Below are 57671 nucleotides of genomic sequence, written 5' to 3'. Positions count from 1 at the left end.
GTTTTGATAAATTTGCTCTGCCATAAATGGGGTAAAAGGTGCTGCAAGCTTAGCAAGTGTTACAAGGACTGTATGAAGTGTCTTGTAAGCATTAATCTTATCTTGTGGCATGTCACTTTGCCAGAAACGTTCACGTGAGCGGCGTACATACCAGTTAGATACGTCATCAATGAAGTCTTGCATATCACGAGCAGCTTCAAAGATACGGTAGTTTTCAAGGTCTTCATCTACTGATTTGACAAGAGTATGAAGTCTTGAAAGTATCCATTTATCCATCCTATTAAGAGTATCGTATTTAAGCTCGTACTTGGTTGGGTCGAATGCGTCAATATTGGCATAAAGCACATAGAAAGCATAGGTATTCCAGAAGGTACCCATAAATTTACGTTGTGATTCACTGACATTTTCACCAGCAAATCTACTTGGAAGCCATGGCGCAGAAGCTGAGTAGAAGTACCAACGTACGGCGTCAGCACCTTGTACATCAAGAACAGACCAAGGGTCTACTACGTTGCCTTTGTGCTTACTCATCTTCACACCGTCTTTGTCACCAACGTGACCAAGAACGATAACATTTTTGTAAGGAGCTTTATCAAAAATAAGTGTAGAAATAGCCATTAAAGTATAGAACCAACCACGTGTTTGGTCAACAGCTTCTGAGATAAAGTCAGCTGGGAAGTTTTCTTCAAATAGCTCTTTATTTTCAAATGGATAGTGAAGTTGTGCAAATGGCATGGAACCACTATCATACCAACAATCAATAACGTCACCTACTCTAGTCATCGCATTGTTACATTTTGGACAATTAAGATGCACATTATCAATGTAGGGTTTATGAAGCTCGATGTTATCTGGGCAGTCAGAACTCATTGCTTTAAGTTCTTCAATGCTTCCAATCATATGGCGATGACCACATTTACATTCCCAAATAGGTAGAGGTGTTCCCCAGTATCGTGAACGAGAAAGACCCCAGTCAATAACACCCTCAAGGAAGTTGCCAAAACGTCCTTCACCAATAGATGGGGGCATCCAGTTAACCGTATTATTATTGGCTACGAGCTTGTCACGTACCTTTGTCATTTCAATGAACCAAGTATCGCGGGCATAATAAAGAAGAGGGGTATCACATCTCCAACAGTGTGGGTAGCTATGGGTATGAGGAGTCGCCTTAAGAAGTGTACCTTGCATCTTTAGATAGTTAAGGATTTCTGGGTCTGCATTTTTTACAAAGACATCCTTAAGCTGAGGAAAGTCTGCTAGAAACTCTTCGGTGAAATAACCCTGTTCGTTAACAAGTTGCACGAATGGAAGATTATTTGTGCGTCCCACTCTTGCGTCATCTTCACCAAAAGCAGGGGCAATGTGTACGATACCTGTACCATCTGTAAGGGTTACATAGTTATCTGCTACTACAAAGAAGGCTTTTTTATCTATTTTTGCAGAAGTAAAGAGTGGCTCATATACCATACCACAAAGCTCTTTGCCTAAAAATTTAGAAGTTATTTCTACACCTTCTTGACCAAGCACAGAGGCTACTAAAGCTTCGGCTAAGATGTAAGTGTTACCTTCAAAGTTTACTCTCACATAGGTGTGCTCTGGGTTCACACAAAGAGCTACGTTAGATGGAAGTGTCCATGGAGTAGTTGTCCAAGCTAAAAGGTAAGTATTTTCTTCACCCACTACTTTGAAACGACAAGTTGCTGTTTGATCTTTAATGTCCTTATAGCCTTGAGCAACTTCGTGTGAAGAAAGGGAGGTGCCACAACGAGGGCAGTAAGGCACGATTTTATGACCTTTATAGATAAGATCCTTGTTCCAAATCTCTTTAAGTGACCACCATACGGATTCAATATAGTTATTATCATAAGTTACATAAGGGTTTTCCATGTCTACCCAATAACCTACACGGTCAGACATCTTTTCCCATTCATTTTGGTACTTCCAAACACTTTCCTTACATTTTTCAATGAAAGGTTCAATACCGTAATCCTCAATTTGTGGCTTACCACTAATGCCAAGAAGCTTCTCTACTTCAAGTTCTACTGGAAGACCGTGGGTATCCCAACCTGCTTTACGAAGCACTTTGTAGCCTTTCATCGTTTTATAACGTGGCATAATATCTTTCACTGTACGTGTTAAGATATGACCGATATGAGGTTTACCATTGGCTGTTGGAGGGCCGTCGTAAAAGGTAAATACAGGGCCACCTTCTCTTGCTTGAATTGATTCTTCAAATACATTGTGTTTTTTCCAAAACTCTAAGACTTCAAGTTCTCTGTCTACAAAGTTAAGGGCAGTGTCAACTTTTTTGTACATAGTCATCCTCCTAAATAGATTCTATAAATAAAATGGATAGTTTTGGATTTTAGAGCATTAAAAAAGCTCCTTCATCCATCAACAGGACGAAAGAACATCATAAAGTCATCTTCCGCGGTACCACCTGATTTGCCTTCTATAAGACCACTCGTTATACCTTTCCTTATGGTAACGGGAGGAAACCGTCAGAGCCTACACTCATCAAAGATCGAGGTTCGGTCTGCCACTCCAAGGTGATTTTTCCTATTTTCTATCGTATGGGCTTACACCAACCCCACTCGCTTCGCCGCTTCAAAAATAGTACTAGTCCTTTTCATTGTGTTTAAAATATATAAAAATCAATAGTAACATTATAAATTTAAAATGCAGGTTTGTAAAGGAGAAAAATCAACCTTTTTTACGGTTAACACTAATAATTCCTAAGGCTACAAGCAAAAGGGCAACGATATGAATAGGAAGAAGGTGCTCATTAGGAATAAGAAGGGCAGTAAGGATGGTTCCACTTACAGGTACAATAAATTTATAGAGTGCGATTTCACCCACCTTTCTGAATTGCAGGATAGAGTACCATAGACAAAAAGCTACGCTTGAGAGGAGTGCAAGATAAACTAAAAGAATAAGGCTAAAGGGGGTAAAGTGAAGCTCAGTAACCCTGCCACCCATCAAGTATCCTACTACAAAAAGAAGGATAGAGCCGATAAGCATTTGCCAAGTGGTATAAACGATAGAAGGGAGTTCCTTGCCAATACGTTTAGCAGTAAATAGAGCCAAGCTACCCACAAGTCCAGAAAATAGCATGAAGCCTTCACCTAATAGTTTGAAATGAAGCATCCCTTCTGTGCTCTTATCTAAGTTGATTAAAACGAGGCCAAGGAAACCTAAAGCAAGTCCGATAATTTTTTTAACATTCAGCTTGTCATCTTCATAAATAAAATGAGCTAAAATAACAGAGAAGAAAATGCCTACTTGTCCTAGAATGGAAGCTTTTATACCACTTGTATTGTTTACACCAATATTAAAAAAGAAGTATTGAAGAGTTGTGCTAAATAGGCCTAATGTGGCTACAAGGAGCCATTGCTTTTTAGTTAAGTGAAAGAGTGGGGCTTTGGTAAAAATTGCAAACAGAAAAAGGAATAATGCTGCAAGGATAAAGCGTAGGCTAATAAGGGTGATATTTCCACCTAAATCACTACTTTGGATATGCATTTGGGCATAGAGTATCTTAAGAACAGGGAAAGGTGTTCCCCATAATAAATTACAGAAAATAGCTATACATGTAGTTATAACAAGAATTTGGGATTGATTTTTATTTTTTAACACAAGAAACACCTCTTTAGTAATAAAATGCAGAATATAAAATTTCTATTTATCAATTTTTAGGATTTCACACCTAGTAATAGTGAATTATGTTATAATATATTAAACAGTATTACTATAATACAAAGTAGAGCTGACGTCAAAGTAAATAGGAGATACGCAAGATGAGTGAAAGAAACTTAACCTTATTAACTGATTTGTATCAACTTACCATGATGCAAGGTTATTATGAAAATGATGTAAATAATCACGAAGTAGTATTTGATCTTTTTTATAGAAATAATCCTTCTAAAAATGGCTACGCTATTTGTGCAGGTCTTGAGCAAGCTATAGAGTATATTGAAAATCTACATTTTAATGAGGAAGATATAACTTATTTAGAAAGTCTTAAATTATTTAATAGAAGTTTTTTAGATTATTTAGCAAACTTTAAATTTACGGGAGATATTGATGCGATAGAAGAAGGAACGGTTGTTTTTCCAGGTGAGCCACTTATGCGGGTTAAAGCACCTATCTTAGAAGCACAGTTTGTAGAAACAGCACTTCTTACAATTATTAATCATCAAAGTTTGATTGCGACTAAGGCAGCTCGTGTGGTAAGAGCTGCTGAAGGAGATGCTGTTTTAGAGTTTGGGCTTCGCAGAGCACAAGGACCAGATGCAGGTGTGTATGGTGCTAGGGCTGCCATTATAGGAGGCTGCACGGCAACTTCTAATGTGCTGACAGGTAAACTCTTTGATGTACCTATAGCAGGTACCCATGCACACAGCTGGGTAATGAGTTTTGAAGAAGAGATTGAAGCATTTAGAGCCTATGCTAAGTTATTCCCAGACAAATGTATTTTACTTGTGGACACCTACGATACTTTAGAGTCAGGTGTGCCTAATGCCATTAAAGTGTTTGATGAAATGAAAGCTGCAGGTATAAAATCTGCTTCTTATGGTATTCGCCTGGATAGTGGAGACCTTGCCTATCTTTCTAAAAGAGCAAGAATGATGCTAGATGAGGCAGGACATACGGATGCTATTATTAGTGCTTCTTGTGACTTAGATGAACTCTTAATTGCAGACCTTAAAAGACAGGGGGCTAAAATTAGCCTTTGGGGGGTAGGAACCAATATGATTACATCCTCAGACTGTCCGTCCTTTGGGGGCATTTATAAGCTAGCAGCTGAAATAAGTAAGGATGGTACAGTCATTCCTAAAATAAAGATATCGGATAATCCAGAAAAAGTAACAAATCCTGGTATTAAAAAGATTGTCAGAGTTTACGACAAGAAAACTTATAAGATGCTTGCAGATATTTTAGCATTAGAAGGAGAAGTTTTTAAAGAAGAAGAGCCTTTAACGTTATTAGAGACAAAAGCAAGATGGAAAAAAATGAAGCTTAAACCCCATACCTTTGTGCTTAGAGAGCTTTTAGTTCCTATTTATAGGCAAGGGAAAAAGGTTTATCAAAACAAAACAGTAAAAGAAATTAAGACCTATGCACACACAGAACTAGAAACATTGTGGGATGAGTACAAAAGGCTTATTAATCCTCAAATTATGCCAGTTGTATTATCCGATAAACTCTATGAATTAAGACAAAAAATGCTAGAAGACTATAAAAAGGACTAAGGGGGGGTTCTATGCTAAGAAGTGTTGGAGTAGTAAGTACCATGGTATGGCATCAGTTTAGAACCGTATTAAAGAGAAAAGAATATACCTATGGCAATGCTAAGCATGAAGCATATGGGAGTAGACAAGAGATTTTTAAGATGGCTAAAGCAATGAGTAAAGATATGCTTAAAGCGGCTGGAACAAGGCTAGAGGTAAAGGGGGAAGAGAATTTACCAGAGAGTGGTCCAGTTTTATATGTAGCTAATCATAAAAGTGTATTTGATATTGTCATTTTAATGAGCATTCTTAAAGAACCAGGTATATTTATTGGTAAAAAGGAAGTTTCAAAAATGCCTCTTGTTGGAAAATGGTTTGAGGACATGGGAAGTATCTATATAGATAGAGAAGACCCTAGGCAATCTTTAAAAGCCATTTTAAAAGGCATAGAAGAGCTCAAAAAAGGTCAATCGGTCATTATCTTTCCAGAGGGAACTAGAACCTATGCGCCTGAAATGAAAGATTTTAAAGAAGGAAGCTTTAAATTAGCAACTAAAACAAATGTTCCCATTATCCCTATTGCTCTTCAAGATACCTATAAAATATTAGAAGCGAGTAAAAGTATTAAACAAACAACTGCTTATATGAATATAGGCAAACCTATTTATATAGACCAATTAAAAGAAGAAGAGAGACGAAATTTACCGCATTATGTACACGCTATTGTTGTAGAACTTTTAAATGAAATAACTGTGCTATAAAAATAGAATGGGGGAGGAAGAGGATTATGGGAAATTTACGAGAAGAGCTTCAAGTAGTCAATGAAACTGTAGTATTAGAAATATCTAGGGATAGAATGTTAGGAGTTATTGAATTTCAAGAACCTCTCAATGGGGGAAAAGTCTTATCTGTTCATGATATTAAGAAGGAACTGCAAAAAAAAGGTATTGTAAGTGGCATTCTAGAAGATGTTATAGCAGAGTTAGTAAAGAGTAAGAAATATCGCTATAAGTATATTATTGCAAAAGGTGAGCAAGCAGAAGACGGTAAAGATGGTGTGTTAAAATTGAATTTTGACAAAGAAGAAATCAAGCATCTTAGACCAAAGGAAAAGGAAGATGGAACAGTAGACTTTAGAGAGTTAAGTGCTGTTAGAAATGTTAAGACGGGAGACTTATTAGCGACCAAAACAATGGCTACCATGGGCAAAAATGGTTTTAATGTACTAGGGCAGACTATTAAAGCAAAAAAGGGTAAAGAAGCCAGATTACCAAAAGGGAAAAATACGCATGCTTCAGAAGATGGACTAAGCTTATATGCTTCTGTAGATGGTAAGCTTGAATACGATGGACATAATGTTTATGTCAATACAGTTTACACTTTGAATGGGGATTTAGATAGTGGTACTGGAAATATTGACTTTTTAGGAAATGTCATTATTACTGGCAGTGTAAAGTCTGGTTTTACTATTAAAGCAGTAGGTTCTGTGGAGGTAAAAGGTTCTGTAGAGGAGGCCACCATTATGGCGGGTGGCGATATCTTTTTAAGCTATGGTATTCAAGGTGGCAATAAAGGGAAGCTTGTTGCAGGTGGCAATATTATTGCTAAGTTTATACAAAATACAACTGTAGAAGCAGGTGGAGACGTTATTACAGAAGCTATTATGCATTCTAACGTGTCTGCAGGAAATATGATAAAAGTAGAGAGTGGTAAAGGACTCATAGTAGGTGGAAGTGTTTCAGCTACCTCCCTTATTCTAGCAAGAAATATTGGATCACCTATGGGCACAGTAACCTGTGTACAGATTGGAGTGCCTCCTAGTACATATGAAAAATTCAAGGCACTTGAAAAGCAAATAGCTGAGGAAAATTCTAATCTTCGAAAAATTGAAAAGAGTATACAGTTCCTTTGCCTTAAATCACAAGCTAGCTTAGACCCACAAAAACAGGCTATGCTAAGGAAATTATTGGATGCACAAGGACCACTTAAAGAAACAGTTGAAGCTTTACAACATGAATACAGAGAACTTGCTAATACTTTAAGAGATGTACAAGATGGTATGATTAAAATCAGTGATACCATTCATCCAGGGGTGAAGGTAACAATAGGAAGTACGATTAAATATATAGATGATAGTCAGGTACATTGCACCATTCGAAGGACAGAGGGAGAAATTGTTATTGGTTCCTAAAAAAGTAGGCGTATTGAGTAAGATACGCCTACTTTTTTTAGATCAAGGTTATAGGATAGGTGAAAGGAGCCTGGAGATAGATTCTTTGAAATGAACAAGGGCGGGACGCTGGCTATAAAGCTTAGGAGTAATTTCTTTGCAATCTTTTAAATCTTCTAAGAAAACATTGGTAAGTTCGTTAGCTGTTTCAAAGTCATAGATAAAGGCATTGATTTCAAAGTTCAGTTTAAAGCTACGCACATCAAAATTAGCTGTTCCTACAGAGGCAATGGTATTATCTACTATAATTGTTTTGGCGTGGAGAAAACCTTTTTCATAAGTATAACAACGTACCCCACAGCTTAGAACTTCACCAATATGAGCATAGGTAGCCCAGTAAACAATCATGTGATCAGGTTTATTAGGAATCATTATACGTACATCAATGCCTGAAAGGGCAGCTAATTTAAGTGCTGTAAGAACAGCTTCATCAGGTATGAAATAAGGGGTCTGAATAAAAACAGACTTTTTAGCAGCATGAATCATTTGAATATAACCATTTCTGACGCTAGAGTACCTAGAGTCAGGACCACTTGATACAATCTGTATCCCTACAGTACCTTGCTGCCTATGGGTATCAAGAGGGATGTAATGATCTAGGGCAAGATTTTCATTAATGGCAAAACGACGATCTAATAAAAATTGTAAATTAATAAAGCGTACACTACTGCCTGTTATTTTAAGATGCGTATCACGCCAATAACCTAATTTTTTATTAAGTCCCAGGTATTCATCACCTATATTAAAACCACCTAAATAGGCAAGAGAACCATCAATAACACATATTTTACGATGATTACGATAATTAACTCGTAGTTTGATAAAAGGAATAAGAGAGGGGAAAAAGCAAGCTACTTTAATACCAGCTTGGCGTAACTCATAAAAATATTTTTTAGGAGTAGTTAAACACCCCATATCGTCATATAAAATGAAAATTTCAATGCCTTCTTGGGCTTTACTAATGAGTAAGCGTTTAAATTCTTGACCAAGATGATCGTCACGGATAATGTAAGATTCAATATGAATGTATTTTTTAGCATTTTTGATGTTTTCAAAAAAATCTTCAAATAAAATTTTTCCATCTGTGAGGATTTTAATCGTATTATCTTCCGTATAAATAGCTTCATGAGCAGAGAGATTGAGCCTAATTAAGCTTTCATAATGATGTATAAGGGGATTATCATAGGCTTCCAGATAATGCAAAAGCGAGCTGTTTTGACGTTCCATTAAAGCAGAAAAGCGATCTTTTTCTTCTTTTATGCTAAAGGTTTTACGCTTGCGAAGATCTTGACCAAAAAAAAGATAAAGGATAAAGCCAAATAGAGGAATAAAAAGCATAATCATAATCCAAGCCCAGGTTGTGGTAGGGGGTTTCCTAGAAAAGAAAATAAAAGAAAGTGCAATAAGTATGTTAATGTATAGAAAAATATTAAGCCACGTATATTTCAAAGAGAGCATATGTAGCATTTTACACCACCTTAAAAGAGTATCTTTCACTTAGTATTATATTATATAAGAAAAATTATTAACACATTGTCTTATAACTTTGGGTATGCTATACTTATCTAAGTTGAGTGCATGACACTTTAAGGAGGGTAAAATCAGTGAATTGGACAATATTTTGGATTGTGCTAGCAGTAATTGCTGCCATATTAGTAGGTCTCTATTTTTGGGGAAGAAAATTACAAGCTAAGTACGACAGTCAGCAAGAGCTTATTAACCAAAATAAACAAGCGGCAACTCTATTTGTTATAGATAAGAAGAAAGACAAAGTAGATAATCTAAAGCTTCCTAAGCAAGTGAAGGACAGCCTTCCTAAGCTTTATAGAAAGCGTAAGATGCCAGTTGTTATTGCCAAAATCGGGCCACAAATCCAAACACTTATGTGTGATGAACGTATTTACAACAGTATTCCTACTAAAAAGCAAATTAAAGTAGAACTTGCTGGAATACTTATTGTAAATGTCCTTTCAGGAAAATTGCCAGAAGCAAAGAAAAAAGGGATATTTGCTAAAGCAAAGGATAAAGTAACTTCAATGACAGCTAGTAAAAAATAAAGCTTGTATACCTAAGGTATACAAGCTTTATTTTTCGTGAAAAGGAATCAGTGATTTTTTTCATTAAAGTATGTCTATGTAAAAAAGAGGGAGAATATAAAATAAGGTAGAGTAAAAGAAGGGAGAGCCTATGATTAATAAATTAGGGTTATTTACCAAAAGACTTTGGAAAAGATATTCATCACATAATATAGCAGCTACAAGTGCTCAGATTGCCTATTATTGGATATTAGCATTTTTTCCGTTTTTAATTTTTATACTCACATTGCTAAGTTATACACAAATACCTACGGAGTTATTTCTAAGTAACCTATCAAAGGTCGTTCCAGCTTCTTTAGTACCTTTTATTGAAAATACAGTAGAGCGCTTTATAAGCTATAGAAGTACGACTCTTTTATCTGTAGGTGTGCTTATTTCTTTGTGGTCAGGAGGAACAGCAGTTAATGCCATGATTAGAGGGATTCATTTAGCCTATAATTCTAAATACGTAAGGCCTTTTTGGTTAGCACGTTTAAGTGGCGTTGTTTATACTATCATGTTAGCTTTACTAATCATTGTGATGATGGTGGGGATGGTATTTGGAGACCGTGTGGGAAGGTATATTATTCGTGGCTTAGATATAAACACAGGTATTTTTATGCCTCTTTGGAATTTAGGAAGGTTGATCATGACTCCTATAGCACTTTTGGTTGTCCTTTATATTATCTATACCTTTGTTCCTCGTAAGTATACAAAATATAAAAATGTGTGGCCAGGTACGTTAGTTGCAGCTTTAGGTTGGTATGTATTCACGCTATTTTTCTCGGTTTATATAGATAATTATAGTAAATATAATCAACTTTATGGTAGTATAGGAAGTATATTTATACTTCTGATTTGGCTATATGCTAGTTGTATGCTCTTACTGATAGGAGCAGAAGTCAATGCTCTTTATCAGGAAATCAAGTTAGGAAAAAGTGCAAGAAGGTTTATTGTATTAAAGGAAGAATAATCTAAGGTATAAAGGTGATCAAATATGAAACCATTAGAGCAAGCTTTTTATCTGCAAGATGGCCTAGTAGTAGCTAAAGCACTTTTAGGTAAAATACTAGTAAGAGAAATAGACCAAAAGGCTTATCCATTTAAAATAGTAGAGACAGAAGCATATAGAGGGCCAGAGGATAAAGGTGCCCATACGTATGGAGGCATACCTACCCCACGTACGAAACCTATTTTTAAAGCAGGTGGTATTACTTACATTTATCTTATTTATGGGATGTATAATTGCTTAAATTTAGTGGCAGGTGATGAGGGGATACCTCATGCTGTATTAATAAGAGCGATAGAACCTATAGGTGAAGAATCCGAATGCTTTGCAAAAATAAATAGACCTATTCAATCTAAAAAAAGAATAGAACTTACGAATGGACCTGGAAAGCTTTGTAAAGCGCTACAAATTGATAGGAGTTTAAATGAGACAGCTGTTACTCAAAAAGGTGCCATATGGGTAGCAGATGCACCACCTATTACTGAAAGGGTAGCAGATAAACGCATTAATATTCCCTATGCTGAGGAGTATGCAGAAGTAGAGTGGCGCTTTTATATAAAGGATAATCCCTTTGTATCTGTTTTAAAAAAAGATTAAAAAGGATTTATTAAAAAGGATGCTATATGGAAATAACAAGACAAATGATGAGGGAAGCCTTACGTTACATAGGCATTCCTCTTAATCAAGAAAACGAAGAAATAGTGAGCAAAGTTGATGCAACCTATAAGTTTTTAGAAAAGTTAGCGAGTCCCAAGCTTATTAGTAAAGAATTCATGCTTATTAGGCAAGAAAATAAAATAGGCTTTGAGGGGACAACGTTGATGCTAGAAAGTAAAGACTTATATAAGCTTTTTATGCATTGTGAGAAAGTATATATATTAGCAGCTACCTTAGGACAAGAAGTAGATAGACAAATTCGCCTTAAACAGAAGCTAGATATGCTAGACGCGTTGGTACTAGATGCATGTGCTTCAGTTTGGGTGGATAAGTTATGTGATGAATGGGAACAAGATAGGATAGAAAGCTTGGGAGAAGGACAGTTCTTAACTAAGCGTTTTAGCCCTGGTTATGGGGATGTACCTTTAGCATGTCAAGGTGATCTTTTAGCTATTTTGAATGCAGGGAGGCATATTGGGCTATCGCTAACGAAAACCCAGATGCTTCTGCCTACTAAATCCATTACAGCCTTTATAGGCATTTCAAATCAAAAAGAAAAACGAGAAAAAACTTGCAGTACTTGTAGTTTAGTAAGAAGCTGCATATATAGAAGAAGAGGTGAAAAGTGTGGTTTATGATATATTAGGGAAAAAACGTCTCTATTTAGATGGTGGAATGGGAACAGTCCTTCAAAGTAAAGGAGTAAAGCTAGGGGAGCTACCTGAAAGCTATAATTATACAAGACCAGAAGTAATAGAGGAGATTCATAGAGAATACTTAGAGGCAGGAGCTGACTTTATTACAACGAATACCTTTGGGGCAAATCGCTATAAGCTGAATAAGACACCTTATACAGTCGAGGGTATGATAGAAAAGGCAGTAGAGATTGCTAAAGAAGCTAGAAAAGGTTATAAAAATAGATATATTGCCTTAGATATTGGCTCTAGTGGGAAGGTGCTTGAACCAATAGGCGATACAAGCTTTGAAGAAATCTATGATATTTTCAAAGAGCAAGTAGTGGCAGGAGCAAAGGCTGGCTGTGATGTTATCCTCTTTGAGACCTTTACAGATTTGTATGAGCTTAAAGCAGGTGTATTAGCAGCTAAAGAGAATTGTGACTTACCTATTTTTTGTACCATGAGTTTTGAGGAAAATGGCCGAACTTTTTTTGGTACAAGTGTAGAGAGTATGATTCTTACACTAGAGGCCTTAGGTGTCGCAGCCGTAGGTGTAAACTGTTCTTTAGGACCTAAGGAACTAAAGCCCATTGTACAGCAGATTGTAGAAAAAGCATCTATTCCTATCCTTGTTCAACCTAATGCAGGTCTTCCAGTTATAAAGGATGGGCAGGTTCATTATAATGTTTCACCAAAAGAATTTGCAAGGTACATGAAAGAATTTGCAGAAATGGGTGTTTCTTTATTAGGAGGATGCTGCGGAACCGACTATGCATATATTAGAGAAACGATAGAGGCAACTTGCAATGAGCCCTATAGTGAACCTACCTATAAAGAAGTAACAGGGGTTTGCAGTCATGGGAAAGCCGTTTATTTTGATGATGTACGAATCATAGGAGAGCGTCTTAATCCAACAGGTAAAAAGCTTCTTCAACAAGCTCTTCGAAATGACGATATGGATTATATACTTAAAGAAGCTATTGGGCAGGAAAAACAAGGAGCACATCTACTGGATGTAAACATGGGTCTTCCAGATATAGATGAGGTAGCTATGCTTAAAAAGGCTGTTACAGAAATACAGTCTATGGTGAAGCTTCCACTTCAAATAGACTCCTCTAATGTACAGGCATTAGAAGAGGCAACACGTATTTACAATGGGAAACCTATTATAAATTCTGTTAATGGGAAGAAAGAAAGCTTAGAAGCCATTTTGCCTATTGCTAAGAAATATGGAGCCTGCATACTAGGTCTTACTTTAGATGAAAGAGGGATCCCAGAGTCTGCTGAGGAACGTTTAGAGGTAGCAAGAAGGATTGTAACGGCTGCACGAGAAATAGGTATTCCTAAAAAAGATATTTTAATCGACTGTTTAGTTGTAACGGCATCTGCTCAGCAGGATTTAGTATTAGAGACACTTAGAGCTGTAAGGCTTGTAAAGGAAGAATTAGGGGTCAAAACTGTCCTTGGTGTGAGCAATGTATCCTTTGGATTGCCCAATAGGCCTATTATTAATAAAACAATGTTAGCTATGGCTCTCATGCAGGGGTTAGATGCGCCTATCATGAATCCTGGCGATACAGGGATGCTAGAGACTATTAGTGCTTATCGTGTATTAACAGGTAAAGATAAAGATTCAAAAGCCTATATTACTCAAAACACTCAAATGAATGAGCTAGCTATTTTGCCAAACGGAGCGAACCCAGAAGTAGAAAAGCTGGATTTAAAACAAGCTATTATTGTAGGATTAAAGGAGGAAGCTAAAAAAGCTACAACAAGCAAGCTGAAAGAACGAAAGGCTTTAGAAATTGTAGAAGAAGAAATCGTACCTGCACTTAATCAAGTAGGGACTCTTTATGAAGAACAAACGATTTTTTTACCTCAACTTATTAAGTCTGCAGAAGCTGCTAAAAAAGCCTTTGAAGTACTTCAGCAAGCTATGACAAAAGAAGAAAGTAGTATTCATGCCCAAAAACCTAAAGTGGCATTAGCAACTGTTTACGGTGATATCCATGATATTGGGAAAAATATCGTTAAAGTCATTATGGAAAATTATCATTTTGAGGTGTACGACCTTGGAAAGGATGTACCAAGTGAAAAGGTAATTGAAGCGGTGAAAAAGCATGATATAAGAATTGTAGGACTAAGTGCACTGATGACCACAACGGTAGGAAGTATGAAGGAAACCATTGCTGCTTTAAAAGTAGCCTGTCCAGAGGTAAAAGTTATTGTAGGAGGGGCGGTACTTACTCCTGATTTGGCAGAATTTGTTGAAGCAGATTATTATGCAAAAGATGCAATGGAGAGTGTTAGAATTGCTGAAAAATTGTGTTAATAGCTTGAGGATAAAAATTTACAAGGGTAAAATTTAGCGCAATTTCACAAGAAAAGAAGAAATTAATGGCAAAAACGAATAATATATTTGATTTTATGGGTGACTTAGTATAAATTAATAGATAAGAGATTGGAGAGTGACTATGTTTAAACTAGCTCTTGTGACAGATACTGCATCTGACTTAACGATAAAACAGCTTGAAAAATATCAAATTGAGATGTTACATTATCAGATTATCTACAAGGATAAAATCTATAGAGATCAACTGGATATTACTTCTAGAGAAGTTATTAGAAACTTAGAGGTAGAGGTACCTTCCACTTCTTTACCTCCCCTAGAAGAAATTGAGCAAACCTTTGATAGGTTGAAAGAGGCAGGTTATACACATGTATTAGTGGTTACTTTGTCGTCAGGTTTATCAGGGTGTTATAATGCAGTTCGGATGATACAGCAAGATTATGAAGGGCTGCAGATCTATGTATATGACTCAAAAACAATATCCATTGCGGAAGGAATGCTGATATTAAAGGCAGCAGAACTTAGAGAGAAGGGGTATAACTTAGAGCAAATTGTACTGGAACTGGATAAATTTAGAGCAAAGCAACATACTCTATTTATTGTAGATACATTAAAGTACCTTATGGTAGGTGGACGGATTGGACACGTATCAGGTACTATAGGAACCCTTTTAAATTTAAAGCCTATTATCACTATTGGTGAGGATGGGAAATATAAAACCTTTGCAAAGGTAAGAGGAAGAGCAAAGGCTATTAGTACTTTTGTTAAACAATGTATGGAGATTACCAGTCAAGAGGGTCGGTATAACATTTATATGAACCATGGAGATGGTGAAGATATAAAAAATACTATAAAAGAACAACTCTTAACCTTACCTCATGTAGAAACCTTTGAGGATTGGGACTGGATTAGTCCTGTTGCTTGTGTTCATGCTGGACCAGGTTATGTAGGAATGCTCATTCAAGAAATTTAAGTTTTACCCGAAGGGAGAGGGAAAAAACATGAATAATGAGACATTAGATAGTAGACAGGATCGAATAGACTATTTAGAGACAGAATTACAACAACAACGTGGTATGTTATGGGTATTTGGGGAGATTATGAAGGAAGCTGTTAATATTAGCTCCTTTAAACAACTTATGTCTGTGATTACAGATATGCTTATGGGTGTTATGGGGGTAACAACCTGTTACTTATGGGTAAAAAACGAAGAGGGTTATAAACTTTATTTTAGAAGTGTAGAGCTTCAAAATGATTTTAGAGAAAGAAAAGTTACTGAAATCCCTGGTTTTATTAGCCAACTTAAAGAATCTTATACTTTTAAAAAAGAAGAGATTACAGCTCCGTTATTAAGCTGCCTTAATATACCCTTATCTAGACATGCTGTGCCACTTAGAAACTTTAATGATAATAGTATCTTTGGGGCTCTTGTATTAGAGCATGAGGCACCTAATTTTTTTACAGACAATACGATTGTATTTTTTGAAACCCTTACTGTTTTTATTTCAATTAATGCACAAAATTCAAGATTGTTACAAACAGTAGCCAAGGAATCTGAAACAGATCCCTTAACAGGCACTTATAATAGACGTTATATGCAAAAGGTTTTAGATAAAGTAACAAATTCTAAAAGTATTTTATCAGTAGCAGTGATAGATACAGATAACTTTAAGACAATTAATGATGTACTCGGACACCTTCAAGGGGATGAGGTACTTAAAGCTATTGCCCAAATGGCCAAAGGTTGCGTCAAAGAATACGGAGGAGAAGTCATTAGGTATGGGGGAGATGAATTTGTTGTACTTATTCCTATACCTTTTGAGGATGCCGTACATATTTTTGAAGAGTTAAGGCGTTCTGTACATTATATACAAGTGATTTATGGAATAGAATTGCCTGTGACAATTACATTAGGTGCTTGTTCTTATCCTGATATGGCACCTACTCCCCATCAAGCAGTAAAAGCAGCAGATAATGCCCTACTTAGGGGAAAGGCAAAAGGTAAAAATCGTGTAGTTGTAGCAATAGATGAAGATATAGCAAAGAGTAAAATTGGCAAATAAAAACCTAACTGTGACAGAATACATAGTTCTTAAAAACCTACATATTCTATCCATAAGTAGGTGAGATTAAAATCAAGGAGTTATAGAAATGGATAAAATTAAAGTGATGAGTATATTTGGCACAAGACCTGAAGCTGTAAAGATGGCTCCTCTTGTGTTAGAATTACAAAAAAATGTTAACATACAAAGTATGGTATGCGTGACGGCTCAACACCGTGAAATGCTAGATCAAGTACTTGATTTATTTGGCCTACATCCAGATTATGATTTAGATATTATGAAGGAAAGACAAACACTAACAGGTATTACAACAAGGGTACTTGAAGGTCTTGAAAAGGTTTTAGAGGAAGCAAAGCCTGATATTGTACTTGTACATGGAGATACAACGACTTCCTTTGTAGCAGCCTTAGCAGCATTTTATAAACAAATCAAAGTAGGACACGTAGAGGCAGGGCTTCGTACGTATAATCGTTATGAGCCTTTTCCAGAAGAAATGAATAGAAAGCTTACAGGTTCTCTTGCAAATTTACACTTTTCACCCACTCCACTTGCTAAAGAAAACCTTCTTAAGGAGTTTATTTCAGAAAGCAGCATTTATGTAACAGGGAATACCGTTATTGATGCACTGAAAACAACAATAGAAAACGATTATACTTTTAGTGTAGAGGAGCTTAATACTATTCCTTATGAAGAGAAACGTGTAATTACCATGACTGCTCATAGGAGAGAAAATTTAGGTGAGCCACTTGAGAACATATGCCGAGCAGTAAAAGCCATAGCTGAGGAGTATGAGGATGTTGAGGTTGTATATGCTGTTCATAAAAATCCAGCTGTAAGAGATGTGGCATATAAACTATTAGGTAATATAAGGAACATACATCTCGTAGAACCTTTGGATATAAAAGATATGCATAATCTCATGCGTAGATCCTATTTAGTTTTAACGGACTCAGGAGGACTTCAAGAGGAAGTACCTTCTTTAGGTAAGCCTGTTTTAGTACTTCGCAATGTAACAGAGAGACCTGAAGGAATAGAAGCAGGAACTCTTAAGCTTGCCGGGGTAGAGCAAGATAGGATTTATAGCTTAACAAAGGAGCTTTTAGAGGATAAAACACTTTATGCTCAAATGGCACAGGCTAAAAATCCGTTTGGTGATGGAGAAGCATCAAGGCGTATAACAGAAGCTATTTTATATGAATTTGGCAAGCTCTCTAATAGGCCAAAGGATTACCTTTATAAATAGACCTAAAACTACTATGAGGTGAAGAATGAAAAAAAATAATTGGGTAAGATGTCTTTCATTAATTTCTCAAGTAGGTATTTCTATGTTAGTACCTATACTCCTCTGTATATGGTTTGGGGCCTTTTTAGATGGTAAAACTCAAAAGGAACCCTTATTTACAATTATTTTTATATTCTTAGGAGTAGGAGCAGCATTTCGGAATTTGTTTTATATAGTAGGTAAGGAAATTAAGAAAGGAGAAAAGCGTGAATAAGGTGAACCTAAAGGGAAACATCATGTATTTAACAATGCTAGGCTTTACTTTGATTGTTTATGCAATAGGTCTTTTCATCACTTCAGATAGATGGAGCTGGAGTTTAGGAATACTTTTTGGGCTTATATTTTCTCTTCTTAAATATAGGCTTATGGAAAATACCTTTCATAAGGCGGTATTAATGCCAGAAGCTAAAGCAAAATCCTATACTACTCGTCATTATATGCTGAGGTATCTTTTGACAGCAGTAGTGCTTCTTGTCGCAGCAGTAGAGCCCAGTATCAATATGATGGGTGTTTTCTTTGGCCTTGTATCGATGAAAGTAGCTGCTTATATGCAGTTAGCATTTAAAAAGTAGACATTTAAGGTATTTAAGTTAGGCAACTAGAGCTTTTTAGCTCATTGCATATATATTTTTTATGGAAAGGAGCGTGACTAGGTGGAACAAAATTTAGATTTTGGAGCAAAAATCGTCTTTAAATTATTTGAAGTAAATGGGCAAGCTATTTATATTACACAAACCCATATTAATACTTGGATTATTATAGGTTTTTTAACAGTTATAGCCCTTATTTTAAATGCTAAAATAAAGAAATTTAAAGACATACCAGAAAGTAAATTACAAAATGTGGTGGAGCTTATAGCAGACATATTTGGTAATTTTACAGCAAGTACTATGGGTGAAAAAAATAGAGGCTTTTGTTATTTTTACGGACCACTTTTTATATTCATTCTGATGTGTAACTTATCTGGACTTGTAGGGCTTAGACCACCTACAGCTGACCTAGGAACTACACTTGCGTTCGGTCTTACCACTTTCTTCATGATTCATGGTTTGGGTGTAAAGGCAAAAGGACCTGGGTACTTTAAGTTTTTGTTAGAACCAGTACCACTCTTGCTGCCACTGAACTTGATTGGTGAAGTTGCAACGCCTGTTTCACTTAGCTTCCGTTTGTTTGGTAACATACTAGGAGGAACAATCATCATGGGCTTGTACTATGCGATGATGCCATGGCTATTAACGCTAGGGCTCCCAGCAGTATTCCACTTATACTTTGATGTATTTGCAGGAGCACTTCAAACCCTTATTTTTGTAATGCTTAGTATGACCTTTGTATCAAGTGCCATGGAATAATAGGAAGTGAGGTGAACAAAATGTCAGGAATCTTTGATTTACTTTTTGGTTGGATGACTACTGTAGACCCTAGAGCTCTTGTATTAGCTTTTTCAGCAATCGGAGCAGGCTTTGCAATGATTGCAGGTATTGGTCCAGGTATTGGCCAGGGGTATGCAGCAGGTAAGGCTGCGGAAGCAGTGGGTAAAAACCCGAATCACGGAGGGAAAGCAGCTACTCTTGTGATGCTTTTAGGAGCAGCGGTAGCAGAAACATCTGGTATTTTTTCACTGGTTATTGCAATTATCTTGCTTTTTGCCAATCCTCTTGTAAGTAAAACGGGGGTAGGTTTAGTACTGGCATGTTCAGCAATGGGTGCAGGTCTTGCGATGATCGCAGGAATTGGACCAGGGATTGGACAAGGGTACGCAGCAGGTAAAGCAGCAGAAGCAGTTGGAAAAAGACCCAAACTCCAAAGTGTTATTGTAAGAACAATGCTCTTAGGACAAGCTGTTGCACAAACCACAGGTATTTATGCCTTGGTTGTCGCACTGTTATTACTATTTGTAAATTTATTTAAATAATATTATCTAAAGATTTTAAGGAGGATTTCATTATGGAAAATCAAATCGATGGAAAAGCGCTTATATTAGCATGTTCAGCAATTGGAGCAGGTCTTGCGATGATCGCAGGTATTGGACCTGGTATCGGACAAGGTTATGCAGCAGGTAAAGGTGCAGAAGCAGTAGGTCGTCAACCAGAAGCACAATCTGACATAGTACGTACTATGCTTTTAGGTGCGGCGGTAGCAGAAACAACAGGTATCTATGGTCTTGTAGTAGCAATTATTCTTTTATTTGCTAACCCACTTATCACAAAATACATGTCTTTAAGCTAATAGAACCACAAAATGCATCACGGGCATAGAAAGGAGGGAGCTTCCCTTTGAATACATCATTTATAACAGTATTATCAGCAGCTACAGAGCCGGGAAGAATCATTGGGTTTGATGTACAATTACTCTTTGACTTAGCTGAACAATGGTTTGCTACAATGGTTATTGTATTTATTTTATATAAGCTATTATTTAAGCCTGCTACAGATTTCCTAGATAAACGTAAGGTTGGTATTGCAAAGAACATTGATGACGCAAATAAGTCAAAAGTAGAAGCTATCGAGCTTAAAAAGAATTATGAATCAAAACTTGCAAAAATTGAGGATGAAGCTAATCAAATCCTAAAGGATACAAGAGCTAAAGCACTTCTTAGAGAAGAGCAAATCATCAAAGAAGCGAAAGAAGAGGCCGAAAATATAAAACGCAAAGCACTGGATGATATCAAATTGGAGCAAGAACGCATAAAGGATGAACTTAAAAAAGAAATGATAGAGGTTTCTACAATTATGGCAAGTAAGTTTGTAAGTGCTAGTATAGATGAAACCAAACAAAATGAAATGATAGATGACATTATCAAAGAGATGGGGGATGTACAGTGGCTGAGTTAGTTGTAAAAAGATATGCTACTGCCCTATTTGATGTGGCAACGACAGAAAACAAGGTAAAACAATATGAAGAAGAGGTGGCGGATATCCTTAAGGCATTAAGGGATACACCTGACTTTGTAGCTGTTTTACACAATCAAAAAGTAACTTTAGAAGAAAAGGTTGCTTTAGTGGAAAAGGTTTTTAGTAACCAAGTAGATGGACCTATTGTAGGCCTTTTAGTCTTACTTGTTAAAAAGAATAGACAAAGATTTTTAGTACAAGTACTAGAAGCTTTCCTTGAGATGGTAAAAAAGCAAGCTGGCATTATAAAAGCCACTGTTACTTCAGCTGTTCAGCTTACAGAGTCTCAGGTAGACACAATTAAAGTAAAACTAGAAGCAAGTACCAATAGCAAGATTGAACTTGAAACAATAATAGACACGAGTATTATAGCAGGACTAATTATTAGAGTTGGTGATAAAGTTGTAGATGCAAGCATTCGCGGCAAGATGCAGACTTTAAAGAAACAATTATCTGAACTTAGACTTGCATAGAAAGGGGTGCAAAGGTTAATGAATCTGAGACCAGAAGAAATAAGCAGTATTATTAAAGAGCAGATTAAAAACTATAAATCACACCTTGAAGTAGCGAATGTTGGTACAGTTATCAGTGTTGGTGACGGTATTGCTCGTATCCACGGATTAGAGAAAGCTATGGCGGGAGAACTTCTTGAGTTCCCAGGTGAAGTTTATGGTATGGTACTTAACTTAGAAGAAGACAATATTGGTGTTGTTCTTTTAGGTTCAGACCAAAATATTAAAGAAGGTGACACTGTTAAATCGACAGGTCGTGTTGTAGAGGTGCCAGTAGGTGATGCACTTCGCGGCCGTGTTGTGAATGCACTTGGTCAACCTATTGATGGAAAAGGACCTATTAAGTCTGATAAATATAGACAAGTAGAGCGTATTGCTCCAGGAGTTATCGATAGAAAATCTGTAGATACACCACTTCAAACAGGACTTAAAGCGATTGATGCCATGGTGCCTATTGGACGTGGTCAGCGTGAGTTAATCATTGGTGATAGACAAACAGGTAAGACAGCTATTGCTATTGATACAATCATCAACCAAAAAGGTAAGGATGTGCTTTGTATCTATGTGGCAATCGGACAAAAGGCTTCTACAGTTGCTCAACTTGTAAATAGCTTAGAAAAGGCAGATGCAATGAGCTATACAACGATCGTAGCAGCTACTGCCAGTGAAGCGGCACCACTTCAATATCTTGCACCTTATGCAGGGGTTACTATTGGTGAAGAGTGGATGGAAAGTGGTAAGGATGTACTCATTGTATATGATGATTTGTCTAAACATGCGGTTGCTTATCGTACCATGTCATTACTTCTTCATAGACCACCAGGTCGTGAGGCTTACCCAGGAGATGTTTTCTATCTTCACTCTCGTCTTCTTGAAAGAGCGGCTAAGTTAAATGATGAGTTAGGTGGAGGCTCTATTACAGCCCTTCCAATTATTGAAACACAAGCTGGAGATATCTCAGCCTATATCCCAACCAATGTTATCTCTATAACAGATGGACAAATTTTCCTTGAATCAGAGCTTTTCAATGCGGGTGTACGTCCAGCAGTTAATCCAGGACTTTCTGTATCACGTGTAGGGGGTGCAGCTCAAATTAAAGCCATGAAGCAAGTAGCAGGTCCTATTCGTACAGAGCTTGCACAGTACCGTTCGCTTGCAGCTTTTGCACAGTTCGGTTCTGACCTCGATACAGCTACTAAAAACGCACTTGCACAGGGTGAACGTATTACAGAAGTGCTTAAGCAAACTCAATATACACCACTTCATGTAGCACATCAAGTTATTATTCTTTTTGCAGCAACTAGAAAGTTCCTTATGGATCTTCCTCTTAGTGCGGTTAAAAAGTTTGAATCAGAGCTTATTGAATTTGTAAATACAAAATATGTAGATATTCTTGATGAGATTGTCAAACCAGCTGGTCTTACAAAAGAGTTAGATGAAAAATTAAAAGCAATCATTACAGAATTCAAACAAGGTTTCAAAGCAAACGAATAGAAAAGGGGTGAGGTAGATGGCGTCTTTACAAGATATTAAAGGGCGAATCAGGAGCATTGATAGCACGAAAAAAATTACAAGTGCCATGAATCTTGTTGCTACCTCTAAACTCAATAAAAGTAAAGAGGCAGCGCTTAAAACAAGACCCTTTTTCAATAAGATATTAACAACTATGCAATCTATAGCCCAAAATGCTAAGGGAACAGGTTCGCCTTTTCTAAGAGCAAATGGCTCAGATGTAAAGGCTTATATTACACTTACAGGAGATAAAGGTCTCTGTGGAGGCTACAATGCAAATATTTGTAAGCTCACAATGAATGCTATCGAAAGTAAGGCAAAAACCCATTTAGTTGTTGTAGGTAAAAAAGGTGTAGACCAATTTAAATCAAGAGGCTTTGAAGTGAATAAAGCGTTATTAGATATTTCAGAAAGTCCAGCATATAGTGATGCAAAAGAAATAGCTAATTACGTAATAGATAAGTTCAAAAAGGGTGAAATCGGAGAAGTTTATTTAGCTTATACAAGCTTTAAATCTTCTATTCAGCAAGAGCCTCAAATGGTAAAGATTTTACCACTTGACATGAAAAATATAGAAGAGCAGATTAGTGAATCGGAACAACCAAGCGATCTTTTAGTGTATGAACCATCACCAGAAGCCGTACTAGGATATATTATCCCAAGATATGTTGCTGATGTTATTTATGGTGGATTAGTAGAGGCAAGTGCGAGTGAAAATGGTGCGAGAATGACAGCCATGGATTCTGCTACAGAAAATGCAACAGAAATCATGGATAAATTAAGTATCCAATACAACCGCGCAAGACAAGCAGCTATTACACAAGAATTAACAGAAATCGTAGCTGGTGCCGAAGCACTCAAATAACAGGTAAAGGAGTGAAAGATAAATGGCACAAAATGTAGGACATATCGTCCAAATAATCGGAGCCGTTCTAGACGTTAAATTTAGTGCAGATAAGCTACCTGCCATATATAATGCGATTGAAATTAAAAAGCAAGACGGGTCCATTTTGACCGTAGAAGTAGCACAACATCTTGGTGATGACGTAGTACGTTGTATTGCTATGTCAGCGACAGAAGGATTAGTACGTGGTATGGAAGCGGTAGATACGGGTGCACCTATTTCAGTTCCAGTAGGTGAACAAACCCTCGGTCGTATCTTTAATGTAACAGGACATGCAGTGGATGGGAAACCAGATCCACAAGTAGAAAAGTGGCCAATCCATAGAGCAGCTCCATCTTTCGAAGAACAATCTACATCAGCTGAAATTTTAGAGACAGGTATCAAAGTAGTAGACCTTATTTGTCCTTATCTTAAAGGTGGTAAAATTGGTCTATTCGGTGGTGCAGGGGTAGGTAAAACAGTACTTATCCAAGAGCTTATCCGTAACATTGCAACAGAGCACGGTGGTTTCTCTGTATTCGCAGGGGTAGGTGAACGTACACGTGAAGGAAATGACCTTTTCCACGAAATGACAGATTCAGGTGTTATCTCTAAAACAACCATGGTGTTTGGTCAGATGAATGAGCCACCTGGTGCACGTATGCGTGTTGCATTAACAGGTCTTACAATGGCTGAATATTTCCGTGACCAGTCAGGTCAAGACGTTCTTTTATTCGTAGATAATATTTTCCGTTTTACACAAGCAGGTTCAGAGGTATCTGCGCTTCTTGGACGTACACCAAGTGCGGTAGGTTATCAACCAACTCTTGCTACAGAAATGGGTACTCTTCAAGAACGTATCACATCAACTAAAAAAGGTTCTATTACCTCTGTTCAAGCGGTATATGTTCCTGCCGATGACTTAACTGACCCAGCTCCAGCAACAACTTTTGCTCACCTTGATGCAAAAACAGTACTTTCTCGTGCAATTGTAGAACAAGGTATTTACCCAGCAGTAGATCCACTTGAGTCTTCCTCACGTGTGCTTGACCCACAAATTGTTGGTGAAGAACATTATGAAGTATCTCGCAAGGTTCAAGCTATTTTACAACGTTACAAAGAGCTTCAAGATATCATTGCTATCTTAGGTATGGATGAGCTGAGTGAAGCAGATAAAGTGACTGTTAACCGTGCACGTAAAGTTCAGAAATTCCTTTCTCAACCTTTCCACGTTGCAGAAGTCTTTACAGGAAACCCAGGACAATATGTACCTATTAAAGAAACCGTGCGTAGCTTTAAAGAAATTCTTGAAGGTAAACATGATGAGTTACCAGAAAATGCTTTCTACATGGTAGGAACGATTGAAGATGCAATAGAAAAAGCAAAAACACTATAGGTGGTGATTAAAGATGACAAAAATAAGGCTTCAAATTTTAACGCCACTTAAGAAAATATTGGACGAAGAAGTAGAGTCCGTTATCCTGCGCACAACAGAAGGAGATATGGGGATACTTTACGACCACGAACCAGTTGTAACCTTACTTGACTATAACACCATTCAGTACACACAAGAGGGTGTTAAGAAGGTAGCAACAACCATGGGGGGCTTTGCAGAAATAACATCTGACCGCGTAGTGGTGCTTACAGATGCTTCCGAGTTTCCAGAAGAAATTGACGAAGAAAGAGCAAGGCAGGCAAAAGAACGTGCACAAAAACGTTTAGCCGATAAAAGTATGGATAGAATCCGTGCAGAAGTGGCCCTCAAAAAAGCAATTACACGAATGAATTTAAAAGGTAGTATATAAAATGAAAAGGACTGCTCAAGTTTTTATAGGCGAGTAGTCCTTTTTGTTGTATCATAGAGTTATTACAAAAAATTAACTCTATAGAATAAAGGTGGGAATAAAGGATGCGCCTAGTTGAAATTGACAAATTATTGGGCAATGAGATTATTGCAAAGGACATAGTATGTAAAAGTGGAGTGGTTTTATTAAAAAGTCAAAGTCAGTATAGACTTTCTTATAAAGAAAAGCTGCAGGAATATAACATTTCTTACGTCTATGTAGATGATGCATTATCACAAGGGATAGAACCAGTTAGTATAGTAGATGAAAACAAAAGAAAAATTTTAACAAATGATCTTATAGAGTCTATTAATGTAAGTAAAACGAGTCTTAACATCAATATGCAAAGTATAAAGGAAATAGTAAACTCTCTTTTAGAAGAAATAGCTGGAAAAAACATGATTTATGACATCATGAATATTAAAAGAAATGATGAAGACATCTATGAACATTCTTTAGGAGTGGCAATCACCTCACTTATCTTAGCAGTAAAAATGGGACTTAAGATGGAGCTTATAAAGGATATTGTAATGGGATGTTTACTTCATGATATAGGTAAATTATTTGTTCCAAAGGAAATTTTAAATAAAAAAGAAACACTAATGCCTCATGAATATGAGATACTTAAAGAGCATCCACAAATAGGATATCAGGTTATTAAAGAGGATCCTCATTTAAGTGCTGTTGCAAAGGTTATTATACTTTGTCACCATGAACGGGAAGATGGTAGTGGTTATCCTTTGAAAAAAGGAGAGGATTTACATATTGGAGCTAAAATAGTAGCTTGCTGTGATGTATTTAATGCGATTGTTTCAGACAGGCCTTATAGGCCAGGAGTACCTCTTAATGAAGCAGTATTATTACTTAGAAAAGAGCGTTTAAACCAAGAAGTGAGAGAAACTTTAGAGAGTATTATTAACTTTTATCCAGTAGGATCAGCAGTATTACTTAGCAATAGGTTGATAGGGCTAGTTGAAAAAAACTATATGGGAGATCTTCAAAGACCTACTCTTCGGATTGTTATAGATGGAGACAATTATATTACAACTCCTTATCGCTTTGAACTTTCTAAACACCCAGAAGTAAGGATTATGCAAAAATTAGGAAATTTACCACCCAGGAAATAAAATTTTTGTTATTCAAGGGTTTTTAATGAAGATTTCCTAGGAAATTTTAGTGAAAAACTTTTAAAGGTATAATTATTGAAGTTTACTTTAAAAATAATGTAGAATGAGATAATGACAGTAAAGGATATAAGGTAGAGAAAGCATGCACATAAAAATGGATAAAAAAAGCTATGCCCATAAGCTTCTTAGGTGGTTTGATACAAACAAAAGACAAATGCCTTGGAGAGAAACAAGAGACCCTTATGCCATATGGGTTTCTGAAGTGATGCTTCAACAAACACAGGTAAATACAGTGATTCCTTATTATATACGGTTTATGGAACGTTTTCCTAATCCAAAGGCTCTTGCAGAGGCTTCTTTAGAGGAAGTACATCACTATTGGCAAGGACTAGGCTATTATAGAAGAGCTGAAAACTTACAAAAAGGGGCTCAGCTTGTGAGTGAAAAATGGGGAGGACAGATGCCTAAAGAACCCAAAGAGATAAGAGAAATACCAGGGATAGGCCCCTATACATTAGGCGCTATTTGTAGTATTGCTTATGGTATCCCCCTCCCTGCAGTAGATGGGAATGTAATGCGTATTTTAGCGCGTCAATTTTGTATATCCGATGATATAGGAGTAGCTAAAAATCGTAAAATTTTTGAAGATAAAGTGATGGAGTTAATGCCTGAAGACCCTAATCGATTTAATCAAGCCCTGATGGAATTAGGAGCTGTGATTTGTACACCTCAAAATCCAGAATGCACAATTTGTCCTGTAGCAAGCTTATGTGAAGCACATAGGCGAGGTGAAGAGACACTTTATCCTATAAAACGTAAAAAAATAAAGGTAATTGAGGAGGCTTATACATTGGTCCTCTTAAAAAAAGAAAATAAATATGGTTTAGAAAAACGCCCGGAAGAAGGATTGTTAGCTCAGTTGTGGGGTATACCTATGATAGAAGCTTCTAAAGGGAAAAATTATAAACAAAAAACAAATGAGTTTATTCAGCCTTTAGAGCCAAAGCTGCATGTTTTTAGCCATAGAAAATGGCAAATGGAGCCCATTGTTATTACTTGGAGCCATGAACGAGAAGAAGAGCTGAAAAGATGTAAAACAAATACCTCTCCTATAGATTATTTTACTATTGAAGCGTTTAAAAAGCTTCCTATAGGAACAGCTTTTAAAAAGATATTAGACCAGCTCTAATTAAGAAGGTAAAAAACAAGTGCTAAATGTTTCAATCACTAAAAGGTGATGACATAAGCACTTATTTTTTTGCCTTTTTTGTTATGAAAAGCAGTAGGTATGCCGATAAATAATTAGGAGTGTTTGGTAAAAAATAAAAATTTTATATAGATGCATGAGTAGAAACTTAAGAGAATGAGGGGGCAAAGAAAAATGGAGAAAAAAATAGCTAAGTTCTTAGCTTTTGTAATGTTTTTAGGTGTTTTTCAAGGTATGAATTTCATCCAAGCTGCAGAAAATACAGGATTAGGCTTTGCAGTAACTAAGAAAATGCTTAAAGAAGCTGCATCAGGATTAGTTCTAGCTGATAGAGATATAGCAGCCGATGAAACCGCTTTGGTACAATGGGAGCTTAATGCAGCAGGAGAATATGAGCTTTATTATTACATAGAAGCAGTAGTAGGAACAACAACTGTAACTCGTAAGATTAAGGTAGAAGTAAATAATGCAGATGGAACCAACCTTGCAACTCAAATTTCAGTATTAGATGGGGATGTGCCTGAACAGATAACGTATACGGAGCGTGCCTTTGACAATGCAACATCTTCATGGAAAGAAGGTACATCTAAAACATCAACAGTTATCGAGCCTAATTTAAAGCTAGGCACAAAGGTAGATAGAACATGGCAAGAGTATAACGTAGCTGTTAACAATGTAAGCATCAATACAGAAAGTCAAGGACGAGACAACCTAAGATTTCGTATTAAGATTGTTGGAAATACTCTAATGCTTTATACAAATGGTGTCCTAAAAGGTAATATTACACCTTTTACTTTAAAGGTAGGTGGTGCAGAAATTGGCAAGAAAGAACTATTTAATGGACCTAAAGGTTATAAGATTGAACCTACTCATTTGTATGTAACAACAGGTGGGGATTTAGCATCACAGACGATTATCCAAGATATTACAGCAGTTAAACCTGGTTCTAAGCCAGGAGTGAAAGTAAGCTTTGAAACTTTGAAAGAAGTGAAGGCTACAGGAATATTTGATTACATTGATCCAACCAATGCACAAAACATTACCTTAAATATGGCAACGAAATATAGTGCAACGGATAATGCAAATTCCATGCGTATTGATTTTAAGCCTCAAGATGGAGGTTCAGTCAAAATAGATGATGGGGCAACGCTTACCAATACAGTGGAGGTAAAAAATCATGTTGTTGCATTATATTTATCAAAAGATGAAGTAACCGGTTCTAACATAAAAGTCATCCAGTGGGATGCACTTAAAACAAGTACAGTTGTAGATGGCTCTTGGCAATATGGAAATCAGTCAGATAAATACTGGCCAGCCTATAAAGGGTATACTTATCTCGGCTATTCCTTAAATAAAACCAGTAGTAATCAGGTACAGCTTAGTATTACTCCTTACCATATTATGTCACGTGCTACTTATAATATTTATGTTTTAAATAATCATGATACAGAAGCAGCTGTACCACACATGATTTATGAATATGACCCTAATAAAAGTCAGTCTCAAAATATAACAGCTGTTGTACCGAGTTCTACTGCCAATTGGTTTAAGATAGAAGTAGAGATAGATGGGAATAAGTATCTCTCTCAGATTGTTTACTATAATCCATCACATTTTCCTACTACACCACCTGTTACAGAGATAATAAATATGGATAATGTATATGCAGTACCAAGTGAGAGTAATGTTCAAGGCGCACAACCACAAGCTATAGGGTTTGAAAAGTTAATATGGAAGGCACCTAGTGATTTAACAGAACTTTTAAAAGAAGGTGATCTTTACTATGAACTTTTACTTCGTAAAGATAAAGAGGATTTAGATCCTATTACCAATACCAATCATGTAACAGATGACAAATATGCTACTTATTCTAAAATTTTCAAGGTATCACTAAATGCAGACAATAAACCCATTGTTACGGTTGCTGAAGGAACAGCAGGAGATACCTATAATAATACACCTGAGCTTCGCTATGATCCAGTGAATAAAACTTTTACGATGGAAGATGTCGTGTTAATGAATTATGGGAAAGATGGTAAATGGGAGCAGATAAAATTAACAGAGAACCACTTAGCAGCAACCTCTGGAGATTATGTAAGCTCCATTACAGGTAAAAAGCAAGATACACTGAGCAATCGCCTTGTACCAGGTACTTACTATCTTTCTTTTAGAACTGTTTTAGTATCGCCTATAGCAACCAAGCCTATTGTTTATAGTGATGAGTCCAATTTGATTTCTCTTTCACTTGATAATACAAAAGAAATTATTCCCATCCCTACACATATTACAGGGGTAGATACCACAACGGATATTCAAAAAGTCTTATCGTATAAAATAAACGTAGGAAATGTAGATGTTAAAAGTTATGTTAAAAGGATGCTAGAACCTGCCTTTTATTATTTACATGATGGCTCAGTTGATAAGGTAGGAAGATTTAGAGGGGAATATGAGGTTTATCTTTATCAAAAAGCAGATAAACTTAATCAGACTATCAGTAAGGTAGAAAGTGGTGCTTTAACAGCTTCCCCTATTTCAGTAGATAATAAGCTTGATTTAACTTCAAGCTGGAATGGAAGTACTTATATAGACACAATAAGGGAGGGAGGCGTTGCTGTCTTTACTGTAAAAGTGCCTTCCTTTACAGGAGTGGGCATAGATAGCTTTGAATTAAAAGGGTTAGACCCTAACCAAGTTTACTATATTCAAATGCGTACAAAGCTCGATCCTTGGAGAGGAACTCCAAATGATAAGGTGGGGGCACGATACTCTCTCTTATCTAAAAACTTTACTTTTACAACAACCACAACACCTATTCCACCCACTTCAGAAGATAAGGTACCTCCAACTCCTGAAAAGATTTGGATAGAAGAGCAGCCCAACAATAATTCTGTTATTTTAGGGTGGGCACCAGCTGTTTTTGAAGAGGATAATACGATTCAAAAAACTTACTATGAGTTTGTAAGGACAGATAAGCAGCTTACGTCTGAGGAGCAAAAGAAAACAGTGGAAGCATTAGTTGCAGCAGACAATGTGCGAGTTGGTTTTAGATCAAATTCACCTCATGAATCCCAACCTTATATGAGTACTTATACAAGTAAAAATAGTACTTGGACTAAGTTAGAACCGGAACAATCTGCAGCTGCCTTTCGATTAACAGATACTACTTTAAAACCTAATGTGATCTATTACTATTATGTAAGAACGGTGTGCATGATAAAGGGGCAACCCATCCAATCAAGTTGGATTATGGTGCCTGTTACAACAGCACCCGTTTCACCCCCTATTCATCTAAAGGTGGAGTTTGAAAAAAACTACGCACATAATCCTAAAGAAGAGATTGTAGTAAGCTTTGAAGCACCCATACCAGAAGGAGCCAATGTGCCAGGAGAGTATGCCTTTGATTTTGCCATTCAAGGTGAAGAAGATGCAGCTTATGAGGTAAATAAGTATAGTATGGTACCACTTACCTCTTTAAAAAATAGTAGTGATGTGACTGTGGGCTATAAGCATTATGTGTACAAGATTACAGGACTTAAGCCTAATAGGCGGTATAATATTAAAGTACGTATAGTGGATAAGACTCAAAAGATAGAGGGGACAGAAGGGTATCCAACTTCATTATATTGCAGTCCTGTTAGTACACGTACAGAATACGATGAAGATGAACAAGAGAAGGATGACCAATTTGAGGAAATCCTCGACCAATTTGAAAATGAAGTAGAGAAGCTGAGAAGGAAGCCTTACTGGGAAGTAGAGAAAGGCTATACGTATAAATATAGAAAAAGCTATATGGAGGCAGAGCTGAGTAGTAAAAGAGAATACGAGCTTGTAACAGGAGAAGGTTCTTTATCTGCTGTGTATTACATGCCTGCTTCATTAATAGTAGATAATCATTTAAATACAATTCTTACTATTACATTAGGTAAATATAAAGCAAGTATTAGGCCTTACACACTTGTAAGTCAAAATGAAGCAGTAAAAGAGGCCATTGCTCAAATCGACAGTAATAAAATAGAAGATTATTATGTGATGATTGAATTTGCAGCGGATACTACTATAAACACATTGCAAGGTGAAACGCCTCTTACACCAGAGTTATTTATTGATATGGAGCTTGTGTATAGTAAGGAAAAAGATGCCTATATAGAAATAGAAATAATGGATGACTTAAATGAGCTAATTGAAGAACAGAAAAAGGCTTTGGTTCAAGATTTAGAAAAAGAACTCTACGATAATAAAACCATTGATTTAGATGCTCTACAAGACTTATTAGATGAAAAGGTTAAAAAGGTTGAAAAAGAACATGCTAAGCGTGTTAAAAAAGTGATGGAACGCTATACAACCTCTCAGAAGAGTATCCATGAAATTGATAAGGCAATACTTCTTGCAAGTGAACTAGAAGCCTTCGCAGTAAATGGCTATCATTATACAGGTAGCTGGCAAAGTATAGAAACATATAATACAGGAAGTGTGTTTTATATAGAAGCAAGCGAACTAGGCATTTATATTTTAACAGGTCAAAGATCCCTTATAGATACTATGCCAAGCCTAGCCCCTTATCAAAGTTTTATTAGCCAATATACCTTGACAGACCTCTTTACTTTAAATGGCTACATGATCAAAACAGCTGCTACTAAGGAACAGGTCTACGGTATAGCAGCAAAAATGTTGGGGGCGAAACGAGGGGCAGATTATGCGGTATACCTTAAGAATAAGGGGATTAAAGGTGTAAATAACATAGGAAATCGCCAGAGTGTGAGACAGGATGAGGCCATATACATTGCAATGCAAGTGTATGAGCAGCTTTACAATAGGCCTATTCATGCAATAGCTATTAAAAATAGGCAGAGTATAAAAAATATAGGTGCTTTCCAGACCATCTATCGTAATTATGTTTATGCAGCGGTGGAACTAAGGATAGTAGATAATCCGAATTCACAGGTACTACCTAGCAAGCAGCTCATGGTAGAAGAAGTGATTCGTATGTTCTACAAGGTACAAGTAAGATAGGGAGGCAAGAATATGAAGAAAAGAAGGATAGCGGGGGTATTAGCAGGTATTCTGCTTTTAAATGCATTTCCCGTGCTAGGTAATACACAAGATAAGTTGCCTGCGGATGGGATATCACCTATTGTAGTAGGTCATGATGGAACGGGAAGTAACATGTATCCTAAAGCTAGAATTACCTTTAAAAAAGCAACTAACCATTCTATTTTAGAAGGCAATAGTAATGATAAGGCAGAAGCAGAATTTTATAGACTTTCCTTAGAAGATGCTTTTGGTAATCGTATAACAAGTAATCAAATTCCAGCCACAGGGGAGAATACCTATACTTTACAAATGGAGGATGTACTACCTGATCCAAACCAATTTAAGAATGGTAGCCTATATAAGGTAAGTGTAATCCCTGGACATTGGCATACCAATGAGGAGAATAAGCAGTATGAAGCGGGGATAACAGGTACAGGAGAGCATCCTAAGAAATATTTCGTAACCGACTTTAACACTACTGCAAGAGAAGTAGGAGATGCGATTCAAATTGTTTGGGAATACATCCCAGGGGCGACTTATAAGCTTGTGTACATTGATAAGGATGTATCGACTAAAGCTGGAGTAGATGGAACAGATGGGAGTAATCCAACAGGAGTGGGTTCACAAACAGTAACGATTACCGAAGAAACCGCTCAGCTTATTACGGAAAAGGGTGTCAGAAAAGTAAAATACACAATACCTAATACAAGGCCAGGGCAAAAGTATTCAGCTTACGTTGTTGTAGACGACATTAATAGTAGCTTTTTAAAAGATCGTTTTTCAAATATAGGAATAAATACAGAGACACCTAAAATTGTTAATGCAACACGTAGTGTGGAGTTAAACATTACATCTATAGGAAAAGGTCGCATAGAGCTTTCTTGGAAGCTAGGTGCATGGGCAGATAACAATACACTTCAAACGACTAAAATATGGAGAAGACAAGAAGGGGAGGTCGGCTATACTCTTATAGGAACAATTAACAATGCAGCCCTTCAACCACGTGACCCAGAGCGATTTGAGCACGATGAACCGAAGGTAAAGAGTTATTATTATGTAGAGTATATGTTCTTAGGAGGGGAAACACTGACTACGAAGGAAGTAGAATATGTGCCTTATGAATTAAGAGAGCAACCACTCAAACCTCAAATACCAGAGCCCTACTCAGATAGTGTTCAAACCCAAGAGGGATTTAACAAAGCAGATTACCTAGTTAAAGGGGATGACATTTCCCAAGACAAAATGAAGATGCATACCTTTTATTCTAAAAATCAAAATCCGCTACAACTTCAACTTGTATGGGATGCGCCTAAGCATAGAGTAAACGGTGAAGAGCGCGTAGAATACAGTATGAAATACGATATATGGGTAGTAGATTATGAAACCTTACTTGCAGATGAAACGTTAGAACCAGTCATTGAAGATTTTACTGCAAAAGAAGGAGACGAGCAAAGTGTAATCTTTAAACAAGATAATACAACTGCAGTAGGTTTTAAAACCTTACTAACACAATATGTTAACCGTCAGGGAGAGATAAAAAAACTAATAGCCAATAATACGTACTACATTAAAATAGTGGCTAAAAGAAATTATAGTGGTATTTATGAAGAGTCTCAGCCTACCATCGTAGCTATTACGGTTGATAAAAATGGCGATATTTTTACACCACCTGTTTTAGCCAAACCACCTCTTCGTATTCAAGCAAATGGTATCAAGGAAGAAAGTATCACTATGGAATGGTTGGAGAGCTGGCATGAGATTACGGCTAATGATCCAAGTAAGTACACAGATGAAGAAGAACGTTTCTTTGCAAAACTTTGGAACAGTAAAGTCTATACCGGTGGAAAGCCAGAGATTAAATTTGCAGGTAGTGAAGGTTTAAAGGAGCATCTTTTATTAACACAAACGGAGCTAGAACTTGTTAAGCAAACGGTAGGGTCTACCTATGGTGCTAATTACAAAGACCGTTACGTAACGTTAGGAAATGATGTGAAATATGAGGTGAAGCCTTTACTTTATGATGATGTCATTAAAGCAATGAAGGAAGAGATTACCACAACGAGTGCACTTGAAATCGAAAAATGGATTTATGATAATGAAAAAGATAGCACGACCGGGTGGCAAACTATCACTCCAGGTGCAGCTAACCACGGAGATGGCTTAGCATGGAAACAATATACAATGGGAGGGCTTAAGCCTAATACGCGCTATATCGTGATGATTAGAGCTTATAGAGAACTAGAAACAGGAGAAAAGTTGACACAGACTTTTCCAAGTTTTGTTATAGGGACAACAAATACTTCCTTTGAAAATCCAGAAGCCAAGCCTATTGTACCTGTTCTGATGCCAAATGGGGTAACAGACAGTTCGGTATCAGTAGCGTGGACCTATAACAGTGACTTTATTTATGAACTTGTTTATAGCCGAACAGGTGACCCAGATAAAGCAAAAACATGGGAATTTACTATCTCTGATAAGCCAGGGGATAAAAATTATGTCTCTAACGGAGCAAAAGCCAGTGTAACCATAACAGGGCTTATACCAGAAACTACCTATAATGTATGGATACGTGCTAAGCAAAAGATTGGCACCGAAGTTTCTGCATGGAGCAACCCTGTTACACAGACGACAACAACTATAGGGGTACCTGATGCACCTAGAGGGCTTGGACCAGCGGCCTATGAAAGCATACTAGAGTTAGGTAAAGACTTTAAGCCTGTTACAGAAAGTTACATTACTGTAGAATGGATGCGTATTCAAGAGGATCTTGATAATCAAGCGGAAATAACAAATAAAAAGTATGAGTATATAGTAGAATTTGCAGATAATCCAGAATTTATGGATGCTATAGAAGTAAGTACAAGTGGGCAAAATAATACAGGAGATACAACTGCTAAGTTCGAAATACACGCTAAAAACATGATACAGTTTAAAGGTCTTGTTGCCAATAGGCCCTATTATGTACGTGTAAAGACTGTGCTAACCTTTAAGGATACAGAAACAGAGAGGACAATTATAAAGGAATCAGCCTATACAGCAAGGGTAAGGATTTTGACAAAAAATTCAGATAATGAATACGATGCGGGAGATAACGAATATGTTGTTACCTTCCCTAATGCAGTAGAAGAGTCTTATAGTTCAGGAATATGGACTTATGAAATCGTTGATACCAACAAGATAATCTCTGATTTAATCAATAAAAAAGCTTATTATTATACCATTCCTCTTATAAGGTATAATAACCGTTACGATGCAGATGTAAGACGTCTTAAGATGTCTAAGGCTTTAGCAGATACTTTGGCTAACCTTAATATGGAGCTTAAGGTAGTAACCAGTGTAGGAACTTATGAGATTCCAGTTAAGCATATGAGCTATGCATTAAAGGGTTATAAAGCAACAGACAGTGTACAATTTGAATTTACAAAAGGGATGGAGTATAAGCTTGGTTTTATAGTAAAGCCCTATCCTGAAAAATTTGTAAAAGGTGAACAATTAGGGATTACTGTAAGGTCAGGGACTAAACAAAATGTCATTAAAAGCTTTACAAATCCTATAAAAGTAAAATTAAAATTAGATGGCATTAGAGATTATAGCTATAAAACACTTACAGCTAGTACTTATAATTATGATACAGCTAACTGGAACAATGAAACCTATACCATAGAAGGTGAAAAAGAGACTTATATAAGCTATAAAACAGCCTTTACAGGTCTATATGCCCTTTATGAAACACAAATGCAAGCAGTAAGTGGTACGACAAGTTACATAATGAGTAAGCTTGCAGCTACCTATAATATTTCAGGCTTAGGTAGTGTATACTATAAATCAGATTACGTTTATAGAGATCAGTATGTAAATCTTTTATTAGGTATTGCCGAAAATCAGGTAGGTATAGATTTAACAGCTTCAGCTTCTTCACAAACATTTGAAAAAGCAAGACGAGCAGGTCTTTATACAAGCTCTCATTCCAGTGTACTTACCCAAGAGGAAGCTATAGCAGGCATAGTGAAACTTTATGAACTCAAGCAAGGGTATAAGATTAAACCATCTAAAATGACTTTTGTAGGTGTAAGTCCAACTTATACGGAAGCCGTTTCAAAGGCTTATGCTATAGGGTTAATTGAAGGGATTACAGCTAAAAATAAAGTGACCTTTGAAGAGCTCAGTAGCTGGATCTGGCAGGTTATAGAGTAAATAATTTAAGAAGAAAAGTGAATAAGAAAAACAAAAATCCCCCATACTCTAACTAACAAAAGGAGAGGGGGATTTTTTTATGAGATTAAGCCATTGTAAAGTGATATTACTTACCTTACTTTTATCAACAACCTATATTTTAGGGATCGATTTATATGATCAAAAAGCAAACACGTTAGGTACTCTTTATGAGGCAGTTCAATTACCTGGTCTTACATACAACCAAATAGAAGTTTCATTTTCAGGAATAAATGAAGGGCAGGTTGCAAGTCTTAAGGACTTTGTTCAAAAAGGTGCTGAAGCTATTACAGCCTTTTCACATGGTGAAGAGTGCTCTAAGCTGTGTACGCAGTTACATGATAATGATGCGCAAACAAGTCTAGGCAAAGAAGACTCAGCCATTAAGGTTCATGTGGAGGACGAACAAAAGCATTCTCTATATGAGCTAGAGCTTAAAGCGAATAAAAAAACACCTACAACAAGTTTTTATGTACTTAAGCTTCATGGTACAGAGGATATAGGCCAGCTGGAGCTTTGGAGACAGGCGGCATTTAAACTATATGATAAATGGAGAGTAAGCCCAAGTGAATATATAAGCTTTAAAGGATGCCTCCAAGGGACATTAAGTGTTAGTGAACAAGAAGTTTGGGCTAATACAGTAATGAAAAACCTTCATGGGGAAATAACAGATACGTATATACCTACAGATAGAGAAGATATGGTTACTTATTATGGTTATACAAAAGACTATAAAGATTTTATAAGAGATCATAGAGGGCAAAAAGCAAACACACAAATAAGCTTTATTTATAATGAAGAGGAAGACAGCACTACTTGTATGATAGCCTTTCCTTTTTACAATGAGCCTTTTTAATTCATAAAGTGGTACCTTTCTCATATACTATAGAGAGGATGATGAGGACAAGGGGGTACTATCGATGAAAAAAATCTTAATACAGTTTGTTTTTATAGGGAGCACTTTGTTTTTGCTACCCTTTTTTATTGTTTGGGTAACAGGAAATCTGGATGTAAAACTTGCTTATAAATTGGAGAGTAGGGAGACAGGCATTACAGAAGAACAGCAGGTATCTCTAGTAGAGACTAGTAGGCTGATTGGTATATTAGCTAAAGAGGTGCCTTCTCATTATGAAATGGAAACGCTAAAGGCTCAAGGGGTTATATGCCGTACTTATTTGGCAAGGCGCATACTAGGGATAGAAACAAAAGGAGAGCTTACAGGCTATACAGAAGAAGAGATGAAAGATTTGTGGGGGCAAGATTATGCGTCTATCTATACAACCTATAAAGAAGCAGTAGAAGCTACGGGGAATGAAATCATTCTTTACAATAATGAGCCGATTGAGGCTATTTATCATCGAGCAAGTGGTGGTTTTACACGTGATGCCAAAGAAGTTTACAAGCTGGATATTCCTTACTTAGTAGGTGTAGAAAGTAGTAAGGATCATGTGACCAAACAAGTACCTTTAAAGAAGACAGAAATTATCAAATTGTTAGAAGAAAAATATCCTAACATTCTGTTAGAGAAAAACTTAGAAACACAAATTCAAATAATAGAAAAAGACCAGGCAGAGTATGTGAAGAGTTTGCAAATAGGAAATCAAATTATAGAAGGAGAAGAGTTTAAAAATCTTTTAGGCCTGCCCTCTAGTTGTTTTAAAATCTTTAATCAAGGGGAATGGCTAGTTTTCGATGTGAGGGGAGAAGGGCATGGTGTTGGTTTTAGTCAAAATGGGGCGAATGAATTAGCTAAAGAAGATAAGGATTACAGGGAGCTCATTCGCTATTACTATACAGACGTAGAAATTGCACAATATAATTACAAAAGATAAAATACATTGAATAAAACAAAAAAACTCTGGCGATAATCTACACGTCGGAGGTGTATAGAATGAATAATACAAAAGTTGGACAATTTTTTAAAAAGTATGGCTTTTATATTGCTGTAGGAGTAATTTGCATAGGTGCACTTACTGCCATATTTATTCTTCCTAGTATGGAGGGCAATGTAAAGGAACAAGCTAATCCTTATGCAGCCAATGAAGCAGCTACAGGAAATGATGTAAAAGCTCAAGATGAGCAAGTAGGTGACGTTATTGTAGAGATGGAGCCTGAAGGAATTGCACCTGATGCTTCTGAAGAACAAGCCGTAGTAAAAGAAGATGAAAAGTCCTCTTCTTTAGCTACAAGTGAAGAAAGTAAGGAAGCAGTAGAAGGTGTTGTGCCAGAGAACTTTGAATCAACCACAGCTACAGTAGCAAGTGAACCTTTCTTTGCAAAAGGAGATACCTTTGTTTGGCCAGTAGATGGTAAAGTTGTTGTACCTTACACAGATGCAGCAACAAGTCATTGGTATAGTGAGTCACTTAATCAAACAATGAGAACTTTTGGTGTTTGTATTGCAGCTCAAACAGGTGAAAATGTAAAGGCTGTAGCAGATGGTAAGGTTATTGATATTGTTGATGATTCGACTATTCTTGAGGGAGATATGCCTTATGTAGGCCGTACAATGATTATCGACAATGGCAATGGCTATAAGACAGTGTATGGTTTTCAAGGCGGTACACCTAATAAAGATTTATTAGGTAAAGTTGTAAAAGCTGGAGATATTATTGGTACAGTAGGTAAACCAATGGGTGCCTTTGTTTTAGAAGGTAGCAACATTTATTTACAAGTGATGTGTAATGAAGATATTGTGAACCCATTAGAGTTTCTTGACTACAAACAAAATGCTTCTAATGTAAGTGTAGAAGTAGAAGGTGTAGACATGGGACATACTGCGGATGCAGAATAGTCCCCAATAAGCTTATTGAAGTATTTAAAAAGGGGCAGTATAAGAGAATGATCTTACACTGCTCCTTTTTAGTGATTATAAGTGTGTGGAAGAATTCATGTAAATGTCATTTAGTTGTAATAAGTAGGAAGGGCCCTGCATAAGATTAATCAAGAGCCAAAGTTAGGGGGGGCCTTTTCTTGAAAGCTTATATAGAAGAAAGAGCCGTAGAAGCTGCGAAGTTTATTATCAATTCTAACGCTACTGTCCGAGAAACAGCAAAGAAATTTGGTATTAGTAAAAGTACAGTTCACAAAGATGTAACAGAAAGGCTAGAGAGAATAAATCCAAAGCTTGCATCCGAAGCAAGAAAGGTGTTGGAGCTAAATAAAGCAGAAAGGCATCTACGAGGAGGATTGGCAACAAAAGAAAAATATTCCACTATCCTAAAATAGATAAAAATACATAGCATCTCATTTTTGATGAGATGCTATAATTATTTATGAATATTTTGCAAAAATAATCCTTTTAATGTTATAATAAGGTATTGAGAGTATAAATAAAATATTTGATGTCTGAAGTTAAGATAAAGTATAGATTAGAGAGTATTGGTACAAAGGAGAAGAACCATGTTTGGATTTGGAACAGATATTGGAATTGACCTAGGCACGGCATATGTACTTATTTACGTGAAGGGGAAGGGGATTGTTTTAAGGGAACCTTCTGTAGTGGCAATTAAAGAAAAAACAAATGAAATTATGGCTGTAGGTGAGGAAGCTAAAAAGATGCTAGGGAGAACTCCGGCAAATATAAGATCCATTCGTCCTCTAAGCCAAGGGGTTATTTCAGATTATGATGCAACAGAGCAGATGCTAAAATATTTCATTAACAAGGCTATAGGACATAGACTTATTAAGCCTCGTATTGGTGTGTGTGTACCCAGTGGTGTAACAGAAGTAGAAAAAAAAGCAGTAGAGGATGCAACAAAGCAAGCAGGAGCAAGGTATGTAGATACTATTGAAGAACCTATTGCTGCAGCTATTGGATCAGGCATAGATATTTCTAGACCTTGTGGAAGTATGATTGTAGATGTAGGTGGGGGAACAAGTGATATTGCAGTTATTTCATTGGGTGGAGCAGTTGTAAAGAAATCTCTTAAATGTGCGGGTGATGACTTTGATGAGGCAATTATTAAATATGTACGTAAGAAGTATAATATTTTAATTGGGGAAAGAACGGCTGAACAAATAAAAATTAATGTAGGAAGCGTTTATAAACGAGAGGTTCCAGTCGATATAGAAGTAAGAGGTAGAAATCTTGTATTGGGTCTTCCTAAAAATATCATTATCACTTCAGAAGAAATTATGGAGGCGTTAGAAGAGCCTATAACTAATATTATAGATGGTATTCGATCTGTGTTAGAGGCTACACCACCAGAATTAGCTGCTGATATATCGGATAGAGGTATTGTACTGACAGGTGGAGGAAGCCTTATCTATGGATTTGATAAATTAATTCATGAAAGAACAGGCATTACTGCAGTAATTGCAGAAGATGCTATGTCTTGTGTTGCCATAGGAACAGGTATGTGGGTAGAGTACCGTTACGCTAAGGGTAATCCATATAACAGATAGTTAAAGAAAGAGGGAGGAAAAGGGATGATTAGAGGCTTATACACAGCCGCTACGGGTTTAAATGTTCAAACTAAAAAGATGGATGTTATCTCTAATGATTTAGCCAATGTCAATACAACAGGCTATAAAAAAGATACGACAGTCATAGCATCTTTTCCGCAAATATTAGCGAGTCGTCTGGACGATACACAGAATCAAGTACCTCACAATGGTCCTATTGGTAGGATGAGTTTAGGGGCAAGGGTGGACGAAGTATATACTCAGTTTTCGCAAGGTTCTGTTATTAAAACAGATGAAGTAGTAGATGTGGCTATTCAAGGCTCTGGCTTTTTTGTTATTCAAACACCAGGAGGGACAAGCTATACCCGAGATGGGAACTTCTCAATTAATCAGCTAGGTAATATTGTAACTAAAGAGGGTTATAGTGTAATGGGACAAGATGGACCTATTAGCTTAGGAGAAGATTTTTTAACAACGGGCGGAGAAGTCATTATTAAAGAGGATGGTACGATTTATAAAGGGACAGAGTATATAGACCAATTGGATTTAGCTGATTTTGAGGATACACGAACACTTACTAAAATAGATGACAATCTTTTTGCAGCGACTGCACCTCGAACAGAATTCAGGGGAAGCATCATTCAAGGGTATCTAGAAGCTTCTACGGTTAATCCAGTAACGGCTATGGTAGATATGATTACTGTTTCCAGGGCTTATGAAGCGAATCAAAAGGTAGTCCAAACCCATGATTCACTTTTAGGTAGGGCAGTTAATGATATAGGAAAGATGTAGGAGGAATAAGAGATGGTAAGAGGTTTATGGACGGCAGCGTCTGGTATGGTTGCGCAACAACTCAATGTAGATACAATTTCTAATAACTTAGCCAATGTCAATACAACGGGTTATAAAAAAGAAACAACCCATTTCAAAAGCTTGCTTTATGCAAACTTAGAAGGGCCAGAGATCCCCAATATTCAAGCACCAGCATCTATGCAAGTAGGACATGGTGTAAGAGCACTTCCTAACTCACGTAATTATACAATGGGTATTTTGCAAGCTACAGAAAATGCTACAGACCTTGCAATAGAAGGAAAAGGCTTTTTTGCTGTTCAAAAGGCAGATCAAGAAACCTATACACGTGATGGGAGCTTTCGTATCGCTCTGGTTGATGGGGGAACCTATGCATTAGTTACAGCTGATGGAGATCCTGTTTTGTCTACAGAAGATGAATCTATCATCATTGGAACGGATGTACCTATTAATAAAGTGATATTTGGCGGGGATGGTTCACTTTACTATATGGATCCTGATACCAACACCCGTATGGATATTGCTAAAATAAAAATTGTACAGTTCTCTAATACAGAAGGCTTAGAGGCCATTGGTTCTAACCTTTTTATAGAAACACCTGCTTCTGGAGAACCTCTTTTAGAAGGGGAAACGGAAGGTCTTAAGCTCAGCAATGTGAGAGCAGGCTATCTAGAAGGCTCTAATGTGCAGATTGCAGAAGAAATGGTAAAACTTATAGTAGCTCAAAGAGCCTATGAGCTTAACTCTACAGCTATTAAAACAGTAGATACGATGATGCAACAAGCCAATGACCTTAAGCGTAGTTAAGAGGGGTGAAAAAAGTGGATATATCAAGCTTACAATTTAGTACCCATTATACTCAGCAACTTTTAGAACAAACAGCAACTGAGCAAAATAAAGATTTTAAAAAAATGCTTAATGAGGCTATAACAAAAGAAGATGATAAAGAACTTAAAGAAGCATGTGTAGCTATGGAATCTTATATGCTTTCCATGATTATGAAGCAAATGAAAAGTGCATTTCTTTCAGAAGAAAATAGCCTTGTTCCTAAAGGGGATTATGAGAAGATGTTTGAAGACTACCAAATCAATGCCCAGTGTGAAAATATGGCTAAAGTGGGCGGGATTGGCCTTGCAGATATGATGTATAAACAAATGAAAGCTTCTTATGGCAGTCAAGGTGTCACAAATACGCAAGCCTCTACATTTCAAAGTGAAAGTTAAAATAAAATATTGACAGATTTTAGGGTAAATAGTACACTAAATACGAACACTTATCCAGAGAGGTGGAGGGACCAGGCCCTATGAAACCCGGCAACCTAGCAAGTATGCAAAGGTGCCAATTCCGACGCGGCTAACGCGTAAGATGAGGACGTATGATTGCATTTTACAACCTCATTTTTTAATGAGGTTTTTTATTTTGCTTTCGGAAATCCTAATACCAAACAACTTGAAGGAGGATTTAAAATGGCAAGAAGATTATTTACATCAGAATCAGTTACAGAAGGACATCCAGATAAAATTGCAGACCAAATTTCAGATGCAGTTTTAGATGCAATTTATGCACAAGATCCACAAGCAAGGGTAGCTTGTGAAACAGCTTTAACAACAGGACTTGTTCTTGTAATGGGAGAAATCTCAACAAATTGTTATGTAGACATTAATAAAACAGTAAGAGATACGATTAATGAGATTGGTTACAATAAACCCGAATTTGGCTTTGATGGCCATTCTTGTGGTGTAATTGTAGCGCTTGATGAGCAATCAGCAGATATTGCCATGGGTGTAGATAAAGCTTTAGAAGCAAAACGTGGTGAAATGAGTGAAGAGGCGATTGAAGCCATTGGCGCAGGAGACCAAGGAATGATGTTTGGGTTTGCTTGTAATGAAACACCAGAACTGATGCCTATGCCTATATCACTGGCACACAGACTTTCTAGAAGGCTGACAGAAGTACGTAAAAATGGTACACTTAGTTATTTAAGACCAGATGGTAAAACACAAGTAACTGTAGAGTATGACGGAGATACACCGGTAAGAATTGATGCAGTTGTTGTTTCTACTCAGCATGCAGAAGAAGTAACTCAAGAGCAAATTCATGAAGATATCATGAATCTTGTTATTAAACCTATTGTACCAGAAGAGCTTTTAGATGCAGATACAAAATATTTTATCAACCCAACAGGACGCTTTGTAATTGGAGGACCTGTTGGTGACTCAGGTCTTACAGGGCGTAAAATTATAGTAGACACTTATGGTGGCTATGCAAGTCATGGTGGTGGTGCTTTCTCAGGGAAAGACCCAACAAAAGTAGACCGTTCAGCAGCTTATGCAGCACGTTATGTAGCTAAAAATATTGTAGCAGCAGGCTTAGCGAGCAAATGTGAAATTGAACTTGCTTATGCAATCGGTGTAGCAAGACCAGTATCTGTCCTTATTAACACACATGGAACAGGCTGTGTAAGTGATGATAAGCTTGTAGAAATTGTAAACAAAACCTTTGATCTTCGTCCAGCAGGTATTATTAAAATGCTTGACCTTAGAAGACCTATCTATAAACAAACAGCAGCTTATGGGCACTTTGGTCGTACAGACATAGACCTTCCATGGGAAAGAACAGATAAGGTAGAAGAGTTAAAAGCAGCTATTCAATAAAAATAAGACAAAAGCTATCGTAAAGAACCTTATGATAGCTTTTCTTATTGAATAGTATTACAATTTGTTTACAAATTCTGAATAGATGAAAAAAACATCAGTCAATAAGATATACTATTAAGAGCTTTAAATTTTATAGTATAAGTAGGAGGTAATGGATGTGAAAAGAAGGTTAATGGCATTTTTAACAGTTATTATTATGCTGTTTAGCATGGTAGGCTGTAGCAAAGAAGGACTAGCATTAATGGACGAGATGAATAAGGTGAGTAGCTGGGAAGGTGAAAATATCTCTGCTACTATGACCATGGCTGCTGAAGTACAAGGTATGAAAATGGACATGAAGCTAGATATAGCAGGTTGGGTAAATGCGACAACACTTCAAGGCGAACTAGAAATGAATCTCAAAGAAATCAAACTCAATGGGGAAGCAATACCAGGTATGAAGCTTTCACCTATTAAAGCCTATATGGATAAGCAAATAGTATATATTAGCAAATCTTACTTTACAGAGCTTTTTGGACTAGTAGGAGCACCTGTTCCAGAAAAATTAAATGCGATTCAGGCAGAATACATAGGGATTGACACCGCAAATCAAGTTTTAGGCATTAAGCCATTAGATGCTAAACAAGCAAATAGCTTAGCAATGGATTTAGTTAAAAAGACAAATGTAAATGTAGCTATTAAGCAAGACAAGAGAAATTATACTTTAGAGATGAATTCTGACCAACTAGTAGATGCAACCATAGCTTTTCTAAATGCAGCACTGAATAATATGGATACAATTAATAAAATAGCAGATACAGGTATGACACAAGCAGAAGTGGATAAAGAAAAAGAAAGTCTTCAGGCTTATCTTCTTTTAGCAAAAACTCAAATTAAACCCATGGTTAGTGGAAGCAACTTAAAGGTTAATTATCATTTTGAAGATAATAAATATGCATCCGGTTTAGATATGCAAATTCAAGTGGCTTCTGGTAACGAAAAAGTTTTAGCGAGCATGAAGTTTGACGCAGTAGCTACTAAAACAGAGAAAAAAGAATTTGTGCTTCCTAAAAATGTAATTAAGTTATCAATGGAAGAGTACATGGCATTATTAGGTAGTCCTGTTAATCAAGGGGCTACTGTAGAGAAGAAAGAGAGTATCACTAAAGGGGGAGTAAATTACCTTCCTCTTCGAGCAGTGATGAGTCAACTTGGTTTTGATGTAACCTATGATAAAGCAACACAAAAAACATTTATTGTAATAAGTGGTCAAAAAATAGAAGCAAATACCCTTATTCAAGGAGGTACAGCATATATTTCAGTAGCTGAACTTCAAAAACTTGGATTTAACGTACAGGAAGTAGAAACAGGCTTTATTGTTTCACTTTAATAAAAACTTTAAAAGTAAGGTGCCCATCACAAGGAAATGGGCACCTTTTACTCTTTGAGGGCAATATGTTATACTAATAAAAACTCAAAAGGTTAAATCAGAGATAGAAGTGGTGAATGAAGTGGATGAACAAGTCGTACTAGAAGCAACCATAGAGGATATTATTTATCAAAATAAAGAAAATGGCTATACCGTTTGTACTGTGGAATACGAAGGAGAGGAAATCTCTTGCGTTGGAGAAATGGCGGGTGTTTATGCAGGGGAGGATATTAAATTAGTAGGTCACTGGACGACACATCCTGTGTATGGGAAACAAATCAAGGTGATGTATTTCGAGAGGAGTATGCCTAAGACAGTGCAAGGGATGGAAAAATATTTAGCTTCTGGTGTGATTAAAGGAATTGGAGCAAAGACAGCAAAGAAGATTGTTAAACACTTTGGGCTAGAAACCTTTCGCATTATAGAAGAAGAGCCTTTGGTTTTAGCACAGGTTAGTGGAATTAGTGAGAAGAAGGCGCAAGAGATTGGAGAAGTTTTTCATGCCCAATATGAGCTAAGACAAGCCATGCTTTTTTTGCAAGATTACGGTATTACACCCACTTATGCTATTAAAATTTATAAACAATATAAAAATAAGACAATGGAGGTTGTAAAAAACACACCCTATCGTCTGGTAGAGGATATATTTGGGATAGGCTTTAAAAAAGCAGATGAAATTGCACAAAAAGTAGGGATTACCCACGAAGACCCTCATCGTATTAAAACAGGTGTTATCTATATACTGTCTAATTTTTCTGCAAATGGGCATACTTATATGCCAAGAGAGAATTTAGTAAAAGAGGCAGTAAGTTTATTAGGACTGAATGCAAAAGACCTTATAGAGGACAATGGTGAGCCTTACCATCCTTTAGTAGAAAATGCGCTGATTGAACTCAATCTTGGGAAGCAAATTATTATTAAGGTATACGGAGAGAAGAAATGTGTTTTTCTAGCCTATCTTTATTATAGCGAACAGGCAGTAGCTAGAAAGTTAATTGACCTTGCTGCTCTTTATGAACCAAGTACTCACCTAGATATAGAAAAAGAACTTATTAAAACACAAAAAGAACTTCAGATAGAGCTAGTTGAAGAGCAAAAAGAAGCGATCAAGCATGTGCTTACTTATGGAGTGACTGTGATTACAGGAGGACCTGGTACAGGTAAGACCACAACCATTAATGCGCTTCTCAATATGCTAGAGAAGGCAGGTGATGAAGTACTATTAGCAGCTCCCACAGGAAGGGCAGCTAAACGTATGAGTGAGGCTACAGGCATAGAAGCTCAAACCATTCATCGTTTACTTGAAATTAACTATATACGTGAGGATGCGAGTAGGCAAATGTTCAATCGCAATGAGGAAAATCCCCTTGAAGCGGATGTCATCATTGTAGATGAAATGTCTATGGTGGATATCACTTTAATGCATGCCTTACTGAAGGCTGTAGTAGAAGGTCAACGCCTTGTACTTATTGGAGATGCAGACCAACTCCCCTCAGTAGGTGCAGGTAATGTACTCAAAGATATTATCAAAAGTAAGAGGTTACCTGTAGTAAGGCTCGTTCAAATTTTTAGACAAGCTAGTCAGAGTGCTATTATTCGGAATGCCCATCTTATTAATAAAGGCGAATATCCTATTACAAATGAAAAGGATACAGATTTTTTCTTTATGACAAGAGGGGCACAAGAGGATGTAAAAAATACAATTATTGAACTGATAACATCTAGGCTTCCTAAATATCAAGGCTTTGATAGTTTAAAGGATATACAGGTATTAGTTCCTATGCGCAAAGGTATTGTAGGTGTCAATGAGCTTAATAAAGCTTTACAAGAAGCTATTAATCCACCGCAGCCACTTAAACCTCAAAAAGAATATCGTGGAGTCCTTTTTAGAGAGGGAGATAAGGTAATGCAGATTAAAAATAATTACAATACTCCTTGGAAAATCCTTGCTAAAACAGGACTACCTATTGATGAAGGTGTAGGTATATTTAATGGAGACTGTGGGCTTATTACGGGCATCAATGAGGAGACTGAGATTTTAATAGTTACTTTTGATGATCAAAAGGTAGTAGAGTATGAATTTAATCAATTAGATGAATTAGAACTTGCTTATGCAGTTACCATACACAAGTCTCAAGGAAGTGAGTATCCAGCGGTTATTTTACCTATCCATAGTGGTCCTCCTATGCTTCTTAATCGTAACTTACTCTATACAGCTGTAACAAGGGCGAAAAAGCTAGTAGTAGCTGTAGGGCTTAGAGAAACCATGGAGCGCATGGTAGATAATAATAAAGAGATAGAGAGATATTCCAGTTTAGTGATGCATCTTACCGGGTTAATTTAAAAATGAGGAGAAAATATGTACGCATTAACCCAGTTGCTTTTCCCAACTAAATGTACATTATGTGAAACTATTTTAGAAAATGAGGAAGAGAGTACTTTATGTTCCCGGTGTTACCCTCTTGTCCTAAGAGAACATGTCTGTAAAAGGTGCGGAAGACCTTATGCACTTGATGCATGTCACTGTGCATATTGTAGCAAGGAGGACTTAGAGGAAAAACCACCTATAAGGGCATTATTTCTGTATGATGGCGTAGCAAGACAAGCTGTCTTGAGATGGAAGTATAAGGGACTTCGGAAGTATGCCAGAGATTATGCTGAGTTGTTTGTGCATGATTTAGGGTGGTTTGTGGATAAAGAAATAGATGCACTTATTCCAGTCCCACTAGCGCCTCATCGCTTAAGGAAAAGAGGCTTTAATCAAGCACTTGATTTATGTAAGGAGCTCTCTAAGTTAACAACTATTCCAACCAAAGATATTTTACGAAGAATTAAAAATACCAAACCTCAATCAGATTGTGATAGAGAAGAGCGTTTGAAGCAACTTTATAAAAGTATGGCAATTAACTCACAAAATGACGTTTTAGGCTTAAGAAATATAGTATTAGTTGACGATATATATACAACAGGTACGACTATTAAAGAATGTGTACGTGCATTAACTGACAAAAAGGATAATAATATTGAAAAAATATATGTATTGATAGTTTGTATTGGTGTATAATAAAGTAAATGTATAGGCTTAGTAAGATGGGGGGAGATGTAGATGGAAGTTAGAGTATGTAGAAGATGCAAAAAAATGTATCAACATATTAGTGGACCAAGTGTTTGTCCACAGTGTAAGAAAAAAGAAGAAGAAATGTTTCAAAAGGTAAAAGAATATTTAAGAGAAAACCCAGGTGCTTCTATGCAGGAAGTAAGCATAGAGACAGATACTCCTGTAGGGCTCATTGAAAGCTTCTTAAGGCAAGGGCGTCTGCAAATTGCACCAGGCTCACCTATTACATTATCTTGCGAAAGTTGTGGTATAAAGATTCTTTCAGGTAGGTATTGTGATAGATGTAGCAGTGCAGTAAATGAGAGTATTAATGACATGGCAAAAGAACTCAATGCGACAAAACAATTGATACTAGAAAAAGACCGGGAAAAAGGTGAAAAAGATAAAATGCGTTTCTTACAGTCTGATAAAATTAAATAAGTCTTAAATGAGAGGAAGCTTTGGGATAAGCTTACCTCTCATTTTATTTTGCTAAAGTGTCTAAAGTCCTTATTATAAAGGTCGATATATTATACATAAATAGTAAACGAAGAGATGAGTGAGGTGTTTAGAATGAGAATAGATAAGTTAGCAGGTATCTATGAAACCTATAACAAACAGATGGTATCCAAATATAAAGCGGTTACGAAAACAAATAAGAAGGATGAAGTGGATTTATCTGGCACAGCTAAAGATTACCAAGCAGCTTATAAAGCACTTAGTAATGTACCTGATATAAGACAAGATAAGGTAAAGGCTTTAAAAGAACAGATTGCTTCAGGTACTTATGATGTAGGTGCAAAAGAGGTAGCAGAAAAAATATTATCCAGTTTTGATATAAAAGGTTAGGAATCCATATGGCAGGTATTGTATATGAACTAATAGACACCCTAGAAGAAGAAAGAGAGTGTTATGAAGGCTTATGTACTCTAGCTAAGTATAAGGAAGAGGCTATTGTAAATAAGCAAATTGATTTTCTCCAAGAAGTAGTGAAAAGGGAAGAGGAGTTTGCAGGCAGAGTATCTATCCTAGAAAGAAGGAGAGATGCTCTTCTTAATGACATTGCTATCGTAACGGGGATTTCTGCAAAAGAAATTAATGTAACAAGACTCATAGAGAAATTAGGAGAGGAAAATGAAGCGAGTAAGCGCCTCATTGCATTAAGAACAGAGCTTTTAGACAAGATAGAGGGGTTAAAAAAGCAAAATGAATTAAATACCCTACTCATTGACCATTCCTTAGAGCTGATTAACTTTACTATTAAGGCCATAGAGAGCACGCGATTACAAATGCCCTCTACTAGTTATAGTAAGGATGGAGATCAACCAGGGATGGCAAAGCATAGCTTTTTTGATCAAAAACAGTAAAGGAGGACACTATGGCATCGATTGCAAGTTTAGGGAGAATGGTATCAGGACTTAAAGCTGCTCAAAAAGGATTGCAAGTAACAGGGCAGAACCTTTCAAATATGAATACACCAGGTTATACAAGACAACAACTCCTGCAGCATGAAAGTGCATACCTTAATATAGGAAGTGCCAGTAGTGGACTGATGCAGGTAGGGCTAGGAGTAAGTCAGACAGAAATTCGCCAAATCAGAGATAGTTTAGCGGATAGGCGCTTTCGAACGGAGAGTACTGTACTTAATTATTATACGACATGTCATTCGGCAATGAGTGAAATAGAAAGTATATTAGATGAGCCTTATGGTGAAGGGGTTAGTGAGATGCTTAGTAGCTTCTGGGCACAGACACAAAAGCTTAATACGAATCCAGATGGCGTAGAAGAAAGGCTTTCTTTTATACAGGCTGCCAACGTACTTATAAAAAAGGCAAATCAAGTAACCAATGCTTTAAATACTTATCAAGATAATCTCAATACACAGGTTATTGCAGCTACTAAACGAATCAATGAGATTATAAAAGAAGTTAAAGACTATAATGATAAAATTGCTGTTAATGAAATAAATGGTGATCATGCCAATGATTATAGAGATGCGCGTAATAAGTTATTAGATGAATTGGCAACGTATGGTGAGGTTAAATACGAAGAAGATGCAGATAGTAAAATTACCTTAAGCTTTGAAAATACAGTTGTTGTAGATAAGGATTTTACTACGTTATTAGAATTAAAACAGACAAAAGAAAAGAGTCCTTTTGTAAAGCCTGTGTGGTCTACCAATAAGGAAGATGTCTATAAGTTAGACAAAGTCATATCAGCAGCTAAGGAAACGGATACGGGTAGCCTCAAAGCACTTCTTATCGCAAGAGGAGAAGAGTACGTCAATGAGAAAACTACATGGGACGACATTGCTCTTAATAGTCATTACAGTGTAGATATGACAGGAAATAGCTATATCATTCCTAAGATTCAAAAAAAGTTTAATGATTTTATTCATGCAGTAGTAGATGTGGCGAATGAAACGCTTAATGGAATGGGAATTGGTATCCACCAAGGTATGACGGGTGTTCCTATTTTTACTCCTATAAAAACACCAGCAGATAATCCACCACCTACTAAACCCAACCTAGATGACTATGTAGATGAAGCAGCTTACAACGTAGCTTATGATCAATATATTAAAGATTATACAACTTACTTAACAAGTGATGCACTTAAAAGTTATATGGTACCAGGTAATTTACAGGTTAATCCAGAACTATTAGAAGAAGGTGGATACAATAAATTAGGAACAGTTGCCAATGATCCTGAGAACGTAGGAGATAATAGTAAAATAACTGAGCTGCTAGCCAATTGGGGAGCTGCTAAAGATTGGCCAGGTGAGCTAAGTACACTATCACCTAGTTCACCTCATTACAAGAAGGTTTCTATTATGAATTACTATGCAGAATTTGTAACAGACATAGGGATGGAGGGTTCTGGCTATCAGAATAAGGCATCAGAGAAATTAGCAACAGTTAACAACATTGACCAGCAAAGAAGTGCGATGAGTGGCGTTTCACAAGACGAAGAGTTAACCTTTATGCTTAAATACCAATATGCTTATAATGCAGCAGCACGTATGGTAACGATAATGGACGGTATGATGGACACCATTATTAATAAGATGTAATAAGGAGGTAGAAAAATGGCTTTTTTTGAATTTAACATTGGAGTAAGTGGCTTATTTGCAGCTCAAAGAGGCTTGGCAGTTACCTCCAATAATATTAGTAATGCCAATACCGTAGGTTACTCAAGGCAAGTTTTAGAACAACAAGCTAGCAGACCTCTTACAGGTATTGGTGTGGGTATGGTTGGAACAGGTGTAGATACGACAGGTGTTATGCGTATGCATAATTCTTATCTGGATAACAAACTTTGGAATCAGAATGATAAGTTGGGTGAATATCGTGTAAAGGTAGAGCAGAGTGCTCTTGTAGAAGCTGTTTTCGGAGAACCAAGTGAAACAGGGTTTACGAAGGTTTATAATGATTTATTTAAAGCTTTTGATGATCTCAGCAAATTTCCTGATGAAAACGAACGAAAAGTAGCTCTTAGACAACAGATGATTAACTATACAAAATATTATAATAACATTGCTAAGTCACTTTCAAATTATCAGCAAGACCTTAACTACAATGTAAAGGCAGCGGTAGATGAGATTAATCTTTTAGGGAGTAAAATTCAAAGTCTTAACGCTCAAATCTATCAAGCTGAAATTTTTGGCAATGACACCAATACTTTTAAAGATGAAAGAGAAGTATGTATTGACAGGCTGTCGCAGATTATTAATGTCGATACAAAAGAACAGGAAGTAGAAGTGGATGATAAAAAGTTTACTCAGCTTACAGTTAAGATAGCAGGACAAACCTTAGTTGATCATTTAGATATGAGGGAACTAGGCATTGAGGTAAGAGGTAACAAAGAGATACAACTAAATAACCTAGCGACAGACATTGATACTCTCAATAAGAAAATTCAAGATCTAGGCAAAACTCAAGTAGATGTTGAAAATGAATTAAATACCCTCAAAGGAGAAATGACAGCACTAGAAGCTATTCTTGCGGCAGCAGTAGCAGGGGGAGACCCAGGGGCAATTGCAGCAGCACAGGCAGATGTGGATGCTAAAGCACAAGAAGTGAAAGACAGTGAGAAAGAACTTAAGCTATTTCAAGAGCGTGAGGTAAAGGCTACTGCTATGCAGAAATTAGATAGCCAAGTAAGCGTGACAAAGGGAAATCTTTACGAAGTAAGCTATAATGATAATGGGACAGCGAGACTTTTAGTGGATATAGCAAATCCTGGAATGAATACTGGTTATAAACTAGAACTTAAAAAACTTAATGAACAGGATGTAGATGGACTCTATGATGTAGTATGGAGGGATGGTATTCCTTTTAATATGCGAGATAACACGATGTCAGGTGAATTAAAAGGAATTATTGATATTCGTGATGGGTGTGGGGTTATTGATAATACAAAGGGTGTAACGTATAATGGTATACCGTATTACATCAAGCGTATGGATAACTTCGTAAGAGAATTTGCTCGTACCCTTAACGAAACCTATAGTATGGATCAAGAGGGTTACGTGCAGGTTAAAGATTTTACGGATGCAGTAACTGGTACAACGGTAAAATATGTTAAGCGTGATGAATATGGTAAACTTACATATTATGATGAGGATAAAAACTTACTTCCAGCAGGAACAAAAGAAGAAGAAAAAGAAAGGGAAAAGAGTGTTAAAACACTTTATCAGCTTTTTACCTATTCAACAGGTAGTACGACGGGAGCCCCTGATCAAAATGCAACTCTTGAAAACAACTATAAAAACATGACAGCTGCGAACTTCTCTATTTCCTATGCTATTTATGAAAGTATTAACAATATTCGAACCAATACAGAGCATATACCTAATAAAGATACAAGCCAAGTTGTAAACCCTAACCCAAGTAATAATGATCTATTAGCTGCCTTATCTGGGCAAAAAGATAATAAAAAGATGTTTAAAGAAGGCGACCCTAAGGATTATATGGTATCTATGTTTAGTGAATTAGGGATCAATGCACAAGAAGCAGAAATGTATTACAAGACTCAAACTTCTATCACTCAGACGATTGATAACCAAAGATTATCAGTTTCTCAAGTGGATATGAACGATGAGTTTACCAATCTTATCAAATATCAGCAAGCTTATCAAGTAAGTGCAAAGCTTATTAATACCATAGATAGTATTTATGAGACTACCATTTTTAAACTTGGTAATTTCTAAAAGGAGGATGACACATGCGCGTTACGAATGGAATGATTCGTCAAAATATGATGCACGGTTTAAATACCAATATGTCTAAGCTAGATACCCTTTACAATCAAATGAATACCCTAAAAAAAGTAAGTCGTCCTTCTGATAATCCTGTTATAACAGGAAGAGCCCTTAAATTAAGAGTGAATGTATTAGAAACGAAGCAATATACGAGTAATACCAAAGAAGCAACTTCGTGGATGGAAACAACAGAAGCAGCACTAAAAAATGTTCATACCATCCTAACAGATATTCGTACAAGATGTGTACAGGCATCTACAGATACTTTAGATAGTGCAGATAGAGAAAAAATTCTTACAGACATATCTCAGCTATGGGAACAGCTTGGACAGGAAGCTAATGTAACTTATGCAGGTCGTTATGTCTTCTCAGGTTATAAAACGAATCAACCTGTTATACTTAAAGAGGCTCAAACACTTAAAGAAGATATCACTTTAAATGCAGACTATACATTAAAAGCAGGAACAGAATTAAAAGCAGGAACAGAGTTAAAGGAAGGTTCTATTTTATCCAAAGGAACAGAACTTACAGAGGATATTATTATTGCTGAGGCAGGGGATACGTTAGGAATAGGCACTGTACTTGGCAAGGGGACGGTTTTAGAAGCAGGTACAACTCTTCCTAAAGGACTTGCACTTAAGGCAGGTACTACTTTATCAGCAGCAGATGCAGCTACACTAGGGGTAACATCACCTCTTACTGAAGATTTTGCGTTAACACAGGATCTTGTGTTAACGGGTGACATGACTGTAGGTAATGAAATGACCTTAACAGAGGATATTGTTCTTGGAGGAGATGTAAAAATAACCAGTGGAACGGTATTGGAAACAGATGTAACACTTCTAGCAGACGTTACTTTAACAGCAGATATGAAAATAGGAGAAGATGCTAAGGCTGTAAAGGGTTCTACTTTGAAAGAGGCTTCTATTATGCCAACTGGTAGTGTGAATCCTATTGTTTTTAATACAGAAGCCAATGGTAAAGTTAATATTAATGAGGCTCAGCTTATTGAATATGAAATTGGTGTAGGAAGTACTATTAGTGTAAACACCTTAGGTGTAGCAAGCTCTATGCAAAAAATAGGTGGAGATATTGAGGAGTTAATAGATGCCCTTACCTATGCTCAAGAAACAGGTGATGACACTAAACTGAATGAGGTGTTTACTAATAAAATAAAAGACTTCGAAGAATCACTAGCGGATATTTCAGATAAAATGGCAGATCTAGGAAGTCGTACCACACGACTAAAATACACACAATCTAGATTAGTAGATGACACAACGAACTTTACAGAACTTCTTTCTAATACAGAAGATATTGATATTGAAGAAACCTATGTGGAATTTAATGCACAATATATGGTTTATCAATCTGCACTTCAAGCTACGTCCAAGGTCATTATGAATACTTTAGCTGACTTTTTAAGCTGATAGAAGTTGCTTGACACCTAGCGACTTCTTTGTAAAAGAAGAGAGTACTCTTCTTTTTTTTTTATAAATTGATAGATTCCATTATACAGAGGAGGGTATATATGTTATTAAAAACAAAAAGCTTTGGGGATATTGAAATAGGAGAAGAAAAATTTATTACCTTTAAAGAAGGAATTCCAGGGTTTGAGGAGCTTAAACAATTTATTATCATTGAAGAGGAAGAGGAAAGTCCTTTTTGTTATTTACAAAGTATAGAAGATGAAGCTATTTGTTTTATTCTTACTAATCCTTATTTGTTTAAGCCAGACTATGAACCAGCTATTGCAAAGCACTACTTCCAACAATTAGGCGGAGGAGATTTGAAAAATTTCAGTGTTTTCGCCATGGTAAGTGTAAAAGGAGAGATAGAAACAGCTACTCTTAATCTTATGGCACCCCTTGTTATTCAGCAAGAAACAAGGTTTGGAATGCAAGTCATACTAGATGGGCAAGACTATACAACGAAGCATGCCGTTTTAGACTTGTTAGCAGAAAGGGGAGAGCAGTCATGTTAGCTCTAACACGAAAAAAGGACGAAGCCATCATTATAGATGGCAATATTGAAATTAAGATTTTAGATGTACAAGGCGATAAAGTAAAAATTGGTATTTCAGCACCTAAAGATGTAAGCATTTATAGAGAAGAACTCTATAACCTTGTCAAAGCCAGTAATGAAGGGGCACATGAAGTTACAGCTACCAATAAAGATGTTCTTACGAATCTTAAAACTCTTATTAAAAAATAATGTATAAGAAATGAACACACACCTCTTAATTTTTGAAAAAAACAGACGATATAAAAATATATATAGGTTAAATGAGTCTATTATTAGGAGGTGAAAAAATGAGTATAGGAAGTGTAGGTACTGGAATAAGTGGAGGAAGCCATGCTACAGCAGAAGTAAAGGTAGAGATAAAGGCACCCGAGATGAAGATTTCTGAGAAGTCTATATCTTCTCAGGCGATTAAGGCACAGAAGAATAAAGGGGAGCAGGAGTCAGCGTTAGGTATGGATTCTTCTTTAGAAATAAGACAGAAAATGCTAAGTGCAGGGTATATACCTAGCTTTCAAGAAAAAAAGCTTATGGAGTCCATTGAGAAGACTAATGCAGAATTAGTAGGAGCCAATCGAGAACTCCAAATATCTATTCATGATAAGACACATCGTGTAATGGCTAAAGTGATTGATAAAGAAACGAAAGAGGTTATTAAGGAGATTCCTTCAGAAAAGCTTCTAGATATCGTATATAGTATGCTTGAGTATTCAGGTCTTGTTGTGGACGAAAAAATGTAAAAGAATATAAAAAACAGAAATCGTAAAAAGGCGACTTCTGTTTTTTTTAGATTAATCTTACACATAAAAGACCAAAAAGAATAAAAAATTTGTATTTAATATTAAAGAGAGTTGTCTTCTAACCGATATAAAAAGAAAAGAAGTGTAAAAGGCATGGATGCCTAGCACATAGATTCAAGGAGGGATAAATTTATGAGTAGTTCAGTAATTGCTCACAACCTTGTAGCAACCAATGCCTTTAATAAATTAGGTGTTAATGGTAAGGGTAGTACAAAGGCAATGGAAAAATTATCATCTGGTTATAGAATTAACCGTGCAGGTGATGACGCTGCTGGTCTTGCTATTTCAGAAAAAATGAGAAGTCAAGTAAAAGGCTTAAATCAAGCATCTCGTAATGCACAAGATGGTGTATCTCTTATCCAAACAGCAGAAGGTGCTCTTGGTGAAGTACACAATATGCTTGGTCGTATGAAA

Annotated in this window: 51 protein-coding genes, 1 pseudogene, 1 riboswitch and 1 other annotated feature (1 of these 54 running past the window's edge); of the genes and pseudogenes, 49 read left to right on the top strand and 3 right to left on the bottom strand. The window is 36.5% G+C overall.

Annotation, left to right across the window (positions count from 1 at the left end):
• On the bottom strand, positions 1-2316 hold the 5' portion of the coding sequence (gene ileS / locus CS063_RS13660; protein ID WP_099450258.1) for an isoleucine--tRNA ligase. Its footprint begins 816 nt before the window's first position; only the first 2316 of its 3132 coding nucleotides appear in the window; it begins with the start codon at positions 2314-2316; the stop codon falls past the left edge of the window.
• A gap of 79 nt (positions 2317-2395) precedes the next feature.
• Positions 2396-2642 (bottom strand) — a binding site (T-box leader).
• 61 nt (positions 2643-2703) lie between these two features.
• On the bottom strand, positions 2704-3636 hold the full coding sequence (locus tag CS063_RS13655; RefSeq protein WP_143452469.1) for a DMT family transporter: 933 nt from the start codon (positions 3634-3636) through the stop codon (positions 2704-2706).
• 161 nt (positions 3637-3797) lie between these two features.
• On the opposite strand from CS063_RS13655, the gene CS063_RS13650 reads away from it, so the two are divergent.
• From CS063_RS13650 to CS063_RS13640, 3 genes are read left to right on the top strand one after another with little or no spacing between them, the layout of a single operon-like run.
• On the top strand, positions 3798-5252 hold the full coding sequence (locus CS063_RS13650) for a nicotinate phosphoribosyltransferase (RefSeq protein ID WP_099450256.1): 1455 nt from the start codon (positions 3798-3800) through the stop codon (positions 5250-5252).
• Between the two features lie 11 nt (positions 5253-5263).
• Entirely contained in the window at positions 5264-5992 is a 729-nt protein-coding gene (locus CS063_RS13645) for a lysophospholipid acyltransferase family protein (RefSeq protein WP_099450255.1), read from the top strand.
• A gap of 26 nt (positions 5993-6018) precedes the next feature.
• Positions 6019-7422 (top strand): DUF342 domain-containing protein, encoded by a 1404-nt coding sequence (locus tag CS063_RS13640; RefSeq protein WP_099450254.1) that lies wholly within the window; start codon positions 6019-6021, stop codon positions 7420-7422.
• Positions 7423-7470: 48 nt separating this feature from the next.
• On the opposite strand, the gene cls is transcribed toward CS063_RS13640, so the two are convergent.
• Positions 7471-8928: a cardiolipin synthase gene (cls, locus tag CS063_RS13635; RefSeq protein ID WP_308415516.1), complete on the bottom strand. Its 1458-nt coding sequence runs from the start codon at positions 8926-8928 to the stop codon at positions 7471-7473.
• Between the two features lie 137 nt (positions 8929-9065).
• On the opposite strand from cls, the gene CS063_RS13630 reads away from it, so the two are divergent.
• From CS063_RS13630 to CS063_RS13410, 46 genes and pseudogenes are all read left to right on the top strand, one after another.
• Positions 9066-9518 (top strand): hypothetical protein, encoded by a 453-nt coding sequence (locus tag CS063_RS13630; protein WP_099450253.1) that lies wholly within the window; start codon positions 9066-9068, stop codon positions 9516-9518.
• Between the two features lie 130 nt (positions 9519-9648).
• A complete protein-coding gene (locus CS063_RS13625; protein ID WP_099450252.1) occupies positions 9649-10509 on the top strand; it encodes a YihY/virulence factor BrkB family protein in 861 nt (286 codons plus the stop codon).
• 24 nt (positions 10510-10533) lie between these two features.
• The gene (locus tag CS063_RS13620) at positions 10534-11142 is read left to right on the top strand and encodes a DNA-3-methyladenine glycosylase (RefSeq protein ID WP_099450251.1); all 609 of its coding nucleotides are present in this window, start codon (positions 10534-10536) and stop codon (positions 11140-11142) included.
• Between the two features lie 26 nt (positions 11143-11168).
• Positions 11169-11840 carry a vitamin B12 dependent-methionine synthase activation domain-containing protein gene (locus CS063_RS13615; RefSeq protein WP_099450250.1) on the top strand — a complete coding sequence of 224 codons (672 nt, stop codon included), beginning with the start codon at positions 11169-11171 and terminating at the stop codon, positions 11838-11840.
• Positions 11830-14211, top strand: coding sequence for a homocysteine S-methyltransferase family protein (locus tag CS063_RS13610; RefSeq protein ID WP_330401020.1), 2382 nt, complete (start codon positions 11830-11832; stop codon positions 14209-14211). The genes CS063_RS13615 and CS063_RS13610 overlap by 11 nt, the downstream gene beginning before the upstream one ends.
• 142 nt (positions 14212-14353) lie before the next feature.
• Entirely contained in the window at positions 14354-15202 is an 849-nt protein-coding gene (locus CS063_RS13605) for a DegV family protein (RefSeq protein WP_099450249.1), read from the top strand.
• Between the two features lie 28 nt (positions 15203-15230).
• Positions 15231-16292 carry a sensor domain-containing diguanylate cyclase gene (locus CS063_RS13600; protein ID WP_099450248.1) on the top strand — a complete coding sequence of 354 codons (1062 nt, stop codon included), beginning with the start codon at positions 15231-15233 and terminating at the stop codon, positions 16290-16292.
• An 88-nt stretch (positions 16293-16380) separates the two neighbouring features.
• Positions 16381-17535 carry a non-hydrolyzing UDP-N-acetylglucosamine 2-epimerase gene (gene wecB, locus CS063_RS13595; RefSeq protein WP_099450247.1) on the top strand — a complete coding sequence of 385 codons (1155 nt, stop codon included), beginning with the start codon at positions 16381-16383 and terminating at the stop codon, positions 17533-17535.
• Between the two features lie 25 nt (positions 17536-17560).
• Positions 17561-17788 carry an AtpZ/AtpI family protein gene (locus CS063_RS13590; protein ID WP_099450246.1) on the top strand — a complete coding sequence of 76 codons (228 nt, stop codon included), beginning with the start codon at positions 17561-17563 and terminating at the stop codon, positions 17786-17788.
• Positions 17781-18146 carry an ATP synthase subunit I gene (locus tag CS063_RS13585; protein ID WP_099450245.1) on the top strand — a complete coding sequence of 122 codons (366 nt, stop codon included), beginning with the start codon at positions 17781-17783 and terminating at the stop codon, positions 18144-18146. The genes CS063_RS13590 and CS063_RS13585 overlap by 8 nt, the downstream gene beginning before the upstream one ends.
• Before the next feature lie 81 nt (positions 18147-18227).
• Positions 18228-18923: a F0F1 ATP synthase subunit A gene (gene atpB / locus CS063_RS13580; protein WP_099450244.1), complete on the top strand. Its 696-nt coding sequence runs from the start codon at positions 18228-18230 to the stop codon at positions 18921-18923.
• A 53-nt stretch (positions 18924-18976) separates the two neighbouring features.
• A pseudogene (gene atpE, locus CS063_RS18160) lies at positions 18977-19240 on the top strand (ATP synthase F0 subunit C); the annotation flags it as partial.
• Between the two features lie 33 nt (positions 19241-19273).
• The gene (gene atpE / locus CS063_RS18155; protein ID WP_334293225.1) at positions 19274-19486 is read left to right on the top strand and encodes an ATP synthase F0 subunit C; all 213 of its coding nucleotides are present in this window, start codon (positions 19274-19276) and stop codon (positions 19484-19486) included.
• 32 nt (positions 19487-19518) lie between these two features.
• Positions 19519-19800 carry an ATP synthase F0 subunit C gene (gene atpE, locus CS063_RS13570; protein ID WP_099450242.1) on the top strand — a complete coding sequence of 94 codons (282 nt, stop codon included), beginning with the start codon at positions 19519-19521 and terminating at the stop codon, positions 19798-19800.
• Positions 19801-19847: 47 nt separating this feature from the next.
• Entirely contained in the window at positions 19848-20405 is a 558-nt protein-coding gene (atpF, locus tag CS063_RS13565) for a F0F1 ATP synthase subunit B (protein WP_099450241.1), read from the top strand.
• Positions 20393-20938, top strand: coding sequence for an ATP synthase F1 subunit delta (atpH, locus tag CS063_RS13560; RefSeq protein ID WP_099450240.1), 546 nt, complete (start codon positions 20393-20395; stop codon positions 20936-20938). Before atpF ends, atpH begins: the two co-directional genes overlap by 13 nt.
• Before the next feature lie 18 nt (positions 20939-20956).
• Positions 20957-22471 carry a F0F1 ATP synthase subunit alpha gene (gene atpA / locus CS063_RS13555; protein WP_099450239.1) on the top strand — a complete coding sequence of 505 codons (1515 nt, stop codon included), beginning with the start codon at positions 20957-20959 and terminating at the stop codon, positions 22469-22471.
• A 16-nt stretch (positions 22472-22487) separates the two neighbouring features.
• Positions 22488-23354 (top strand): ATP synthase F1 subunit gamma, encoded by an 867-nt coding sequence (gene atpG, locus CS063_RS13550; protein ID WP_099450238.1) that lies wholly within the window; start codon positions 22488-22490, stop codon positions 23352-23354.
• A gap of 22 nt (positions 23355-23376) precedes the next feature.
• Positions 23377-24768, top strand: a complete 1392-nt coding sequence (atpD, locus tag CS063_RS13545; RefSeq protein WP_099450237.1) for a F0F1 ATP synthase subunit beta — start codon at positions 23377-23379, stop codon at positions 24766-24768.
• Between the two features lie 13 nt (positions 24769-24781).
• Positions 24782-25177 carry an ATP synthase F1 subunit epsilon gene (gene atpC / locus CS063_RS13540; RefSeq protein ID WP_099450236.1) on the top strand — a complete coding sequence of 132 codons (396 nt, stop codon included), beginning with the start codon at positions 24782-24784 and terminating at the stop codon, positions 25175-25177.
• A gap of 104 nt (positions 25178-25281) precedes the next feature.
• Complete coding sequence (locus CS063_RS13535) at positions 25282-26343, top strand: HD-GYP domain-containing protein (protein WP_099450235.1); 1062 nt, start codon at positions 25282-25284, stop codon at positions 26341-26343.
• A gap of 142 nt (positions 26344-26485) precedes the next feature.
• Positions 26486-27532: an A/G-specific adenine glycosylase gene (gene mutY / locus CS063_RS13530; RefSeq protein WP_099450234.1), complete on the top strand. Its 1047-nt coding sequence runs from the start codon at positions 26486-26488 to the stop codon at positions 27530-27532.
• A gap of 192 nt (positions 27533-27724) precedes the next feature.
• Positions 27725-32560 (top strand): hypothetical protein, encoded by a 4836-nt coding sequence (locus CS063_RS13525; protein ID WP_099450233.1) that lies wholly within the window; start codon positions 27725-27727, stop codon positions 32558-32560.
• A 12-nt stretch (positions 32561-32572) separates the two neighbouring features.
• A complete protein-coding gene (locus CS063_RS13520; protein ID WP_099450232.1) occupies positions 32573-36775 on the top strand; it encodes a fibronectin type III domain-containing protein in 4203 nt (1400 codons plus the stop codon).
• Positions 36776-36854: 79 nt separating this feature from the next.
• Positions 36855-37649, top strand: coding sequence for a YwmB family TATA-box binding protein (locus tag CS063_RS13515; RefSeq protein ID WP_099450231.1), 795 nt, complete (start codon positions 36855-36857; stop codon positions 37647-37649).
• A 64-nt stretch (positions 37650-37713) separates the two neighbouring features.
• Positions 37714-38625, top strand: coding sequence for a SpoIID/LytB domain-containing protein (locus tag CS063_RS13510; RefSeq protein ID WP_099450230.1), 912 nt, complete (start codon positions 37714-37716; stop codon positions 38623-38625).
• Positions 38626-38684: 59 nt separating this feature from the next.
• Complete coding sequence (locus tag CS063_RS13505; protein ID WP_099450229.1) at positions 38685-39587, top strand: peptidoglycan DD-metalloendopeptidase family protein; 903 nt, start codon at positions 38685-38687, stop codon at positions 39585-39587.
• A 179-nt stretch (positions 39588-39766) separates the two neighbouring features.
• A complete protein-coding gene (gene spoIIID, locus CS063_RS13500) occupies positions 39767-40021 on the top strand; it encodes a sporulation transcriptional regulator SpoIIID (RefSeq protein ID WP_099450228.1) in 255 nt (84 codons plus the stop codon).
• Between the two features lie 174 nt (positions 40022-40195).
• On the top strand, positions 40196-41200 hold the full coding sequence (mreB, locus tag CS063_RS13495) for a rod shape-determining protein (RefSeq protein ID WP_099450227.1): 1005 nt from the start codon (positions 40196-40198) through the stop codon (positions 41198-41200).
• Positions 41201-41224: 24 nt separating this feature from the next.
• On the top strand, positions 41225-41992 hold the full coding sequence (flgF, locus tag CS063_RS13490) for a flagellar basal-body rod protein FlgF (protein ID WP_099450226.1): 768 nt from the start codon (positions 41225-41227) through the stop codon (positions 41990-41992).
• Positions 41993-42004: 12 nt separating this feature from the next.
• Positions 42005-42817, top strand: coding sequence for a flagellar hook-basal body protein (locus CS063_RS13485; RefSeq protein ID WP_099450225.1), 813 nt, complete (start codon positions 42005-42007; stop codon positions 42815-42817).
• A gap of 14 nt (positions 42818-42831) precedes the next feature.
• Entirely contained in the window at positions 42832-43233 is a 402-nt protein-coding gene (locus CS063_RS13480; protein ID WP_099450224.1) for a rod-binding protein, read from the top strand.
• Between the two features lie 47 nt (positions 43234-43280).
• Positions 43281-43382, top strand: a riboswitch (SAM riboswitch).
• A 94-nt stretch (positions 43383-43476) separates the two neighbouring features.
• Positions 43477-44664, top strand: coding sequence for a methionine adenosyltransferase (metK, locus tag CS063_RS13475; RefSeq protein WP_099450223.1), 1188 nt, complete (start codon positions 43477-43479; stop codon positions 44662-44664).
• A gap of 160 nt (positions 44665-44824) precedes the next feature.
• Positions 44825-46036 carry a hypothetical protein gene (locus tag CS063_RS13470; protein ID WP_099450222.1) on the top strand — a complete coding sequence of 404 codons (1212 nt, stop codon included), beginning with the start codon at positions 44825-44827 and terminating at the stop codon, positions 46034-46036.
• Positions 46037-46157: 121 nt separating this feature from the next.
• Complete coding sequence (gene recD2 / locus CS063_RS13465) at positions 46158-48419, top strand: SF1B family DNA helicase RecD2 (protein ID WP_099450221.1); 2262 nt, start codon at positions 46158-46160, stop codon at positions 48417-48419.
• A 15-nt stretch (positions 48420-48434) separates the two neighbouring features.
• Complete coding sequence (locus CS063_RS13460; protein ID WP_099450220.1) at positions 48435-49139, top strand: ComF family protein; 705 nt, start codon at positions 48435-48437, stop codon at positions 49137-49139.
• 42 nt (positions 49140-49181) lie between these two features.
• Positions 49182-49613: a hypothetical protein gene (locus CS063_RS13455; protein WP_099450219.1), complete on the top strand. Its 432-nt coding sequence runs from the start codon at positions 49182-49184 to the stop codon at positions 49611-49613.
• Between the two features lie 132 nt (positions 49614-49745).
• Positions 49746-50021, top strand: coding sequence for a flagellar biosynthesis anti-sigma factor FlgM (gene flgM, locus CS063_RS13450; RefSeq protein WP_180270797.1), 276 nt, complete (start codon positions 49746-49748; stop codon positions 50019-50021).
• Positions 50022-50029: 8 nt separating this feature from the next.
• Entirely contained in the window at positions 50030-50539 is a 510-nt protein-coding gene (locus CS063_RS13445; RefSeq protein ID WP_099450217.1) for a flagellar protein FlgN, read from the top strand.
• 11 nt (positions 50540-50550) lie between these two features.
• Entirely contained in the window at positions 50551-52245 is a 1695-nt protein-coding gene (gene flgK / locus CS063_RS13440; RefSeq protein ID WP_099450216.1) for a flagellar hook-associated protein FlgK, read from the top strand.
• Between the two features lie 15 nt (positions 52246-52260).
• A complete protein-coding gene (gene flgK / locus CS063_RS13435) occupies positions 52261-54384 on the top strand; it encodes a flagellar hook-associated protein FlgK (protein WP_099450215.1) in 2124 nt (707 codons plus the stop codon).
• Between the two features lie 14 nt (positions 54385-54398).
• Complete coding sequence (flgL, locus tag CS063_RS13430) at positions 54399-55865, top strand: flagellar hook-associated protein FlgL (protein ID WP_099450214.1); 1467 nt, start codon at positions 54399-54401, stop codon at positions 55863-55865.
• A gap of 101 nt (positions 55866-55966) precedes the next feature.
• Positions 55967-56419 carry a flagellar assembly protein FliW gene (gene fliW / locus CS063_RS13425; RefSeq protein WP_099450213.1) on the top strand — a complete coding sequence of 151 codons (453 nt, stop codon included), beginning with the start codon at positions 55967-55969 and terminating at the stop codon, positions 56417-56419.
• Positions 56413-56649, top strand: coding sequence for a carbon storage regulator CsrA (csrA, locus tag CS063_RS13420; RefSeq protein ID WP_099450212.1), 237 nt, complete (start codon positions 56413-56415; stop codon positions 56647-56649). Before fliW ends, csrA begins: the two co-directional genes overlap by 7 nt.
• A gap of 98 nt (positions 56650-56747) precedes the next feature.
• Positions 56748-57197, top strand: a complete 450-nt coding sequence (locus CS063_RS13415; protein WP_308415514.1) for a flagellar protein FlaG — start codon at positions 56748-56750, stop codon at positions 57195-57197.
• 192 nt (positions 57198-57389) lie between these two features.
• Positions 57390-57671, top strand: a 282-nt coding sequence (locus CS063_RS13410; RefSeq protein ID WP_456300490.1) for a flagellin N-terminal helical domain-containing protein, incomplete at its 3' end; no start/stop codon positions are given.

Origin of the sequence: Sporanaerobium hydrogeniformans (assembly GCF_002735925.1) — a bacterium.
Taxonomy (GTDB): Bacteria; Bacillota; Clostridia; order Lachnospirales; family Cellulosilyticaceae; genus Sporanaerobium; species Sporanaerobium hydrogeniformans.
The sequence above is the reverse complement of the archived record's forward strand: the minus strand, read 5'-3'. Positions and strand labels throughout refer to the sequence as shown.

Excerpts from the sequence above, each read along its gene's own strand:
- CS063_RS13650 (WP_099450256.1), top strand. The coding sequence starts at position 3,798 with ATGAGTGAAAGAAACTTAACCTTATTAACTGATTTGTATCAACTTACC.
- CS063_RS13645 (WP_099450255.1), top strand. The coding sequence starts at position 5,264 with ATGCTAAGAAGTGTTGGAGTAGTAAGTACCATGGTATGGCATCAGTTT.
- CS063_RS13640 (WP_099450254.1), top strand. The coding sequence starts at position 6,019 with ATGGGAAATTTACGAGAAGAGCTTCAAGTAGTCAATGAAACTGTAGTA.
- cls (WP_308415516.1), bottom strand. The coding sequence starts at position 8,928 with ATGCTACATATGCTCTCTTTGAAATATACGTGGCTTAATATTTTTCTA.
- CS063_RS13625 (WP_099450252.1), top strand. The coding sequence starts at position 9,649 with ATGATTAATAAATTAGGGTTATTTACCAAAAGACTTTGGAAAAGATAT.
- CS063_RS13620 (WP_099450251.1), top strand. The coding sequence starts at position 10,534 with ATGAAACCATTAGAGCAAGCTTTTTATCTGCAAGATGGCCTAGTAGTA.
- CS063_RS13615 (WP_099450250.1), top strand. The coding sequence starts at position 11,169 with ATGGAAATAACAAGACAAATGATGAGGGAAGCCTTACGTTACATAGGC.
- CS063_RS13605 (WP_099450249.1), top strand. The coding sequence starts at position 14,354 with ATGTTTAAACTAGCTCTTGTGACAGATACTGCATCTGACTTAACGATA.
- CS063_RS13600 (WP_099450248.1), top strand. The coding sequence starts at position 15,231 with ATGAATAATGAGACATTAGATAGTAGACAGGATCGAATAGACTATTTA.
- wecB (WP_099450247.1), top strand. The coding sequence starts at position 16,381 with ATGGATAAAATTAAAGTGATGAGTATATTTGGCACAAGACCTGAAGCT.
- CS063_RS13590 (WP_099450246.1), top strand. The coding sequence starts at position 17,561 with ATGAAAAAAAATAATTGGGTAAGATGTCTTTCATTAATTTCTCAAGTA.
- atpE (WP_334293225.1), top strand. The coding sequence starts at position 19,274 with ATGGGTGCAGGTCTTGCGATGATCGCAGGAATTGGACCAGGGATTGGA.
- atpE (WP_099450242.1), top strand. The coding sequence starts at position 19,519 with ATGGAAAATCAAATCGATGGAAAAGCGCTTATATTAGCATGTTCAGCA.
- atpA (WP_099450239.1), top strand. The coding sequence starts at position 20,957 with ATGAATCTGAGACCAGAAGAAATAAGCAGTATTATTAAAGAGCAGATT.
- atpG (WP_099450238.1), top strand. The coding sequence starts at position 22,488 with ATGGCGTCTTTACAAGATATTAAAGGGCGAATCAGGAGCATTGATAGC.
- atpD (WP_099450237.1), top strand. The coding sequence starts at position 23,377 with ATGGCACAAAATGTAGGACATATCGTCCAAATAATCGGAGCCGTTCTA.
- atpC (WP_099450236.1), top strand. The coding sequence starts at position 24,782 with ATGACAAAAATAAGGCTTCAAATTTTAACGCCACTTAAGAAAATATTG.
- CS063_RS13535 (WP_099450235.1), top strand. The coding sequence starts at position 25,282 with ATGCGCCTAGTTGAAATTGACAAATTATTGGGCAATGAGATTATTGCA.
- mutY (WP_099450234.1), top strand. The coding sequence starts at position 26,486 with ATGCACATAAAAATGGATAAAAAAAGCTATGCCCATAAGCTTCTTAGG.
- CS063_RS13525 (WP_099450233.1), top strand. The coding sequence starts at position 27,725 with ATGGAGAAAAAAATAGCTAAGTTCTTAGCTTTTGTAATGTTTTTAGGT.
- CS063_RS13520 (WP_099450232.1), top strand. The coding sequence starts at position 32,573 with ATGAAGAAAAGAAGGATAGCGGGGGTATTAGCAGGTATTCTGCTTTTA.
- CS063_RS13515 (WP_099450231.1), top strand. The coding sequence starts at position 36,855 with ATGAGATTAAGCCATTGTAAAGTGATATTACTTACCTTACTTTTATCA.
- CS063_RS13510 (WP_099450230.1), top strand. The coding sequence starts at position 37,714 with ATGAAAAAAATCTTAATACAGTTTGTTTTTATAGGGAGCACTTTGTTT.
- CS063_RS13505 (WP_099450229.1), top strand. The coding sequence starts at position 38,685 with ATGAATAATACAAAAGTTGGACAATTTTTTAAAAAGTATGGCTTTTAT.
- mreB (WP_099450227.1), top strand. The coding sequence starts at position 40,196 with ATGTTTGGATTTGGAACAGATATTGGAATTGACCTAGGCACGGCATAT.
- flgF (WP_099450226.1), top strand. The coding sequence starts at position 41,225 with ATGATTAGAGGCTTATACACAGCCGCTACGGGTTTAAATGTTCAAACT.
- CS063_RS13485 (WP_099450225.1), top strand. The coding sequence starts at position 42,005 with ATGGTAAGAGGTTTATGGACGGCAGCGTCTGGTATGGTTGCGCAACAA.
- metK (WP_099450223.1), top strand. The coding sequence starts at position 43,477 with ATGGCAAGAAGATTATTTACATCAGAATCAGTTACAGAAGGACATCCA.
- CS063_RS13460 (WP_099450220.1), top strand. The coding sequence starts at position 48,435 with ATGTACGCATTAACCCAGTTGCTTTTCCCAACTAAATGTACATTATGT.
- CS063_RS13455 (WP_099450219.1), top strand. The coding sequence starts at position 49,182 with ATGGAAGTTAGAGTATGTAGAAGATGCAAAAAAATGTATCAACATATT.
- flgM (WP_180270797.1), top strand. The coding sequence starts at position 49,746 with ATGAGAATAGATAAGTTAGCAGGTATCTATGAAACCTATAACAAACAG.
- CS063_RS13445 (WP_099450217.1), top strand. The coding sequence starts at position 50,030 with ATGGCAGGTATTGTATATGAACTAATAGACACCCTAGAAGAAGAAAGA.
- flgK (WP_099450216.1), top strand. The coding sequence starts at position 50,551 with ATGGCATCGATTGCAAGTTTAGGGAGAATGGTATCAGGACTTAAAGCT.
- flgK (WP_099450215.1), top strand. The coding sequence starts at position 52,261 with ATGGCTTTTTTTGAATTTAACATTGGAGTAAGTGGCTTATTTGCAGCT.
- flgL (WP_099450214.1), top strand. The coding sequence starts at position 54,399 with ATGCGCGTTACGAATGGAATGATTCGTCAAAATATGATGCACGGTTTA.
- fliW (WP_099450213.1), top strand. The coding sequence starts at position 55,967 with ATGTTATTAAAAACAAAAAGCTTTGGGGATATTGAAATAGGAGAAGAA.
- csrA (WP_099450212.1), top strand. The coding sequence starts at position 56,413 with ATGTTAGCTCTAACACGAAAAAAGGACGAAGCCATCATTATAGATGGC.
- CS063_RS13415 (WP_308415514.1), top strand. The coding sequence starts at position 56,748 with ATGAGTATAGGAAGTGTAGGTACTGGAATAAGTGGAGGAAGCCATGCT.